Annotated in this window: 41 protein-coding genes and 1 tRNA gene (1 of these 42 running past the window's edge); 34 read left to right on the top strand and 8 right to left on the bottom strand. The window is 38.0% G+C overall.

The window, feature by feature from the left end; genetic code table 11:
- Positions 1-430, bottom strand: partial view of a class I SAM-dependent methyltransferase gene (locus LI241_RS07455; protein ID WP_008687056.1) — the 5' portion only. The gene continues 446 nt to the left of window position 1, outside the view; only the first 430 of its 876 coding nucleotides appear in the window; its start codon is at positions 428-430; the stop codon falls past the left edge of the window.
- Positions 431-718: 288 nt separating this feature from the next.
- Here LI241_RS07455 and LI241_RS07450 point away from each other — a divergent pair, with 288 nt between their 5' ends.
- The 3 genes from LI241_RS07450 to LI241_RS07440 all read left to right on the top strand — a co-directional run bounded on the left by LI241_RS07450 (position 719) and on the right by LI241_RS07440 (position 4,044).
- Positions 719-1,879 carry a DHHA1 domain-containing protein gene (locus tag LI241_RS07450; protein ID WP_227151308.1) on the top strand — a complete coding sequence of 387 codons (1,161 nt, stop codon included), beginning with the start codon at positions 719-721 and terminating at the stop codon, positions 1,877-1,879.
- 146 nt (positions 1,880-2,025) lie between these two features.
- On the top strand, positions 2,026-2,730 hold the full coding sequence (locus LI241_RS07445; protein ID WP_008687061.1) for a hypothetical protein: 705 nt from the start codon (positions 2,026-2,028) through the stop codon (positions 2,728-2,730).
- Between the two features lie 78 nt (positions 2,731-2,808).
- A complete protein-coding gene (locus LI241_RS07440; protein ID WP_008687064.1) occupies positions 2,809-4,044 on the top strand; it encodes a hypothetical protein in 1,236 nt (411 codons plus the stop codon).
- 112 nt (positions 4,045-4,156) lie between these two features.
- Here LI241_RS07440 and LI241_RS07435 read toward each other — a convergent pair whose 3' ends face one another.
- The gene (locus tag LI241_RS07435; RefSeq protein WP_008687066.1) at positions 4,157-5,758 is read right to left on the bottom strand and encodes an LCP family protein; all 1,602 of its coding nucleotides are present in this window, start codon (positions 5,756-5,758) and stop codon (positions 4,157-4,159) included.
- A 249-nt stretch (positions 5,759-6,007) separates the two neighbouring features.
- Here LI241_RS07435 and LI241_RS07430 point away from each other — a divergent pair, with 249 nt between their 5' ends.
- A complete protein-coding gene (locus tag LI241_RS07430) occupies positions 6,008-6,616 on the top strand; it encodes a CpXC domain-containing protein (RefSeq protein WP_227151309.1) in 609 nt (202 codons plus the stop codon).
- A gap of 669 nt (positions 6,617-7,285) precedes the next feature.
- Here LI241_RS07430 and LI241_RS07425 read toward each other — a convergent pair.
- Positions 7,286-7,361: transfer RNA gene (locus LI241_RS07425), tRNA-Ala, on the bottom strand.
- 255 nt (positions 7,362-7,616) lie between these two features.
- Here LI241_RS07425 and LI241_RS07420 point away from each other — a divergent pair.
- The 5 genes from LI241_RS07420 to LI241_RS07400 all read left to right on the top strand — a co-directional run bounded on the left by LI241_RS07420 (position 7,617) and on the right by LI241_RS07400 (position 13,688).
- Positions 7,617-8,267, top strand: coding sequence for an AzlC family ABC transporter permease (locus LI241_RS07420; protein WP_193363162.1), 651 nt, complete (start codon positions 7,617-7,619; stop codon positions 8,265-8,267).
- Complete coding sequence (locus LI241_RS07415; RefSeq protein ID WP_008687130.1) at positions 8,264-8,596, top strand: branched-chain amino acid transporter permease; 333 nt, start codon at positions 8,264-8,266, stop codon at positions 8,594-8,596. Before LI241_RS07420 ends, LI241_RS07415 begins: the two co-directional genes overlap by 4 nt.
- Positions 8,597-8,871: 275 nt before the next feature.
- A complete protein-coding gene (serC, locus tag LI241_RS07410; protein ID WP_227151310.1) occupies positions 8,872-9,957 on the top strand; it encodes a 3-phosphoserine/phosphohydroxythreonine transaminase in 1,086 nt (361 codons plus the stop codon).
- An 11-nt stretch (positions 9,958-9,968) separates the two neighbouring features.
- Positions 9,969-11,129 (top strand): 3-phosphoglycerate dehydrogenase family protein, encoded by a 1,161-nt coding sequence (locus tag LI241_RS07405; protein WP_008687134.1) that lies wholly within the window; start codon positions 9,969-9,971, stop codon positions 11,127-11,129.
- A 402-nt stretch (positions 11,130-11,531) separates the two neighbouring features.
- Positions 11,532-13,688, top strand: a complete 2,157-nt coding sequence (locus LI241_RS07400; protein WP_117548136.1) for a DNA topoisomerase — start codon at positions 11,532-11,534, stop codon at positions 13,686-13,688.
- 132 nt (positions 13,689-13,820) lie between these two features.
- Here the strand turns inward: LI241_RS07400 and LI241_RS07395 are convergent, their stop codons facing one another.
- Positions 13,821-13,982: a hypothetical protein gene (locus LI241_RS07395; protein WP_008687137.1), complete on the bottom strand. Its 162-nt coding sequence runs from the start codon at positions 13,980-13,982 to the stop codon at positions 13,821-13,823.
- A 107-nt stretch (positions 13,983-14,089) separates the two neighbouring features.
- Here LI241_RS07395 and LI241_RS07390 point away from each other — a divergent pair, with 107 nt between their 5' ends.
- From LI241_RS07390 to LI241_RS07325, 14 genes are all read left to right on the top strand, one after another.
- A complete protein-coding gene (locus LI241_RS07390) occupies positions 14,090-14,863 on the top strand; it encodes an HAD-IIB family hydrolase (protein WP_008687138.1) in 774 nt (257 codons plus the stop codon).
- Positions 14,864-15,083: 220 nt separating this feature from the next.
- Positions 15,084-16,556 (top strand): diadenylate cyclase CdaA, encoded by a 1,473-nt coding sequence (gene cdaA / locus LI241_RS07385; RefSeq protein WP_120136378.1) that lies wholly within the window; start codon positions 15,084-15,086, stop codon positions 16,554-16,556.
- A complete protein-coding gene (locus tag LI241_RS07380) occupies positions 16,556-17,926 on the top strand; it encodes a YbbR-like domain-containing protein (RefSeq protein ID WP_008687140.1) in 1,371 nt (456 codons plus the stop codon). The genes cdaA and LI241_RS07380 overlap by 1 nt, the downstream gene beginning before the upstream one ends.
- Before the next feature lie 17 nt (positions 17,927-17,943).
- Entirely contained in the window at positions 17,944-19,278 is a 1,335-nt protein-coding gene (gene glmM, locus LI241_RS07375; RefSeq protein ID WP_008687141.1) for a phosphoglucosamine mutase, read from the top strand.
- A 461-nt stretch (positions 19,279-19,739) separates the two neighbouring features.
- Positions 19,740-23,681: a SpaA isopeptide-forming pilin-related protein gene (locus tag LI241_RS07370; RefSeq protein WP_227151302.1), complete on the top strand. Its 3,942-nt coding sequence runs from the start codon at positions 19,740-19,742 to the stop codon at positions 23,679-23,681.
- Positions 23,682-23,734: 53 nt separating this feature from the next.
- The gene (locus tag LI241_RS07365; protein ID WP_117548142.1) at positions 23,735-25,300 is read left to right on the top strand and encodes a SpaH/EbpB family LPXTG-anchored major pilin; all 1,566 of its coding nucleotides are present in this window, start codon (positions 23,735-23,737) and stop codon (positions 25,298-25,300) included.
- A gap of 21 nt (positions 25,301-25,321) precedes the next feature.
- The gene (locus tag LI241_RS07360; RefSeq protein WP_117548144.1) at positions 25,322-26,158 is read left to right on the top strand and encodes a class C sortase; all 837 of its coding nucleotides are present in this window, start codon (positions 25,322-25,324) and stop codon (positions 26,156-26,158) included.
- Positions 26,139-27,023 (top strand): class C sortase, encoded by an 885-nt coding sequence (locus tag LI241_RS07355; protein ID WP_117548146.1) that lies wholly within the window; start codon positions 26,139-26,141, stop codon positions 27,021-27,023. The genes LI241_RS07360 and LI241_RS07355 overlap by 20 nt, the downstream gene beginning before the upstream one ends.
- The gene (locus tag LI241_RS07350; RefSeq protein ID WP_227151303.1) at positions 27,017-30,325 is read left to right on the top strand and encodes a thioester domain-containing protein; all 3,309 of its coding nucleotides are present in this window, start codon (positions 27,017-27,019) and stop codon (positions 30,323-30,325) included. Before LI241_RS07355 ends, LI241_RS07350 begins: the two co-directional genes overlap by 7 nt.
- A gap of 264 nt (positions 30,326-30,589) precedes the next feature.
- Positions 30,590-31,249, top strand: coding sequence for a response regulator transcription factor (locus tag LI241_RS07345; RefSeq protein ID WP_008687150.1), 660 nt, complete (start codon positions 30,590-30,592; stop codon positions 31,247-31,249).
- Positions 31,249-32,616: a HAMP domain-containing sensor histidine kinase gene (locus LI241_RS07340; protein ID WP_117548150.1), complete on the top strand. Its 1,368-nt coding sequence runs from the start codon at positions 31,249-31,251 to the stop codon at positions 32,614-32,616. The genes LI241_RS07345 and LI241_RS07340 overlap by 1 nt, the downstream gene beginning before the upstream one ends.
- 126 nt (positions 32,617-32,742) lie before the next feature.
- Positions 32,743-33,456: an alpha/beta fold hydrolase gene (locus LI241_RS07335; protein ID WP_117548151.1), complete on the top strand. Its 714-nt coding sequence runs from the start codon at positions 32,743-32,745 to the stop codon at positions 33,454-33,456.
- On the top strand, positions 33,453-35,024 hold the full coding sequence (locus LI241_RS07330) for a UDP-N-acetylmuramoyl-tripeptide--D-alanyl-D-alanine ligase (RefSeq protein WP_117548153.1): 1,572 nt from the start codon (positions 33,453-33,455) through the stop codon (positions 35,022-35,024). The genes LI241_RS07335 and LI241_RS07330 overlap by 4 nt, the downstream gene beginning before the upstream one ends.
- A 69-nt stretch (positions 35,025-35,093) precedes the next feature.
- On the top strand, positions 35,094-36,245 hold the full coding sequence (locus tag LI241_RS07325) for a D-alanine--D-alanine ligase family protein (RefSeq protein ID WP_227151304.1): 1,152 nt from the start codon (positions 35,094-35,096) through the stop codon (positions 36,243-36,245).
- A 36-nt stretch (positions 36,246-36,281) separates the two neighbouring features.
- Here the strand turns inward: LI241_RS07325 and LI241_RS07320 are convergent, their stop codons facing one another.
- Positions 36,282-37,130: an AraC family transcriptional regulator gene (locus LI241_RS07320; RefSeq protein WP_008979377.1), complete on the bottom strand. Its 849-nt coding sequence runs from the start codon at positions 37,128-37,130 to the stop codon at positions 36,282-36,284.
- Positions 37,131-37,368: 238 nt separating this feature from the next.
- Between LI241_RS07320 and gnpA (LI241_RS07315) the strand changes: the two genes are divergently transcribed.
- Positions 37,369-39,531: a 1,3-beta-galactosyl-N-acetylhexosamine phosphorylase gene (gene gnpA, locus LI241_RS07315; RefSeq protein WP_008979376.1), complete on the top strand. Its 2,163-nt coding sequence runs from the start codon at positions 37,369-37,371 to the stop codon at positions 39,529-39,531.
- A gap of 42 nt (positions 39,532-39,573) precedes the next feature.
- On the opposite strand, the gene LI241_RS07310 is transcribed toward gnpA (LI241_RS07315), so the two are convergent.
- Positions 39,574-41,025: an arylsulfatase gene (locus tag LI241_RS07310; RefSeq protein ID WP_117548157.1), complete on the bottom strand. Its 1,452-nt coding sequence runs from the start codon at positions 41,023-41,025 to the stop codon at positions 39,574-39,576.
- Positions 41,026-41,266: 241 nt separating this feature from the next.
- Here LI241_RS07310 and LI241_RS07305 point away from each other — a divergent pair, with 241 nt between their 5' ends.
- The 7 genes from LI241_RS07305 to LI241_RS07275 all read left to right on the top strand — a co-directional run bounded on the left by LI241_RS07305 (position 41,267) and on the right by LI241_RS07275 (position 49,125).
- Positions 41,267-42,358, top strand: a complete 1,092-nt coding sequence (locus LI241_RS07305; protein WP_117548159.1) for a radical SAM/SPASM domain-containing protein — start codon at positions 41,267-41,269, stop codon at positions 42,356-42,358.
- 141 nt (positions 42,359-42,499) lie between these two features.
- Entirely contained in the window at positions 42,500-43,834 is a 1,335-nt protein-coding gene (locus LI241_RS07300; RefSeq protein WP_008979373.1) for a carbohydrate ABC transporter substrate-binding protein, read from the top strand.
- A 73-nt stretch (positions 43,835-43,907) separates the two neighbouring features.
- Positions 43,908-44,789 carry a carbohydrate ABC transporter permease gene (locus LI241_RS07295; RefSeq protein ID WP_117548161.1) on the top strand — a complete coding sequence of 294 codons (882 nt, stop codon included), beginning with the start codon at positions 43,908-43,910 and terminating at the stop codon, positions 44,787-44,789.
- Positions 44,790-44,801: 12 nt separating this feature from the next.
- Positions 44,802-45,668 carry a carbohydrate ABC transporter permease gene (locus LI241_RS07290; protein ID WP_008687174.1) on the top strand — a complete coding sequence of 289 codons (867 nt, stop codon included), beginning with the start codon at positions 44,802-44,804 and terminating at the stop codon, positions 45,666-45,668.
- A 9-nt stretch (positions 45,669-45,677) separates the two neighbouring features.
- Entirely contained in the window at positions 45,678-47,858 is a 2,181-nt protein-coding gene (gene gnpA / locus LI241_RS07285) for a 1,3-beta-galactosyl-N-acetylhexosamine phosphorylase (RefSeq protein WP_008979371.1), read from the top strand.
- Complete coding sequence (locus tag LI241_RS07280) at positions 47,845-48,018, top strand: hypothetical protein (protein ID WP_008687178.1); 174 nt, start codon at positions 47,845-47,847, stop codon at positions 48,016-48,018. Before gnpA (LI241_RS07285) ends, LI241_RS07280 begins: the two co-directional genes overlap by 14 nt.
- 15 nt (positions 48,019-48,033) lie before the next feature.
- Positions 48,034-49,125: an ABC transporter ATP-binding protein gene (locus tag LI241_RS07275; RefSeq protein ID WP_008687180.1), complete on the top strand. Its 1,092-nt coding sequence runs from the start codon at positions 48,034-48,036 to the stop codon at positions 49,123-49,125.
- Between the two features lie 356 nt (positions 49,126-49,481).
- Here LI241_RS07275 and LI241_RS07270 read toward each other — a convergent pair whose 3' ends face one another.
- A complete protein-coding gene (locus LI241_RS07270) occupies positions 49,482-50,279 on the bottom strand; it encodes a MerR family transcriptional regulator (RefSeq protein ID WP_117548163.1) in 798 nt (265 codons plus the stop codon).
- 62 nt (positions 50,280-50,341) lie between these two features.
- On the opposite strand from LI241_RS07270, the gene LI241_RS07265 reads away from it, so the two are divergent.
- The gene (locus tag LI241_RS07265; RefSeq protein WP_117548165.1) at positions 50,342-51,658 is read left to right on the top strand and encodes an MATE family efflux transporter; all 1,317 of its coding nucleotides are present in this window, start codon (positions 50,342-50,344) and stop codon (positions 51,656-51,658) included.
- Between the two features lie 113 nt (positions 51,659-51,771).
- Here LI241_RS07265 and LI241_RS07260 read toward each other — a convergent pair whose 3' ends face one another.
- Entirely contained in the window at positions 51,772-52,254 is a 483-nt protein-coding gene (locus LI241_RS07260) for an HD domain-containing protein (protein ID WP_008687185.1), read from the bottom strand.
- A gap of 511 nt (positions 52,255-52,765) precedes the next feature.
- Here LI241_RS07260 and LI241_RS07255 point away from each other — a divergent pair.
- A complete protein-coding gene (locus LI241_RS07255) occupies positions 52,766-53,968 on the top strand; it encodes a BTAD domain-containing putative transcriptional regulator (protein ID WP_008687186.1) in 1,203 nt (400 codons plus the stop codon).
- Between the two features lie 498 nt (positions 53,969-54,466).
- Complete coding sequence (locus LI241_RS07250) at positions 54,467-57,595, top strand: InlB B-repeat-containing protein (protein ID WP_017144710.1); 3,129 nt, start codon at positions 54,467-54,469, stop codon at positions 57,593-57,595.
- The last annotated feature ends 76 nt before the right edge of the window (positions 57,596-57,671 follow it).

The raw sequence follows: 57,671 nt of genomic DNA, 5'->3' as shown, positions 1-57,671 counted from the left end.
GTACGACTTCACTTGCCCCGGCACTGGCGCATGCCATTGTGGCACCGCCGGTATAGGCAAATAGATTCAAGACACGGATATCTTGATCCGCATGACTGATCTTATCCATCATGAAATCCCAATTGGCTGCCTGTTCAGGAAACAATCCGGTATGCTTGAATCCGGTTGGTGAAACTTTAAAACGAAGATTTTTATATTCGATGGTCCAGCTGTCTTTAAACTTCTTTTTATATTCCCAACTGCCACCGCCGGATTTACTGCGATGATAGTGGGCATGAGGCTGTTTCCAAAGCGCATCTTCTTCAGCAATCGGCCAAATAACCTGAGGGTCAGGACGACGTAAGATAATATCTTTCCAACGTTCCAGTTTTTCGCCATTTCCTGTGTCCATGCACTCATAATCTTTCCAGTTTTCAGCAACCTGATTCATTCTACCACTCCTTGTGATTTGCCTATTCATTATATCACGATATGTTACAAACTCAAGATGATTAGGCGAATTTCAAAAGAAAACAAATGATTACGTTTGTTCATAAATCTTATACATGCAAGATTTAGGATTCATACAAAATTTTCAATATCATGAAAGCGATGTATCGTACAAGATATGGCATAGTCATAGAAACCCATGATTTCACATATTATAAAGAAAGGATAGCCGTGAAATAATGATGAATTTGTGATAAAATTAAAGATAATAAAAAAAGGAGGAACGCTTATGTATAATAAACTTTATGATAATTGCTTTAAAACCGAATTAAACACCAAGGTTCTTAAGGTTGAGAAAGAAAACGGGTTATACTGGCATGCCTGTAAAGATACGATTTTCTATGTAGAAAGTGGCGGTATGGCAAGTGATATTGGAATGATGGATAACCATATGGTACTTGGTCTTAAGAAAAAAGATGGCTATTTATGGCATTTGCTGGATGTGAAGTTAGAAGGTGCTGTTTTTATGAGCATCAATTTGCATGAACGTTTCCGTAAATGTCAAATACATACGGCACAGCATCTTATCAGTGCTGTATTGAGTAATGTTTATAAGGTACACACCCTTGCTCATCATGTCGGGGATGAAGAAAATGATGTGGAATTTGATTTTCCGGATTTCAATGAAAAAATGGCAATTGAATTGCAAGTGCTATGTAACGGACTTATTCGCGATGATCTGAATGTCAGTATTTTATATCCGACAAGAGCAGAAGCTTTGGCACATCTGCCACAAAAGGATGTCATGCGTGACGATTTGCGTATCGTTCGCATCGGAGCCCTAGATTATACGTTATGTGGTTGTATGCACGTCCCTTCTTTACGTTATTTACAATTGTTGTTTATTCGTGGTTTTGAGAAAACCAATAAGGGGTATAAAATCAAATATCTAGTCGGTGATCAGTTATTGGATTGTGTAGAACGCCGTTATAAGGTGTTGGATGAAGTCAGTCATTCATTAGCAATTTCGCATCTATATTTAGATACCGGTGTGGGACGTATCATTAATGAAACGCGGAAACTTCATAATGAAGTAAGTGATTGGAAACAAAAATACTATAAGATGCTGGCTAAGGAACTGGGGCAAAGAGAAGAACAGCTGATCATTGAACAGTTTGAGGATATTGATAATAAATCGTTAGTAAAAATGGCTTCCTTCTTATGTGATACATATCAGAAGGCGGTAATTCTGATTGGCAAGATGTATGATAATGCGCATATTGTCGTTGCTGCAAATCCAGGCAATGGTTTGGATGTGAAGGCAGTGTATGAGATGCTTGCGGATACGTATCATTTAAAGGGAAATGCTGGATCCAGCATTGCCCAAGGCGGCGGTTTATATAAGGAAGATATGCTTACAAGGATACAAGAACTGATCAAAAATGTTTAGATGAAAAAGGCGGCATGTGTTGAACAAGTGTAGCAATGCATGCTGTTTTTACGTAATTTGCTTAAGGATTTCTTAAAAATTACGGAGGCAGATGTACTTTCATTTATCATCTGTGGTATACTTAACTATAGTTGTGGAGGTAAAGTATGAAACCTTTAATGAAAAAATTGGTTTTGACGATGGCTGCAGTATCCCTACTAATTCTTGGCGGATGCAGTTCCAATGATCAAAAGAATGATAAAAAAGGCAGTGATAGTGAGACAAAAAAGGAAGAAGTTAAACTTATTAAAAATGATCGATATGTTGAACCGTTAAACCCAAGCGAACAACAAATCAAAGCATTTAATTCCTTAAGTGCAGCTGTTGAGAAAAATCCAGATCATGCGATCAGTGAAGAAGAGGCCAAACAGGTTGCCGTGAATTTTGTTTATGATTTCTTCACTTTAGCAAATAAAAAGTCACGCAGTGACATTGGTGGTCTGCAATATCTGCCAAGTGACAGTATTCGTGAATACATAGAGTTTGCCGAGGCATATTATTATGGCAACTATCCTACCATCGTAAATGAATATGGAAAGGATGCGCTTCCGCAAGTAAGTGCGGTGAAGGTGGAAAGCAGCGAAGAAGCACAGTTTGTATATAATGACACAACTTGTGATGGTTTCACTTTTAAGGTAAGTGTCAGTTATGCAAAGACGGATTTAAAAGAAAGTGCTTTAAAGAAAGAAATGCGTATCAAGGTTATGAAGATCATGGATTATGATTTCAATCGTTCTTACGATTACACCAAACGAAATCTGGTTTTTGAGGGCGAAATGAAGTCGGTTTATCGAGTATTAGCAGTAGAATAGGGAGCTGAGTAATCAGTTCCTTTTTCAACCAATCATAAAAGGAAGAGGTATGTACACAATGTCATGAAAGGAGTCATTATGTCAATTGAAATTGTCTTAGAAGGTAAATTAGAAAAAGAAACACAACGTGAGCAATTTAGTGCGTTTTTAAAAAAACAATGTGAGGAAAAGAAATTAAAGTTTGAAGATTTTGATACTTTTGTGAATATTGAAGTCTGTCCACAGGGCTATATTGAATGCAGTTATGAAGGCTGTTTTATCACTCTGACGGCGCAGACAAATGTCGCCGGTCCCGGATTTCATGCTTTCGCATGCCGTTTTTTTGATGATGTAATAGCGGAAAGTGAATGGCCTTTTGAAGTGAGTGATCCCACCAAGTATTATGAACAACGCAATTTTGAAACACTGAAATATAACTATTTTTATCGCTGGCTGCAGGATATCGCAACGTATGTAGAGGAGCATGTTGCAGAATATAAAAATCTGTGCATTTGTTGGCGCAGTGATGATTATCAGCCAATGAGTAAAGCCGATAGGGTCGTTACACCTATGGGATACCTTTCTGTACATGCGTTTAAAACATTGGAAATTGAAGAACTGGCACAGCGATTCTTTGTATGGAACAATTTAGCGCGCGATGCCCAGTACTATAAAAATTGTGCAATTGCTTTATTATGGAAAGATTGTTATTATGAATACAGTGGAATGAATGAGACTACAGATAAGATTGCGCATACGATCATTGATTACTTAGAAGCTGCATATGAGGCAGATGATACGATTGGCCTTCCTTTAGATATATATGAACTATTGTGTGATTGTCTGATGCGCGAAAAGTTGATTCATCATGGTGTAGATGAGCCGATTGCGAATATCGGATATCGCCGCCATCTGGTATGGTATCCTTTTGGGAATTGGAACATACCAGTGGATGGATGCAGTGAAAATAGTTTTGATAACAGTACACAAACATTGCATTTCATGGCTCCGTATAAAACCAGTGATGAACCTTGGCGATGGCTAATCAAAGCAAATGTTTATCAATTTGAAAAGAATGTTGAGGATTATTTGGAAATGCTGAGCAATCCACAAAATGCATTAGAAAGTTTTGTGATTGAGGATGGAGATGTCAAAGGAAAGGGTATCATTGAACAGTTAGAAGAATATCTTCATATTGTTGCACAGTTTAATTGTGGCAAGGATACCTTGATCATGGAATATATCTTAAATGATGAAAAAGATATTGCGATGATGAAGGATTGGTTGCATAAGATTACCCATCGTACTTATAATGATGAAACTTTGAAAAATTGATACAGAATAATGTTTATGCAAGCAGAGATTTCTCTGCTTTTCTTTTTGGTATAGCTTGTTCTACGCTTATGTATAAAAAAAGAATGACGTGTGTCATTCTTGCATACAAACATTAATGTGGATCGTCTGCCATGCTATCCCAAACAATGTTAGGATCATCGTTAACAGCTGGTGTATCTTTATAAAGGTTTGTTAGATCAAAGTGATACTCCTTCATTTCCAATTGTTTGCTGGCGCCATCATAAGCATTCAGTAAGGCATGAACCTCATTTTTGTTAAACAGGTATACATCCTTTTTACCTTCACTTTCCGCGATACTTGCGACATAGCGTGTATCATAAACACCGTTATCACTGGAAATAGAAGAGATGGTCCAAGGTTTCATATTTTCTAATTCGCTGGAAACAAACTTAGTAATCTGATTTGCTGGCATGTCTGTAATCACGTAATTAGGCGCAATTTCCAGTAATTCATTTACATAAGTAATAGCACTAGGGGAAACAAGTTTATTGATAATAGCCTTAATGATCCGTTGTTGAGCACGTTCACGTCCTGGATTATCATAACCTAAGGTTTTACGATGGCGAGAATATGCCAAGGCTTGTTTTCCATTTAAATGTTGTTCGCCTTTTTTCAAGCAGATGAGATCATCTTTTTTGAAACTGCGGTTCTCATCTTGTTCACAGAAATCAATCTCAACATCAACATCAATACCATCTATGGTATCAACAATTTGAATCAATGAATTGAAGCTGACACGGGCATAATAATCAATAGGAATACCAAAGAACTGCTGTAAGGTTTCTACGCTGATATCGATTCCATACATTCCCGTATGGGTGAATTTGTCATTGACATTGTTGGTCGCTGTATTTGGAATAAAGCCATCTCTTGGAAGGGACACCATATCAATATGATTTGCTCGCGGATTGACGATTAAAATCAGATTGGTATCGGTACGTGTCTGCTGATCCGGAGAGCCTACATTATCCAAACCACTCAGATAAACGGTAAAGGTTTCTTTTGTAATATCCTTATGTTTCGTTTGATTGTCTGTTAATTCGCGTTCATAGGTTTCAATGATCTTTGTTTCTTCCGAGAATTTATCAATATTGGCCGCTGACATGTTGTAGAAAGTTTCACTCATGGCAATAGCAGCTACAGCATTATTTTCTAAATCTGTTATTAAAGCCGTATAATCCATTTCTTCTCTTTCTTGAAAGGAAATTTCTTTTTGCAACAATGTTTTCATATAAGTTGCATTATCCTCATCACTGCCATTTTGGAATCCGATCGTCTGATCTTTTAAATCGTCTAAGTCTTGGATATCAGCGTCTTTTTTCACAACGACGAACATTTTAGATTTTTTGGTTGTTGAGCCATCTTCATTCACAGTCGTTTTACTGATCTTATTAATGGTCGTTCGCGACTTATCCAGAAAATAACCGCATGTCCCAATACATACCGTTAAGACGATCAATACAAAACGTTTCATGACCAATCCCCATGTAGGAAGTTTCTTAAAGTTCAAAAGAAGAAGGATGAGGAAACTACATCCGACAACAACGGCAAAGATTGTTATCCATTTCATTGGTATCAGACCAAACGTATAAGCGATGTAAAAGCTGATGACACTGACAATCAGCATGATTGCCAGTAAAACGATGTCAATAATCAGACTACGTTTACGGGTATTTTTTTCTTTCTTTTCCATATTGCTTTACCTCATATAGTAATTTTACTTTATTCATTTGTAACAACCATTATTATAATATAGAAAAAGGACGGATTGAAAGCCTTTTTTATGAAGTTTTGTTAATATTCATCAAATTCTTACAAAAGTTGATGAAGAAAAGGAATGGATAGGTACGATTTTACTAAGGTGTTGGTATCTATAAGGTAGAGACAGGTAGTACGTGACTTTTTGGCGTAAGCGTGTATAATGTACATAGTTGGTGATTTAATGAAATCGATCTTAGTAGAAATAACATGTCCGACTTGTCTTTGGCATACGCACAAGTCTAGTGATACCGTAGTAATTCCGGAATTTGAACCAGATTTAAAGCAACAATTGGAACAGGAAGAATTCTATGCGTTTACCTGTCCAAGATGTGGAACACGCATATCTTTTTTTCATACTTGTATATATCCGGATAAACAACATCATTTTGTCTTATTGATGAAATCAGAAAAAGAAAAGAAAGCGGCGGATCATCACCTGTATGCAGATATGTCCGCCACGAAACGTTATATATCCGATGCTCGTGACATTGCAGAAAAGATTCATATATTGGAAGAAGGTTTCGATGATCGAGTCATCGAGATTCTGAAATTAAAAGTTTATATCTATCTGAAGAAACAACAGCGTTATCCTAATACACTTCGTTATAAAGATAGGGATAAACAAAGTGAAACGATTTGGTTTTCTTATACAGAAAATGATCAAGAAGATGTATTAGCCCTAACATGGGAATCCTATCTGCAAGTTAAGCAACGCATGCCAGAAGAAGATACCAAAAAATTTCATGAAATCAATCAGCGATGGGCGTTACAACACATTAAAAATTTATGAAAAAATTATTTATTGCTGGTGTTTGTGGATTATGCTTAATGGCTACTTGTGTATTTGCAGACACGAAACCATCAGCTGCTATTTCACATTCAAGAATCCATATAAAAGTATAACTTCTTTTCTTAAAAAAGAAGTTTTCTTTATGTATGGTATCAGATGCTGAAGTTCTTTTAAACGCAATAAAACATATATCCGTATTTGACGGTTTTTGCCATATTTTGTATTTAATTAACTTTTTTTGAAATAAATGGCAACTTTTACCAAAAATATTGTTTTACATAAAGATTTAGGATAAAATAAAAGTGCAAGAACGGGGTGAGTTCTTGCAATGGGGGATCCGGGGGAAGCCCAATGGGTGGAAAAGGATCATGTTCAGACGTTGAAGTATTGCACTCCCATGCAGTATTTGAATGTGCGTCGCCGATATCTCAGACGTATTCTGGACATTTCAGCCTTTGTTCTCTAAATTCTTGCACGCACAGGATAAAGGCGTTCCTAAATGTAACCTGTCCCCAGGTTACTTTTTTTATATATTGAGGCAGCAATGCCTTTTTTTTATTATGATTACGTATAAGCAATTGTGGTTTTAACAATAAGGTGTTTGCCAATCTCAGTAATCGTTTTTTACCAAAAAAAAGATCCCGATATTTCGGAATCTACTATGTTTATTGGTGGAGCTTATCGGGATCGAACCGATGACCCCCTGCGTGCAAGGCAGGTGCTCTCCCAGCTGAGCTAAAACCCCATTTCTTGAGTGCTTACATAATATATCATGCAGGGGGTCATCTTGTCAATAATAAAGAATGAAAAAATTGACAATAAACGACTTTAACGAAAAAGTATAATTTAACTATGCGATCATTTCTTATTCAATAAAGAAAAGCTATTGTCTATGGTATAGTTGTAATATTTCAATAAATCCATTACAATAAGAAACTAAATAGGGGTGATAGTATTGAAAGAAATTGTGAAAGAAGCTATAAAATTAAGCTTTCCGGTTATGATTGGGTATGTCTTTTTAGGTATGGCATTTGGCATCTTATGTGAACAACAAGGATATTCTGCGCTGTGGGCCTTTTTCATGAGTTTTTTTGTTTATGCAGGCAGTATGCAGTTCGTTATGTTAACTTTTTTTCATTCTGGTTTTCATTTGCTAGAGGCGGCAATAGTTACACTTACAGTAAATGCCAGACAATTGTTTTATGGATTATCTTTTTTAGATGTGTTTAGCAGAATGGGAAAAAAGAAGTGGTATATGATATTCTCTTTAACAGATGAAACCTATTCTTTATTATGTGCCATTCCTGATCAAAAAGCGGAACATGGGAAGAAGTTGATGTTTTTCATTTCTCTCTTTGATCAATGCTACTGGGTCATAGGATCAGTGATTGGTGCCGTTTTAGGAAGTCTGTTAAATTTTGATACAACCGGAATTGACTTTGCTATGACAGCTTTATTTACTGTCATCTTTGTAGAACAATGGCTGCATACTGTCAATCATCTGCCTGCTTATATTGCGGCTTTCGCCATTCTTATAAGTATTGTTGTCTTTGGCTTTGATAACTTTTTATTACCGGCATTATTGCTTCTGGTTATCTTCTTGCTGATCTTTGAGAAAAATGTTGAACGAAGAAAGGAAGAACGATCATGATAACGACACAGGCATCGTTGAGCATTATTTTAGTTGTAGCTTTTTGTACTTTCCTAACCAGAGCGATACCATTTCTCATCTTTAAAAACCCGGATAAACTTCCTAAAAGAATCCTATATCTTGGCAAAGTATTACCGATGGCAATCATGCTTTGTCTTATCATATATTGTGTCCGCCATACAGCCTTTATGTCATATCCCTATGGAATTCCAGAGTTTCTGGGAATTGGATGTGTTGTCTTATTGCATATATGGAAACGTAATAATATGATCAGTATCATTGGCGGCACGTTTGTTTATATGATGCTGATTCAAGTTGTTTTTGCCTAAACATATGTTTATGATGAAGGCAGCAAAGAGGAGCTTATGCCATCTGCATAGAGTAAAAAGTCATTATCTTTTAGACGTTAATGTAAAAGCGTTTTAGGATAGTGCTTTTTTTTATTGTGTCTTTGATACAAGGACAAGCATCGCCGGATTGTTTATGTTAAGAAAACTATTTCAGAAAATTTATAAGCTTTTTACATTATCACTTTCATTTCATTTCATATGTGCTATAATTATCATCACATACATAAAGTAAAAAGAAAGGAAGGTGCCGAATTATGGCCGAAAAAAGAATTTACAACTTCTCAGCTGGACCATCCATGCTGCCACTGGAGGTATTGAAAAAAGCACAATCGCAGATGCTGAATTATGAGGGCAGTGGAATGTCGGTCATGGAGATGAGTCATCGTTCCAAGGCATATGATGCCATTATTAAAAAGACAGAGGAAAGACTTAGAACCATTCTGGCAATTCCTAATAACTATAAAGTATTATTTCTGCAGGGAGGGGCAACTTCACAGTTTTCAATGGTGCCTTTAAATCTGCTGCAAAAAGGGAAAGCAGATTACATCGTCACCGGATATTTTGCCAATAAAGCATATGCCGAAGCGAAGAAATATGGGGATATTGCTTTGGCAGGAACAAGTAAGGATAAAGATTTTACGTATATTCCAAAACAGCAGGAGCTGGCATTAAACAAGGATGCGGATTATGTTTATTTGTGCGCCAATAACACGATCTATGGTACAGAGTGGAAATATGTACCGGATACAAAGGGAGTGCCTATCGTTGCGGATATGTCCAGCAATATCTTATCAAAACCGATTCGGGTAGAGAATTATGGCATCATCTTTGCCGGAGCACAGAAAAACATGGGCTGCGCCGGTTTGACTGTTGCCATTGTACGTGAGGATCTGATTGGCCATGCGAAGGAATTTACACCTGTTATGATGGATTATGCACCACTTGCCGAAAAAGATTCTATGTACAACACACCACCAACGTATGCCATCTATATTTTAGGCTTAGTATTGGAATGGATCGAAGAGATGGGTGGCTTAGCTGTCATGGCAAAGCGTAATGAAGAAAAAGCGAAGCTGTTATATACGTATTTAGATACAAGCGATTTCTATCAGACACAGGTAAATCCAAGTGATCGTTCTTTGATGAATGTGACTTTCCGTTCTCCGAATGCAGAATTGGATGCACTGTTTGCGAAGGAAAGTGCGGCAGCCGGTATGAGCAACCTGAAAGGCCATCGTGCAGTAGGTGGTATGCGGGCATCCATTTATAATGCCATGCCTATGGAAGGTGTAGAAACACTGATTGCCTTCATGAAGAAATTTGAAGAAGAAAATAAGTGAGGGAAAACCATATGAAAGTAAAATTATTTAATAAGATAGCAGAAGCAGGAATTCAACAGTTTGATGAAACCAAATATAGCTTTAGCGAAGACTTTGATGACTATGATGCCATCATGGTGCGTAGCGCGAAGCTGCATGATGTAGCATTTCCAGCTTCTTTGAAATGTATTGCGAGAGCCGGTGCCGGCGTCAATAATATTCCATTGGATAAGTGCAGTGAGCAAGGTATTGTTGTCTTCAATACACCGGGAGCAAATGCCAATGCGGTTAAAGAATTGGTGATTGCGGCGCTGATCTTAAGTGGCCGTAAAATTGCTCAAGGTGTGAACTGGGTGAAATCACTGGAAGGTGAAGATATTTCCAAGGCGGTTGAAAAAGGTAAGAGCCAATTTGTCGGTCCGGAGATTGCCGGAAAAAAGTTGGGCGTCATTGGTTTAGGTGCCATCGGTGTACAAGTGGCAAATGCAGCGGCGGCCATGGATATGGAAGTGTATGGGTATGACCCTTATATTTCCGTACAGGCGGCATGGACCTTAAAGTCCCGCATTCATCATGCAAAGGATCTAAAAACGATCTTTGAGGAATGTGATTATATCACCGTGCATGTACCCTACATGGAAGCTACGAAAAACATTGTCAGTGCGGAAGGCATTGCCATGATGAAGGATGGCGTACGTGTCTTAAACTTCGCTCGTGGTGGTCTTGTTGATGATGAAGCAATGGTAAAAGCCTTACAGGCAGGTAAGATTGGCAGCTATGTTACCGATTTTCCTACCAATGCGCTGATGCAGTTTGATAATGTTATCGGAGTTCCTCACTTAGGTGCTTCAACACCGGAAAGTGAAGAAAATTGTGCGGTGATGGCAGCTAAGGAGATCATGGATTATCTGGAAAATGGCAATATTACGCACTCTGTGAATTTACCGGATATGCAAATCACACAGGAAACCAAGTATCGTATCTGTATCATTAATAAAAATATTCCGGATATGATCAGCAGCGTATCCACAGCGCTAGGTAATCATGGTATCAATATTGAAAACATGGCTAGTAAAGGTAAGAAAGATTATGCGTATACCATTTTAGAAACCAATGATGAAGTAAGTGAAGAATTGGTGCAGCGCTTACAGGAACGTGAAGGTATTGTCATGGCACGTTTGATTGTAAAATAAAGAAGGATAAAGAAAGTAACATGTGATATGATCACTTCTTTCGTAGACAACGTAAATAAATAAAAAAACGTTGTTTACAAAAGGAGTGATCTTTTTGTATAGGAATCTCCTTATAAAAAAATGTATCTGGAATTCTGGATACCATATTCAAGGTTATTGTATGTGAATAAAGGTACATACGATAGGATCATCAAAAATGTGAAAAAGAATATAGGGCTAGTCAGTCTTTTGAACACTTTGCCATAGCGAGCAATACCATGATCATGAGCAATTTGGTTACTAAGATTTTCTTCATGCTTTTGCCGAAATATGCTATAATTGGCAGTACCTGCTTGCTAGATGAGGTAAGATATTATCCAAAACCATGCAAGCATATGAGTGTAAAAGAGAGGATGAGGCTGTGTGCATTCCTTGATCATTGCAGAGAAGCCGGAATTAGGAAGAGCAATCGCTAAGGCCATTGATGGACCAAGTAAAGAAGTGCGAGGAGTCATCGTCAAAAAGAATGTGACGATTACTTGGGCATATGGTCATTTATTGCGTCTTTGTGAACCAGATGAGTATGATGCAAAATATAAAAAATGGCGTAAAGAAGATCTGCCGATTTGTTTTGAAAACTGGAAGCTGGTTCCTGATGGCAATAAGAAAGAGCGCGTCATGCAGATCATGGCATTGATAGAGCAATGTGATCAAATCATTCATGCAGGTGACCCGGATGATGAAGGACAATTTCTAATCGATGAAATTTTACAATATGCGCAAAATACGAAGCCTGTTAAGCGGGTATATATCAATGATAATACTCCGGCGAATATAAAAAAAGCCTTCCATGAGCTTATTGATAATGATGAAAAGCTCATAGCTATAGGGCGTAGTGCCTATGCCAGAGCAGTGGCGGATTATGTGGTGGGTATTAATTATTCGCGTTTATATTCCTTAGCATTAAGACGCAGTGGGATGAGTGTGGGACGTGTGCAAAGTCCTACCCTTGGATTGATTGTGACAAGGGATGAGCAAATTGATAACCATGTAAAACAAAAGTATTATGAGTGGCATGTCGATGGTGCACTATTACATGAAGATGTTCTTATTCCTTTTGTTTTTAAACCGAAATCTGATTTGTTGGATGATGGAAAACATATCTTGCATAAAGAGATATTAGAAGAAATTGCACAACAGGTTCATCAACAGGATGTACAAAAAGTAAAAGTTGAGGAAAAAGAAATGGAAGTGCATCCGCCATTACCTTTTAATCTAGCCAAATTGCAAGCACATATGAATACCAAATATGGTTTTACATTGGCAAAGACAGATCAGATTACACAAACGCTGCGAGATAAATATCAGGCAATCACGTATAACCGCAGTGATTCGCAGTATTTAAAGGAAGAACATTTTACAGAGGCTGATAAAGTATTGCCACATGTTATGGCAAAATTGCAGGAAAGCTATCCGGTAGATTATCAAATTCATTCTGAATGCTTTAATGATAAATATGTTACGGCACATCATGCTATCATTCCTACCATGAGTGATTTTCCTATCCAAGCACTATTGCCTGATGAACGGAAAGTGTATGAAGAAATATGCCGTTATTACATCATGCAATTTTTACCACCAATTAAAAAACGACAAGTGATTGCCAGTATCAAAAGCGAACAAGGGGAATTAAGAGCAGTCAGTACCTTTATCTTAGATGAAGGCTATAAACAGTTCTTTCAGCCGGAAAAAGAAGATGATGGCGATCATGAAGAAACAGACAGTGGCAAGTTTACTTTACCAAAAGGGAATTATGAGGCAGTCTTACAAGAGGATGTCTTTGTGGAAAAAGAAACAAATCCACCAAAACGTTATACTCAAGCAACGTTGATCAAAGACATGACAAGCATCGCAAAGTATGTGAAGGATAAAGAAATTAAGGATATTCTAAAGAAAAAGGATAAAGGGAAAAAAGGCGAAAACGGTTCAATCGGTACGAGTGCTACGCGTTCACAAATTGTGGAAACCTTGTTGAAACGAGGATATGTCGTCATGAAGGGAAAACAAATCTTATCCACACAGCTAGGAAAGGATTTTTATCACCTATTGCCTAACGAAATTAAAACCGCTGATTTAACTGCCAAATGGTGGGTCATTCAAGAAGATATCAAGGAAGGGAAAGCGGATGTGAAAACGCTGGTAGACAGTGTGCTGGAAGCTTTTATCCCCCATCTAAAAGAGGATCTTTCTCATGTAAAGGTGGAGAGTGTGCCTATCGATGACAAACGTGAAGCCGTTGGCATTTGTCCAGTATGCGGAAATAAAATCGTGGAAAATACGAAAGGCTTTGGCTGTGTCAATTATCGCAATGGCTGTAAATTCGCACTTTGGAAAGAGGATCGATTCTTACAGGGGATTGGAAAAACCATGAACAAGGCGATGGCAGAAAAGTTATTAAAAGATAAGTATTGTCTGGTAAAGGTGATGCAAGAAGGAACAGAAAGTATCAAAATCTTGCAACTAGGTATTCGCAATGGCAGAGCTGTATATCGTCTGTTGGATTATCAAAAAACTCAATAGGTAAGAAAAACCAAAAGGGACTTTCAGAAAAACGAGATCATACGGTTTAAACATAAAAAAATCCTTCCATATATCCGATAGGATGGGAAGGATTTTTCTTATGCACATACGTGCGAACAGTCAGTTAGAATACTACTGCTCTTCGTAGTAGCATCCTTCTTCCTGAGAAGGAGGAAAACGTCTGTCCTTTTCAACGTCGATATCACGGTACATTTCGTTGCCATTTGCATCATAGCAAGCATATTTACCAGTTTTTTCGCAGTTCATTCCAGGACGGTATTTCTTTCGTGCCATTTCTAACACCTCCTGCTTGTAGTATGGGATGTTCCTAAAAAGTTATACGAAAACATTGTTTTTTTCGTAAAACTTGATACAATAAAACTGCAAGATGGAGGATGATTATGAAGATACTCGCTAGTGATTATGATGGAACATTGCGTACAGAAGAGCTGGTCGCAGAAAAGGATATTGAGGCAATTGCACGTTTTCGCAAGGCCGGTAATCTGTTTGGTATCGTTACCGGACGCAGCATGGAGTCTTTACAAAAGGAGATCGAGCGTAATGGATTTACGTATGATTTTATCATAACCAACAATGGCGGTGTCATATATGATGGGGATGGTAATTTGTTGGAATGTATGTTTATGGAATATAATCATGCATTGGACATCATCAGTTATATTAAGACTTTAGATTGTGTCTCTTATGTTATTAATGATGGATATCATCGATATAAATTCAGTGTAGATAAAAATCAGATTGATCATAAATATGGAAATATGCCGGATGCTTCTGATGCGGAAGAAACTATTTTAGACCGTGGTAAGATTGCGCAGCTGGTCGTATCTTTGAACGATACGATTCTGGCAGAGGAAATCGCGCATTACATTAATGCGAATTTTAAAGGCTATGCGACAGCTTTTATTAATGTGAATTGTGTAGACATTGTTCCTCATGGGGTATCCAAAGCTGAGGGGTTGTATTATATCGAAGATCATTTCGGGTTAGATCATGATGCTATATATGCAATCGGAGACTCCTTTAACGATTTGCCGATGCTGGAAGAATTTCATGGCAGTACATTGTCACATGCCCGCAGTGTAATCAAAGAACAAATTGGTGTCGTGTATGATAGTGTTGCGGATTGTATTAATGAAATAATGAAAGAGATGTAGTTTGATAGGATCCCTCTAAAGTAGACAACGGAAATAAATAAACGTTGTTTATGAAAGGTGGGATCTTTTTTTATTTCAGGAAAGGAGCAGGGTTTGCTTCTGGTAAAATCTGTTTATAAAACGAAAAAAGATAGAAGTGTGGGGCAAAATCTTGACGCTTTTTGTATGGGAGTGTTTGATTCTATGCTATAATAATACATACGAGAGGAGTGTTTTTCTCATGAGCTATTTCACACTGAATAATCTATGGGTATTGATCAGACAATTGGCTGATATTGCCTGCGTCTGGGCATTGGTATACTATTGTTTGAAAATCGTTAAGAATAATTCTAGAACCATTCAGATCTTTAAAGGTATTCTATTGGTTATCATTGTTAAGGCCATTGCCACTTATCTGGAATTAAATACGATAGCTGCTATGACAACATCCATCATGAATTGGGGAGTGCCTGCAATTATCATCATCTTCCAACCGGAGATTCGTAGTATTCTGGAGAAAATTGGTAAGACCAGCGTCTTTTCACGTATCTCCACGTTGACAGTGAATGAACGTGAAAATTTAGTGGATGAGCTAGTTAAAGCATGTGCGGAGATGTCTAAGACCAAGACCGGCGCTTTAATTTCGATAGAACAAGGACATTCGTTAAGTGATTTCATTAAAACCGGAACACCGATGAATTCCGTCGTGTCCAGTGAGTTATTATGCTCCATCTTTCAATATGGCACGCCGCTGCATGATGGTGCCGTCATTATCCAAGGGGTAAAGATTGCCTGCGCTGCTGCCTATTTCCCACCGACTTCCAGAGAACTGCCTACCAGTTATGGAGCACGTCATCGCGCTGCTGTTGGTATTAGTGAAATTACCGATTCCATCACGATCATCGTCAGTGAAGAGACCGGGAATATTTCGATTGCCCAAGAAGGAAAACTTACGGTGTATTCGGAAGCAAGTTTGCGGGAATTCTTGATGAATATCTTAGGCACACAAAGCAATGTGAAGGAAAAAGAAGAAAGCAGTGTGAAAAAGAAAGAAAGCAAACCGGACAACAAGCTGCCTGCCGGTAAGAAACAAGGGGTTTTTGCACATTATTTCAAAGGAAAGAATCGACGGGCAAAAAACAATGTTGAAACAGCTAATAAATATACGAAGAAAAAGAAGGATAAACAAGCACCGGTCCATGAACAGGATGTGGTGATCGTAGAAAACAGTAAGGAAAAGATTGAAATAGAAGATCTTGCTGTAAAACAGGATGCACCATTAGATCAACTATTTGAAACAATTGTTGATACGGATACCGTGACGGATAAAAAAGACATGGAAGAGGAAACCAAAGAGGTTATTGATAAGACATCTATGATGGAAGAGACTTTGATGGAACCGGTAAAGAAAAAGCGTAAACGTCGTACCAAGGCGCAAATAGAAGCGGATAAAGCAAAAGAAAATCGTAAGAAAGAGGAAAGTCAAGATAATAAGAAGCAGAAGAAAGAAACAAAGAAAAAGAAAGAAGATTTGAAGCTGTCACATGATGATACAGAAAACCATAGTAAAGTAAATCCATTAAGTAGTATGGGTATGGCCGATGATCTTTTTAATGATGTCATTGAACCTGAGGCAATCGTATTGCATTATGAAAAAGCAGATGAAGAAGATGATTCCTCCTTACAGAATGATGATGAAAGGAGTGATTCTTAATGGCAAAGAAGAAAAAAAGAACACAGCTAAGCTCAGAAGGAAAGACAGAGTTAGCCAAGGCGATTGCTGAAAAGTCCCAAACTTTTGCGAAAACATATGCCAATGTGGAAATTCGTTTAAGCCGTGTCTTTCGCTGGATTAGCGGTTGGGTAGATAAATTATTATTTAATCAGAAGCATGGCAAGATTGTTGCTTTAATGGTTGCTGTTTTGTTTTATTTCGGGATGAGTTCTGATAATAGTGGATTGTTTGAAAATATGAAGAGTGCGGAAACCTTAGGAGAGTATAAGGTAAGTGCGGTCGTATCCAATCAAGCTTATGAAGTCACTGGTTTGGATGAGATGGTAAAGGTGCGTATCATTGGGGATATCAGTGATATCAAAAGTGTGAAACAACAGAAAAATTTCCGTGTCGTTGCGAATTTGACGGATCTTACGGAAGGAACACATGAAGTAAAATATACGACAGAGGGTGCACCAAGTCGTGTTGAAGTAGTATTGGAACCGAGCAATGGCATCGTGACCATCAAGAAAAAATCAATTCGCAGTTTTACGTTAGGATATGATTTTGTGAATCGTTCGAATATGGACAGTATCTACGATTTAGGCGAACCAGAATTAGAGCAGGGCGAAGTTCATGTTCGGGCATCTGCGGAAACTTTAGATTCGATTGCTTATGTCAAAGCTTTGATTGATGTTAAGAAAAATTACACAAGTGATTTTACGACCGAAGCGACGATAGCTGCATATGATGATAAAGGAAATAAGATGGATGTAGATATTATTCCGGATAAGATGAATGCGCATGTCAAAGTCAGCAAGCCCAATAAGCGCGTAAGCTTAAGCATTGTGCCAAATGGTGTAATACCGGCAAATAAAGCGATTGAATCGTATAAATTAAATCATGATAAGGTTACAGTATACGCAAAACAAAGTGTATTGGATCAGATTGAAGTATTACCGATCACGATACCGGCATCTACACTGACCAGCAATCGTGACTTCCCGATGCCGATCGTTCCTCCTAATGGAGTGACAAAAATCAGTGAAAGCGTTGTAAATATATCTGTGAAATTGGCAGATAAAAAAGAACGTGTCATGAATAAAGTACCAATCAAAATCGAAAATGGCATGGATGGTTTTACCTTTGCGTTGGCAAATGGTACACAGCAAAATGCAAGTGTGACTATTTCCGGGGCAAAAAAGGTCATTGATAAAGTTAAGATCGAGGATCTGCATGTTTATGTAGATGTCAGTAAGATTGATAAGGCAGGTACGTATGAGCAACCACTTATTGTAGAAGGCAAAAACAAACTGGCGACGTATGCAGTGAAAAATGCGACAGTAACAATTGCGGTGAAAGAAAAGTAAAAGGAAGGAATGACATTATGGGAAAATATTTTGGAACCGATGGTGCACGTGGACGCGCCAATGATACACTCACTTTGGATATGGCAGTGCGCATCGGACAGTATCTGGGATGGTATTATGGAAAAAAGCGCCATGCAAAAATCTTGATTGGGAAAGATACACGCCTTAGCAGTGATATGTTTGAAATGGGATTAGCAGCTGGTGCAACTTCCACAGGAGCAAACGTATATCTATTAGGGGTATGTCCTACCCCTTCCGTTTCGTATTTGGTACAAAAGGAGCATTTTGATTGTGGTATCATGGTCAGTGCTTCCCATAACCCTTATCATGATAATGGGATCAAGCTCTTTAACCACGAAGGGTGCAAAATGAATCCAGAAATCGAAGTAGAAGTCGAACGTTATATCGATGGTGAAATCATGATTGACTTGGCGCATGAAGATAAAATAGGAAAAGTTTTGGAATGGGATGAAGGATTAGAATTATATGAATCTCATTTAAAAGATATCGTACCTTTAGATTTGAACGGCATGCGCATTGCCTTGGATCTGGCAAATGGTTCAGCAACTAGCTGTGCAGCAGAAACATTAACCGCATTAGGCGCTACGGTAGAGGTTATTCATTCAGCTCCTAATGGTGTGAATATCAATACCAAATGTGGTTCTACACATCCGGAAGAATTACAGCAGATGATGAAGGATGGCGATTACCATGTGGGATTTGCCTTTGATGGAGATGCCGATCGTTTGATTGCGGTAAATGAGGATGGCGAACTTATCAACGGTGATTATACGATGTATATCTGTGGCTGTTATATGCATGAAAAAGGGCAGTTACATGAGGATGTCGTAGTTACTACGGTTATGAGCAATCTTGGTTTATATCATGCGTTTGATAAAAAGGGCATTCGTTATGAACAAACGGCAGTCGGTGATAAATATGTGTTTGAATGCATGCGGGAACATGACTATTCAATCGGTGGTGAACAAAGTGGACATATCATTTTCTATGAACATGAAAACACCGGAGATGGTTTGTTTACCGCATTAAAGCTGCTGGAAGTAATGAAGGCAACAGGAAAGTCATTAAAACAGCTGAGCGAAGGGTTGTTTATATATCCGCAATTATTGATTAATACGGTGGTAAAGAATAAACAGGCTGCTTTAGAAGATAAAGAATTGCAGGCACAAGTAGATGCTGTTGCCCAGGAATTAGGCGATAATGGCAGAATTTTGGTAAGACCAAGTGGAACAGAGCCATTGATTCGTGTTATGGTAGAAGCTGAAACAGATGAACTTTGTGCATCTTATGTAAATCGTGTGATTGATTTTATCAAAGAAAAACAATTATAAGAATACTTCGGGGTGTTAAAAAAAGCACCCTTTTTATATTTGTAATGTGTTTGTGATAGTATGTTTGAAATTCATTTATTGTAAGCTTGATTAGCATCTAGCAAAGCAAGATTTGTCCATGATAACAATTTTATGCGATTACCAAAATTTTCCAATTTAGATTGACGAATGCCCAAAAATACGTTATAAATAAAAAGAAGAAAGATTATATTTCTGGAAATTAAAAGTAACTTCATTCGTACAAAAAGGTATACGATTTTGTATGTTCAAAAAACTATAGAATAACAAGTTATTTCGTATGAAAATACAGAAAAAAACAAAAAAAAACACCAAAATACGCAATCTTGGTGTATATTTATAAAAGCATACGATATCGTATACGATTTTGTATATATTCTTTAATGTAATGGCACAAAAAGGTTTACTTCATCGTTTGTAAAACGTGAGAAAGGAGACGCTTTATGAGTAAGAATATTAAAAAATTGCTATTAGGTTTTTGTTCTTTTCTATTATTAGCAGATGTCTGTGCGATGACTCATTTTACAAAAGTTGATGTACTTTATGCCAGTGAGACAGAAGATGTTAACACCACGACCTCTATGATCTATCAATGGAGTTGGCCAAAGGATGTAAATATCGTTAAAACGGAAAAGCAAGATTGGGAATTGCCTGTGTCAGGGGCAAGTCAAAAGAATCCGATATCACACCGTCAGTTACTGACGTTGCTGCCTTCTGAAATTCTTGTACATGAGAATGGTGGACAAAAACCACTTAAAATAGCATGGGATGTAACCGAGATACCAGAACCTATCTGGACAGGAAACTATGTTATTTCAGCGACGATTGTTGATCCAACGTATCATTTATCAGAAGAAGCCGCAGAATTGTCCTGTACTGTTTGTTTTCAAGAAACCGACATCGCGTTGCAATCGCTGGCAGATCATACGATTAAGGGAATTAGCCCATCAAGTACAAAAATTGATCTGTTTGATTATTGGATAACGAATGAAAATGATCCCGATAATATATTTAAAGAGGAATATCGTTTATATGGCATCAATGGCTTTAAAGGTGTAGATGTTGGTGTTCGTCATGGATTGCTATTTGGAATCGGCTCGAATTATGGTTGGGCAAATACAACGGATAGTTCCTCTACCCCGAAACAAGGAATTGTTGAAAATGTCTTATATAAAAATGGGAATACCAATAAGGATGGATACCCTAGATTAAAAAGTTCTAGCTTAAGTGGTGACAAGGATAGCACAAATAGTAATATTTTTGTACAAGACTTTGATATACTTGATTATTTATTTGACCCTGCCAATCTAAATAATAATATTTTTACAGGTGGAAAAAAATCATATGAAAATGTGAAAGGATTATTGCAAATCGATAAAGATGGTTATTATTCATACAATAGTGATGAAAACTTTGCCGAGCTTAATAAACAACAAAAAACCTTTACGTTATATGATACGCCAGCTATGAAAGAGAATAAAGGCTTATCAGGTGGGCAATTTTTTCCACTCAATAGTGCATCGGATATGTTTCAAGAAACGAATGGGAAACTATCTTCAAAAATCTTATCTGAAGTAGATGCAAAACTAAATCATTATTTTGGGCTTACCATGACGACATCCTTTGTGCAACAAAAAGGAGGTACAAACAGAGGGAAACCTGTGACATATAGCTTTATGGGAGATGATGATGTATGGGTGTTTATCGATGGTGTACTTGTTGGGGATGTTGGTGGCTGTCATGCGGCAACGAATTTAGATATTAATTTCCAAACAGGTGAGGTTAGAGTCTATGGAAATATAGGTACCAATTTTGATAAAAGAACAACAATCAAAGCAGCTTTTGAAGCAGCAGGAAAAGCAACCACTACCGGCTTTAGTGGCAATACATTTGCGGATGATACCATACATACTTTGAAATTTTTCTACTTAGAAAGAGGACATGCACAAGCAAATTTACGTTTACGATATAATTTAATACCTAAAACAGAAACTTCTCTTATAAAAACGGACGAAAATGGCAAAGCGTTAGAAAATGCTACTTTCTCCTTGTATCAAGCAGATGCTTCCTATCAGACATTAAATGAAGTCAGCAAAATTATTACAGATAAAAATGGATATGCGGCATTTATGGATGATGAAGGCAATCCAATCACATTAGAAAGCTTAAAAAACATTAGCAATTACTTTGTCTTAAAAGAGTCAGGAACGCCGCAAGGATATCGCCAAACGAAGGATATACAATTGCAATTCGTAAAAGCCGGCAGTAACTATGCATTAAAGGTGAACAATCAATGGAATAGTGGTGCATTTGCAAGAACAAACATAGCTCCTACTTTTAATTTGAAGACGATAAAGAAGATAGATGGCAGTTCCTTGAATTATGATAGTACGTATATAACATTATCTTCCGGTATCATATTTGCTGTCGTTATGAAAAACGATAATGGTGTGTGGAAACCGGTGTATGGAAACGATGCGGATGGATGGAAAGTAGCAAAAGATGGTAGTTTTACTTCCTTAAAAACAGCTATCCGTAAAAATCCTAATGTGCTAGTTGAAAAAGGAATGACAGGGGAAAATAGAAAAAATATTCCGCTGCCGGGAAATATCAATGCGTATGATTTTGCCGGTGGTTCCGATTTTAAAATTGCATATTATTATAGTATGGAAAGTAGTGTTGATGAAATAAATTATACATATGAAATAGATGAATTAGATGTGGCGACCGGTTATTCTTATACATATGGAGCTACACTCCAGATTACTGATGTTGCGGATACCCTACTTGTTCAAAAACTTGATGCTGCTCAAGAGCCATTGACGGGAGCAGAATTTGCGATGTATGAAGAAAGTGGTCTAAACGTTAAGGAAGATGGAACCTATACGATCAATAGTGGAGCGAAAGTTTTGCAAACAGTCACCACGAAAAATCTTACAGAAGCATTGGATGGTGTGACATTACGCGGAGGTGCGAAGTTTGCCGTTTCTGCGGGAACATATTATATCATCGAAACCAAAGCACCGGCTGGCTATGTGAAAAATGATCTCGCCGTGAAGGTGGTTGTCGATACGAATGGAGTATCGGTAAATGCGAATAGAGAAAACGATGGGATCTATGTGAAAAAAGGCATCGATTCTTTGTATAGCAGCATGCTGCAATATGCCGATGCAGATGGTATCGATGCTACTTTGCATGGTCTAAAGATGCAATTAGAAACAACCGATAATTTAGATGGCACATGGAACAAACAACCCGATAGTACGCATTTGCAATATACAGCAACTGGTTATGATAGCATCACAGGAAAAGCGTATCTAGGAACAGATGTGGGATGGAGCCGTTTAAATCTGCAGCAATGTTTGGAACATGACAGCGCCTCGGTAAATGCAAACAAACAAAAATTAAATAGCACAAATGTTGCAGGTTCATTTAAAGATCAGACAATTGTGCAGGTTACCAATCAGAAAGTATCTTCACTTGAAATTAAAAAACAAGTGGATGGCGAAGCGACGTCAAGTGCCTTTACATTTAAGATCAAACTCACAGAGCCTAAAGCACAAAGCTATACAGCTGAAATTTATAATGCTTCTGGAAATCTAATTCAGACAATGACAATCGACAAAGAAGCAACTTTCTCTTTAAAGGATAAAGAAACATTGCGAATACCTACTATGAACTATCAGACAAGCTATGAGATTGCCGAAATCAATATTCCTGCTTCTTATGACGTATCAGTGCAAGTAAATCAAGGCGAAGTTAAAAAACAGACGTCAATCAACGGAACGATTGCGTATGGAGAAAATTTAGTTGTTTTTACAAATACGGTTCATAGTAAAGCAGACTTTCGGTTTATAAAAACGACAAATAAGCAAGTGCCATTAGCAGGAGCAGGTTTTGTACTTTATGAATTGAATTGCACAGAGGATACACATGATCATGCGAATGAAAAGATATCGGTTGATCAATATGGACAGCTAAAAGATACTACCGAAAAATGCTGGAAGAAGTTTGCCGATACGAATTCGGTTGCCGCAACGGGAGAAGTGCTATTTCATGACTTAAACACGCAATTGGAATATCGTTTGATAGAGTATAAAGCTCCTAGCGGCTATTTACAACCGGATGGGCAATGGAAATTATCCTATGATACACAAACAAAGAAATTTATCGTGAACGGAATTGTTGGTTCAGTGACAGGTACTCCTGCCTTTGAAAAAATAAATATGTCTTCAGCAGACTATCGTTTGCCGAATTATCAGCCTAATGATTTGCCTTCCACAGGGCATGGCGGAAATACAATCGCTTATGTAATAGGAGGTATTCTTCTAATGCTTGGAGGTTTTGGGATGTACCGTTATCGAACCAGAAGGGAGGGAGGCTAAAAACAAATTTATGTTTTAGATCATACAAATTATTCAGAAAGGAAAGGTAAGGAATGATGAAAACGAAATTTACAAAAATGATGGCAATATTTGTTATGTTACTCATGATTGTGCCAATTGGCTACGGTAATGTAAAAGCTGCTATTACGCCATCTTCAACAGCTATGATTACTGTTTCAGGTATAAAAGGTGATACGAATGTTGAATTATATAAGGTTATCGGTGTGGATGTAGATAGTACAACCAATACACCAAAGAATCCTATGTATTTATGGCATCCGGATGTTATGGAATGGGTAAAAGCATATGATAATGCCCATGGTACAAATTACATAGCGAAAACTGGTGATATCCATAATGCTGTAACGGATGAATTTAACGGTTCTATGGATACTGCAAAACAGGATGAATTCTGGCAGACCATGGCAAAAGATATTAGAAATGGTACTTTAGATTTAGGGGTAACCGCATCGCAAAAATCAGATGGTAGTGTAGCATTTCCGAATTCTAACATGGGGGGATATCTTGTGTTAGCTACACCAGAGCCATCCGCACCGGGAAAATATTCTTCTCGTATTTATAAGCCAACTACAGCGATTTTAACCCCAACGTTTGACAATGGAGTTTGGAATCTGAAAAACACTACCGTATCTTTAAAGTCTTCAGATGGTACGATTGATAAAACAATTGATGATGAGACAGTTGAAGTGGGGCAGAAGCTTACGTATACGATCAGTGCCACGATCCCTGCTTATACACCAGATGTTGAAAACAGATATGTCAATGTTGGCGATAAATTTCCAGAAGGTTTGACATATAACAAGGATGTAAAAGTATATGCAGATGAAGCTTGCACAACGCAGCTTACAACAGGGTTTACAAAATATGAAACGCCAACTGCAGATGCAACTTTCTCAGTACGTTTTGAGGATGCTTTCGTAGCTGCCCATGGTGGAGAAATGGTATATTTGAGATATACGGGAACAGTGAATAAGAATGTTGAATATGCCTTGATTAATAATGCCTTTGTGAATGGTCCTTTCAATTATGGAGGCAGTACTCAGGTCGTAGCACGCTCTTATGGATTTATCTTACATAAGGTCGGAGAAAATAATGCGAATCTGCAAGGTGCAGAATTTGAAGTAAAGAAAAAGAATGGAAGCGAGGCATTATCCTTTATCAAAATGGCAGATGGTGAATACCGTTTAGCAGAAGCTTCTGAAACAGGAAAAACAACAGTATTAACAACTGGGGCTTCCGGTACGCTGCAGGTGGAAGGAATCGCAACAGGTGAATTTATCTTAAAAGAAACAAAGGCACCAAATGGCGGCTATGTGCTTCCTAATGGTGAAATCACGCTTACGTTGATTGACAGTGAACCAAACGGTATGTTGGATGCTGGCTCTGGTGTTACTAAGACCGGTTCTATCCAATTAGGTGAAGAAGTGAAAATCAATGATATTATTTTAGAATTTACGGTCATAAATGGAAAAGGCTTTGATTTGCCAGTGACAGGTGGTATGGGCACCATGTTGTTTACCATCTTAGGATTGGGATTAATGATTGGGGCTGCTACGCTTGTGATCACGATGCGAAAAAAAGAAAGTAACCTTCATTAAGCTTTTTAAGGTTTTATCTGAATGAAGAGAAAAAGATGGAACCGTGTTTATTTCCTGGCACCTGTGATATTGTTTATTACAGGTGCTGCCATTTTTCTATATCCCGCTATTAGCAATTACATCGCAGAAAAAAAGCAATGGAATGTTATACAGACCTATGATGCGAAAATGAATACTGCAAGTAAAGAGGAAATAGAAAAAGAATGGGAAAAAGCTAAGATATATAATGAGAATTTAATAGGACAACCTGTACATGATCCCTTTGTTTTAGGGAGCGGTTTTGTCTTACCGAACAATTATGAAGATGTTTTGCGGCTTAGCGAAGATGGTGTCATGTGTTATCTTCGTATACCAAAATTGAATGTTCATATGCCGATTTATCATGGAACGGCAGAAAAGGTATTGCGTAAGGGAGGCGGCCATCTGGAAATGACATCTCTTCCGATTGGAGGAAAAGGGAACCATGCGATGATATGCGCTCATCGAGGCTTACCTAGTGCCGAATTATTCTCACGCTTGGATGAATTGAAAAAACATGATCTGTTTTATATCCATGTACTGGATCAGGTGCATGCATATGAAGTTGATGATATTCAAATAATCAAACCTGAGGATATGAAGTACATTCATTTTGAGAGTAAAAAAGATCTGATCACATTAATGACTTGTACGCCCTATGGCGTAAATACACATCGCTTATTGGTAAGGGGAAGGCGTATTGCGTATAAAAATGAGCAAGAAAAGGAAATTAGGATAGAAAATAATTGGAAATTGGAATATGTGATTGTATTTGTCGGTGGTATTGCTTTCTTCGCATTAAAAAAAGGATATCGGGCATATGAAAAAAAGAAACATTAACTATTTAACAGCTTTTTTAGCCATCTTGCTATGTATCGGCGGCTTTGCTTTGTTGTTATATCCTGATATGAAACATCTATCTTTTCGCATGGAAACTAGACAATGTCTGGATAGCTTTGAAGCGAATAAAAAGCTTATTACGAAAAATATGTATTTGAAAGTAGAACGTTATAATAAGCAAATTTATGAAGAAAAACAGATTGGACTGAAGGATGCTTGGAGTTATGAGGAAAACATCTTTTCGAAAGAGATGGCAAGCCTTCCTATGAATGTATTTGGCTATCTTGAAATACCACGCATGAAGATTAAGCTGCCTTTGTACATCGGTGCCAGCAAAGAGCATCTCGCCAAAGGCGCTGCAATCCTGTCGCAAACGAGTATGCCGATAGGTGGCGAAAATACAAATAGCGTTATTGCTGCACATCGGGGTGGATATGCTGGAGCATCTATGTTTCGCGATATAGAAAAATTAAAGATCAATGATGATATTCATATCACCAATCCTTGGCGTACATTAACGTATACGGTAAGGAAAATTGTTGTCATCTTTCCCAAAGATATTGATGCGGTAAAGATTGTAGATTCTAGCGATATGGTGACGCTTATCACCTGTCATCCTTATCCGAACAATACCCAGCGTTATGTCGTGTACTGTGAAAGAAAAGGGGAGCATAAAGGAACTATTAAACAACGTAGTGAGGTATATGAAACAAGTCAAGAATGGATTCAAAAAGAACAGATTTTTCATACGATGAGTATGCTAGGTGGTTTTGTAATCTTCTTATTGTTATGTGCTAAACGAAAAGGATGTATTTCAATAAAAAAGCATAGAACGAAGGAGAGTAGAGGAGGTAAGAGATGGTAAGAAAATGGAAACGAATACTTTTTGCTATGTTATTGCTTTTTTTTTTTTCTACTATGGATCATATCGCTTTTGCGAAAAGTGAGGAACCAACCACTAAGAACATGGCAACAGATGGACAGAAACATGCGATAGTAAAGCAAAAGGATGGAGAAGATGATACAGATAAAAACGTGGCTGTTGCTGAACCACGAGGTGTTTCCTCCTTTGTACGTATTCGAGAGATTTATTATCCTTCCTGGTTAGGCAATTGGAGTACGGTCATGGGAACCATTGACGGGAAACTTGCATATTGTCTGGAGGCAAGTAAAAATACACCTCCTAATGGTAATTATGAGACGACGGTAGTGAATAATGATAATCTCTTAAAAGTTTTATATTATGCCTATGGGGGTGCGGGACAATCTGTATTCCTTACGGAAACGGAAGATATTGCTTATCTTTACACCCATATTTTGGCATCCTATGCTTATAGTGGTGATTTGTATGGGGGACATGGATTTGATTGGTGGGATCAGCATGGTATTGGATTAAGAGGCGTATATAATCTAATTACTAGCTATCCATCACCAAATATCTTGCAGTTTAATACGGATACCTTGCAAGCTACCTATGATCCAAACAGCAAAATACAACGAACCAATACGATTACGCTGCAAGCGGTAAGCAAAGTTGCTGTATATATTCCATTAGAAGATGGGGTAACACTTCATAACACAACAACAGGGCAAACACAGACGGGTGGAACCGGAACGGTATATGGTGGACAGAGTTTTTATTTAGAGACTAAGCGCATAGATTTAGAAAATAAACAGTATAAAAATTTGAAGGGCGAAAATTTATACCGATATGCACCACTTGCTTTTTCGCCTGGTGGAAATAATCAGACCGAAGGAACGATTACGGTTACGGATTCTGTATCGCTAAATCTAAATGTAAATTGGATAAAGCCTTATGAAACATGGGATTTAAAAAAGATTGATGATACAGGGAAACCAATAGCAAATGCGACCTATTCATTGTATGTCGCAGATAGTTCCTATGCGATTCAGCAGGATACACCTGTATTTATAGGCATCACCGATACAAAAGGTAACATTAGCGTAGATCCTAACGTGAATACCGATCTAACCTTAGCCGCTTTACGTGCCAAAAGTAAGTATTATGTATTAAAAGAAGAACAGGCTCCTGCTGGTTATCAAAAAGCAGCGGATGTACATCTAGCACTTATCGGTGATACAGATCATCCATATTTTATTGTGAAGAACCAATGGGAAAGTGGTGCTATCACACAAGTGAAACAAAAGATCCGTTTTAACAAGAACAGCGAAATTGATAATAACAAGGCGCAATACCCGAATGTGGCTGCTTTTATTGAAGATACGGATACAGGAAGGTTGCTCTATCAAACAACATCAAAAACATGGAAAAGTACCAGTACACAGGGCGAAGATAAGTACGCAGAGGCATATCAGGCTAATCCAATAGTATTATCCTTAGGTGCAGATAATACGTATGAGGCAATCATGGATTTGCCATATAATTACACCAGCACGAATATGGTATGGGAAGTCATGCCAACACCACCACCTCTTCCACGATATGATACTTACATACGACTTTGTGATCATGCGGGCAATTGTTTGAATGGCTTTTCCAAATTGCCAGATGAGGTACACTATTCCTCTACTATTGTCTTAACAAACAAAAGAAACCAATTCAGTGTTGAAAAAGTTAATGTGGATGGCAAAGCATTAGCCGATGCTCAATTCACGCTTTATGACCAAGACAATATTAAGAATGAAAATGGTACGATCACAATTGTTAAGGATATCCCTTATGAGCAGCAAACAACAGATGCGAAGGGACAGGCCTGCTTTGGAGCGCAAAATCAGCCTTTGTTAAGTGGAAGAACATATTATTTGAAGGAGACGAAAGCTCCGCTAGGCTATGATTTGAATGAAGAAATCGTTGAAATCAAGGTAACGGATCAAGGCGTGTTTGCGAATGCAAAAAAACAAGATGATGGAATTCTTGTGAAAAAGCATATAAAAAATGTCATCGCAAGCTTTCTACCTTATGCGCAAGCAGATGATATCGATACGACACTTCAAGATATGAAAATGCAATTATCAACCGCAGATACATTTACGGGTACGTATATAAAACAACCGCAAATCACGAATTTGAAATATCACGCTAACAATACTGATGGGATTTATGATGTAGAGAGTGGTCCATCCTTTTTACAAACGGATAGCGGTTGGGGAAAACTACAGGTAGAACAACGTTATAGCGGCACAGATACTATGTACAAATTTAACTTGAATGGTAAAAATGTAGCAGGTCTTTTTATGGAACAAACCGTTATACAAGTAATGGATCAAAAAGCGACATCTTTAGAAATTGAAAAACAGGTAATCGGTGATAATCAAAATGAAACGTTTAAGTTTACAGTCATGTTCCAAGATGCCGTTTCAAAGAAATATAGCGCTACAATATATAATGCCGATGGTTCTAAGCAAAAAGAAATTACCACTTCTTATGGTATTTTAAATGCCGAATTAAAGCATAAAGAAAAGCTGGTCTTTCCTTCGATTGATGTTAATGAGAAATATTTTATTCAGGAAACACTGGATTCAGAACAAAGTAATAACTATAACGTATCCATAAAGGTGAATGATGAAACGATATATTATGATAATAAAATCAATGGTGTAATTGAAAAGGGCGAAAATCATGTGGTATTTATGAATACGATAAAGAAGACAGCTGATTTTACCTTTACCAAAACGACAATGAATGATGTCCCCTTAGCAAATGCAAGTTTTGGCATTTATGAATTGAACTGTACAAGCACTTCTCATGATCATACAAATGAGCAATTAAAGGTCGATAACAATGGTAATTTGATTTCCTCATCTGCTTGCTGGAAGGCTAAGAAACGTGTGATTTCAGCAGGCGATGGAAATGTGACATTTTCGGAACTCTCCATAGATAAAGAATATCGGTTGATGGAATACAAAGCACCGAGTGGATACTTATTGCCGGAAGGATCGTGGAAGTTATGCTATGATGCACAAGAAAAAGAATTTAAAGTAACGGGAATCGTGGGGAATGTCACGGGTACTCCAGCCTTTAAGAAAGAATCTTCCACAGCATCTTATCATTTGCCCAATTATCAACAGCAGACCATACCAGATACCGGATTTACAGGAACAAACCATTATCTTCTTTGGGGCGGTATGTTGATGCTACTAGGATTTGGGTGGAGACAATGGCAAAGGGAAAGAAAGCATCTGTAAGTATAGAAAAAAAAACACATCATTTATATCTGGTGAATGAAAGGGGCATTCACCTTGGGGTGATGTGGTATTTTGAAGTTTTCGGTAAATAGGGAAAATAGGATAAAAAAAACGAGTTTTTTTATGTTTTATGCTTTTGGCTATTTGATTTATAGGAAAAACCATAAAAACTGATGTTATTTTATGTGAAACTTAAGGGACATTTCAAAATCCCTTTTTTTTTCACATAATTTGGTCTAAAATAAAGGAAAGAGGTGAAGTCTTATGAAAAAAGTAATTTGTGTGGTCGAAGATGAAAAAGCAATCAACGACCTAGTGAATCAATATTTAAAAAAAGAAGGCTATGAGGTTCGTTCCTATTATACGTATGAAGAGGCCAGTGCCCATGTCGGTGACGATGATGTACACTTATGGATCTTGGATATCATGCTGGATGATAAGAGCGGGTTTGACTTAATTGAAGAAATCCGTTTACAGGGAAAAGATATCCCAGTTATTTTTATGTCAGCACGTGATAAAGAATTTGACCGTATCATTGGATTGGAAAAAGGAAGTGATGATTATATCACAAAACCTTTTTCACCAAAGGAATTGGTTTTACGTGTGAACAATGTGATGAAGCGCGTCTATCGTAATGATAATAACCGCATCATGGTAGATGGGTATGAACTTGATGAAGAACAACGCAAGGTTTTTGACGGTGGAAAAGAAATTGATTTAACCACTAAGGAATTTGATTTGTTGATGATGTTTATTAAAAATAAAGGTATGGCATTTAACCGTGAAGCCATCTTAACGAATGTATGGGAAGAAAACTATTATGGAAGTGATCGTGTCGTTGATGATACGCTGCGTCGCTTGCGTAAGAAACTGCCGAATCTGAACATTCATACGATTTATGGCTATGGTTATCGTTTAGGCTAATGAAACGCTTTAATGAATTCATTAAACAGCTGTCTTTAACACAACAGCTGTTTGCGCTGATTTTCTTTTTCGTTACTTTTTTTGCGGTCTTCTTCTTTGTATATGTCAATGGCAGTGTTAATAACGCAATTAAAGAACAGATATTTAAATCGCTAGATGATACACAAAGTACTTTGATCAGTGCAAATGCAACGCTGGATGCGTACAGCAATGCCAGTAATATTGAAAATTATCCGGTCATGATCAAAAATGGTGATACCCCTATCTTAATTGCCCCGGCAGAAAAAAATATTGATACAAACAGTCGGGAATGGGAACAGATTCGCAATGATTTGCTTAAGGTCATGCGAGGAAATTTGGAAAAATATCATGGAATCTTTAAGAATGCCAGCAATGATCTGGATTCTTATTACAGTGTTTTGCGCATCACAGATAAACAGTATTTGATTTCTAAAACCTATAGCGATAATATGGATAAGCTGGAAAATGTTTTAGTAAACAGTGTTGTCTATATCACGGTAATCGTCGTTGGTTTCTTCTTTATCGTATTAATGATGTGGGTCATTACGCTCATTCATCCATTGAATCAGATACGTAATTATATTGAACGTGTGAAACTGGGAAAAGATGCCGAGCTGCATGTAAATCGCAAGGATGAAATCGGGGAATTGGCGGATGCTCTGGTCAGCATGCGAGATGAGTTATTGCGTCAGGAAAAGACGAAAGAAGAAATGATTCACAATATATCACATGACTTAAAGACACCGATTGCGACGATTAAATCTTATGGAGAAAGTATCAAGGATGGTATTTATCCATACGATACCTTGGAGAAAAGTGTTGATGTTATCATTGAAAATGCGGATCGTTTAGAGGCAAAAGTACATTCCTTGTTGTTCATGAATCGTGTTGAATATCTGATTTCACAGGATTGTGAAGGTATTTCCAGCAATATGCAGGAAATCGTGGAAACAGTTGTGCAAAATACCAAATTCATAAAGCCGGAAATCACCATTCAGACAGATTTAGAAGAAGTGTGGTTTGATGGATTGGCCGAACCTTGGCGCGTTGCCGTGGAAAACATTTTAGAAAATGCATTGCGTTATGCGAAAACGACCATCGATATTCACTTGAGTGAAGAAGAAGGTTTGACGATTGCCAATGATGGTCCATGTATGGATGAAGATCGTATCAAAGTACTCTTTAAACCATATGAAAAAGGACAAGGCGGTAAGTTTGGCTTAGGATTAAGTATCGTATCCAAAGTTGTTAACGCGAATCATTATGAGGTATGTGGAGAAAATACAGCCGATGGTGTTATTTTCCGTATTAATAAACCCAAAACAGAAACTAAAAAAGGACGATAATTATTTGTTTGTGTGAAAATAAACTCTGTGAGCACGATATGTTCATAGAGTTTTTTTCGTATGGATAAGAAAATATTGTCTAAACATGTTCCTTTTTTCATATACTGAAACGAATGGAGGATGTGTATGTGTAGGATTCATAATTGTAAGTTAAATGTCACCGTAAAAGGAGAAGGGCAGGGCATTCTCCTCTTACATGGATGGGGCCAAAATGCCTATATGATGAAATTTCTCCAAGATCATTTATGTGAGCACTATAAAGTTGTCAATTTAGACTTACCGGGGTTTGGTGAAAGTGAAGAACCCGATCATGCTTGGGGCCTCAAGGAATATGCGAGTGCCATGCATGAGCTATGTGATTACTATGAAATAAATCAACCGATCATTATTGCCCATTCCTTTGGCGCCCGCATTGCATTTCATTATGCATTGCAATATCCGCTTCTGGCAATGATCTTAACCGGAGCTGCCGGCATACGTAAAAAACATGGGATTTCTTATTATATCCGTGTGTATAGTTATAAGTTCATGAAAAAATGGCATCGTCAGATACAAATGGGCAGTGTTGATTATCAACAGGCTAGTGATATCATGCGCAGTGTGCTGGTAAAAAGTGTGAATGATGATATTACACCGGAATTAGCGAAGATAAAAGTTGAAACGCTTTTAGTATGGGGGGAACAAGATGAACAAACGCCTTTATGGATGGGAAAAATGATGGAAACATTGATGCCGCATGCGACCCTTGTGACATTAGCCAAAGATGATCACTTTGCATACTTTCATCAAAGTCTTCGCTTTAAGGCTATTGTGGATGCTTTTCTGGAGGGCATCTCATGAAAACCTTCATGCTATGTAGTTATCTGTTTTTTGTGCTTGTGCCCTTGAAAAAAAGTCTGCATATGTTCCAGCAAAATCGCTATCGTAATGATCGCTATCTGCCATGGCTGAAACAACAGTTATATGTGCTGCGCAAACATTTGGTGAAGACAGTATTGTTGCTTTTTTTGATATATGGTTTATTTTTTGTTTCAAATGATCAATTTCCCCAGCTGTTATTAAGCATGTTGCTATTGATATATGGTTACTTGATGTGGCGCAAAGAAGAACAAAGTGAATATCGCAAGCCGTTGGTATTTACGCCAAGAGCAAAACGGTTATATGGGATGCAACTTTTCCTGATGTTTGTGATTTTATGGGTATTGCAACAGTATGGCAATATCTTTTGGCAGATTTTCTTTACGCCATACCTTTACTTTTTGCCATGGGTGCTTCTTCTTGTATCGGCATGTATCATGTTACCTGTCGAGCGCTTTATCCAACAGTCTTATATGCAGAAAGCAGCGAAAAAACTGCGGGATCATGAAAATCTTTGTATCATAGGTATTACAGGAAGTTATGGGAAAACAAGTGTGAAAAATGTATTGTACCAGCTGATGAAAGAAGATTGGTATGCCTTGGCGACTCCACAGTCCTATAATAATCGCATGGGAATTACAAAGACCATCTTGGAATATCTACAGCCACTGCATGAGCTGTTTCTATGCGAAATGGGAGCCGATCATGTTCATGAGATTGAAGAGCTGATGAAGTTTGTCAGACCCCAATATGGTATTGTAATAGCCGTTGGCCAACAGCATTTGGCCACGTTTCATAGTATGGAAAACATTTTGCATGAAAAAATGCAGATGATTGAGCAATTAGGCAGACAGGGAATAGGATTTTTAAATGCGGATAATGAATGGATACGTTCTTATCCATTACGTGTTCATTGCCGTGTCATCTGGTTTGGTAAGGATATGTTAGCAGATTATCGGTATGGAAATGTTTCTTATGATGAAGAAGGCAGCCGTTTTACCATTACGCATAAGGCCATTGCTCATGTTTTTCATACCCGTTTGTTAGGGGAACATAATCTGATGAATATCACTTGTGGGGTTGCGGTTGCACATCAATTGGGAATGTCCTGGGATGCTTTGGGTAAGCAATGTGAACAGTTGCCTTATGTAACCCATCGTTTAGAAAAGAAACAGATGGCGGATTATACACTGCTTGATGATGCATATAATGCCAATCCCAAGGGGGCTCGTTATGCGTTGGATGTGTTAAGAGAAATGCCCCAACAGCGTATCATCATTACCCCCGGTCTGATTGACTTGGGATATGCACAGGATAAAGAAAATGAACTGCTGGGAGCTTATATGGCTGCATGTGTAGATGATGTTATATTGGTAGGTCCAACACAGACCGAAAAAATAAAAAAAGGCTTAATCGCTAAGAAGTTTCCGATAGAAAGATTGCATGTCGTAACGAATATTCAAGAAGCCTTTGCCTGTTTACAACAGATTAAAGAAAAGGACGCCTATGTTTTATTAGAAAATGATTTGCCGGACGCTTTTAACCACTAAGCGGATTGCGTAACGCCTATCCTGCTATTGCATAGACTGAAATATGCGAATAGGAAAGGGATGGATGTTATGAAATTAAGTGTTGCCATAGCTTTTGGCGGTGTTTCCGTTGAGCATGAGATCAGTATCCTTTCAGCAATGCAGGCAATTGCGGCTTTTCCAGATGCTTATGAAATCGTACCTTTATATATTGCCAAGGATGGAAGAATGTATAGTGATGCCTCATTTCAAAAAACGGAGGTATTTCAAGATTTAACAAAGGTTACGCAGGAAAATTATGAAGTTCAGCTTGTACGTGAACATCAACGGGTGTTGATGCAATGGAAAAAACATCACTTTTGGAAAACATCTCGCGTAATTGACTTTGTACTGCCGATTTTACATGGGACAAACGGAGAGGATGGAAGCTTTCAAGGCTTTTTAAAGACCTTGCATGTACCGTTTGCGCAGTGTGGTGTATTATCCGGTGCTTTAGGACAAGATAAAGTGGCTATGAAAATGATCCTGCAAGATCAAGGGTTACCTTTAGTACCATGGTTTTATTGGTGGAAACAAGAGCCGTTAGCGGAAGCATTCTTTGCGAAAGCACAGCGTCTTGGCTATCCGATGATCATAAAACCAAGCAATCTTGGCAGTAGTATTGGGATTGCGGTAGTACAAAATGCGCAGGAATTAAAGAAAGCGATGGAAGAGGGATTTCAATATGATGATAAGATCGTCATTGAAAAGGTGATCACCCCATTAAGAGAAATAAACGCATCTGTGTTAGGGGATATGGAAGATGCCAAATGCAGTGTCCTAGAAGAAGTTGTAAAACAGGATACGATTTTATCCTTTCAGGACAAATATGAAGGACATGCGAAAAGTAAAGGAATGGCTGGTACCAATCGACGCGTACCGGCTTCCTTAGAAAAAGAAGAAGCGCAAGAAATCACGTCCTATGCATTGGCAAGCTTTCAAGCGCTGCAGGCGGAAGGGGTTGTCCGTATTGACTTTTTGATGAATGCGGATACGAAAGATATTTATGTCAATGAGATTAATTCTATTCCGGGTTCTTTAGCGTATTATTTATGGGAAGCCAGTGGTCTGACTTTTACAAAACTGTTAGAGGAACTGATCCAGTTAGGTATGAAACGTTGGCGTAGAGAAGAAAAGCGCATTGTGAGCTTTGATACAAATGTATTACAATTGCAGGCAAAAGGGGGCAGTAAACAATTGTAAAAAAAAACAGATGGTGTTTTACCATCTGTACATAGGTTAGTGAACGGTTTTTCGATATTCATTCGGCGTCATGCCGGTTTCTTTCTTAAATACTTGTGAGAAATAGGATTGGGAAGAAAACCCGCTTGATTCGGAAATTTGGGAAATGGAATAATTGGTTGTCGATAAAAGCTCTTTCGCCTCTTTGATTCGCAATTGTATCAAATAGTTGATGGGAGAGATTCCTTTGTATTGTTTAAAAGCATGTACGAGATAAAACTTGTTCATAAAGGCTTTTTCACTTAGTAATTCGAGGGATATTTCTTCACGGAAATGATTGTTGATGTATTGTTCCACAAAGCGGCATTCTTTGGCCACTTTTTTTGCAGGCGCAATCAACAAATTCGCTTTCGTACGACGAACCATATTAATAATCAGCACTTCTAATAAGTTTTGACAGACAACTTCAAAGTTGTTGTCTTTTTCTTCCATCTCTTGTAATAAGGTCTTTAAATAAAACAGGATTTCATGCTTAAATTCATAATAGTTATGTACACTATAATCTTTTTCTTCTTCCTCTTCATCTTCTTGTTCAGAAAAGCTGGTGAACTGCAATCCTTCAATTCCCAATACGATGTATTCTAATGGGGAATCACCACGACTCATCTCAGTATGTACGACGTTTGGGTTGACAATGATCATGTCATCTTCACGTACATCGAACACATTATCATTGACAAGAAAGCTTCCTTTGCCGCGGATTACATAAAATAGTTCGGTGCAATGATGCGCATGTGGCGTACTATGCCAGTCCCCTTCATAGCGTGATGTAGAAATATACAAAAGACGATAAGACATTTTATCTAAACGAGGCACATCTTCCATCTGATAACGCTGAATACTCATGATCTGTCCTCCCTTTTTTACCATTATATAGAAAAAATTCATAGTTGACAAGATATTGTTAAAAAAACAAACTTGCCAATATATCTAAAAAAATCAAAATGAAGAGGAAAAAGCTCCGATAAATCGATTCTTTTTTTAGAAATCTTGTTACAAAAATGGGGAAAATGAAGGTTTAGGTCATTTGACAAGACTATAGGGAATACATACAATGTTGTCAGATAACACAAGGAGGACGTTTATGAAAACGAACAAAGGCCGTGTAACCGTGCCGACCGATGTAGATGTAATTGAAGACACCCTGCGCATCATTGATTTATGGGGCGCAGACGCCATTCGCGATTGCGATGGTACCAACATGCCAAAGGAATTGAGTGACTTGGATGTGAAACAATATGCGACTTATTATACGACCCGCAAAGATAATGCATGGGCCACAGCACATCCGGAAGAAATCCAGCAGATGTATCTGATGAGTGATTTCATGACAGCATCCACTTCAACTCTACGCATTCCATTAATGAAACATTATTACGAAAAACAATTAAAAGTTAATACGATTGATGACATCAGTCGCTGGTGGGAAGTAATTGATCGTACAAGTGGTGACATCATTCCTTATGGACAATGGCTGTATGAGGAAGAATGTGGTGAGGTCGTCATTCAAGAGGCAATTCCTTTTCATGCTTATACCGTAAGCTTTCTGGCTTTTGTGATATGGGATCCAGTACATATGTATAATGCGATAACCAATGATTGGAAAGATGAGGAGCATCAGATGACCTATGATGTTCGTCAGCCGAAAACGCAAGCGTATGTCTTAGCAAAATTACGTTCATGGTGTAAGGAACATCCGGAAGTCGATGTGATTCGTTATACAACGTTTTTCCATCAGTTTACCCTGATGTTTAATGAAGAAGCAAAAGAGAAATTTGTGGATTGGTTTGGTTATAGTGCCAGTGTATCCCCATATATTCTGGAGCAATTTGAAAAGGAAGTCGGATACAAATTCCGTCCGGAATACATCATTTCGCAAGGCTACCATAATTCAACCTTCTGCGTACCTACGAAAGAATATAAAGACTTTATGAACTTCCAGATGCGTGAGGTTGCCAAACTGGTAAAACAATTTGTCGATATTACGCATGAAGAAGGAAAAGAGGCCATGATGTTTTTGGGCGATCATTGGATTGGTACAGAACCATTTGGACCATATTTCAAGGACTTAGGAATTGATGCTGTTGTTGGTTCTGTTGGCAATGGTACGACCTTACGTTTGATTTCGGATATTCCTGGTGTGAAGTATACCGAAGGAAGATTCTTACCATATTTCTTCCCGGATGTCTTCTGTGAAGGCGGCGATCCTATTCAGGAAGCTAAGGTCAATTGGGTAACCGCAAGACGTGCTATTTTACGTTCTCCATTGGATCGTATTGGTTATGGCGGTTATTTGAAACTGGCTTTGCAGTTCCCTGATTTTGTGGAGTATATCACACATGTTTGTGATGAATTCCGTGAGTTATATGATCATGTACATGGGGCAAAACCTTATTGTATGCCATTTAAAGTGACGATATTAAATGCATGGGGAAAGGTGCGCAGTTGGGGTACCCATATGGTGGCGCATGCATTGTGGTATAAAGAGATTTATTCTTATTCCGGTGTATTAGAGGCTTTAAGCGGTATGCCATTTGATGTTTCATTCATCAGCTTTGATGATATTCTAGAGGATCCGCATGTTTTAGATGATGCCGGTGTTATTATCAATGCCGGAGACGCTTATACTGCCTATAGTGGTGGCGAGTATTGGGCTGACCCACGGATCATCGAAGCAATTCGTCGCTTTGTATACAACGGTGGCGGCTTTATCGGTGTTGGAGAGCCAACCGCTTATCAGCGCAATGGTCATTTCTTCCAACTCTATGATGTCTTAGGGGTCGATAAAGAATTAGGATTCTCTTTGTCTACGGATAAATACAACTGGGAAGAGAAAGAGCATTTCTTAACGGAGAACTTTGCTGAGACGATCGATTTTGGTGAAGAAGTAAAAAATATATATGCATTAAATGGAACCACGGTTTTAAAAGATGACCGTCATAATATCATGTTTGCGGCCAATACGTATGGAAAGGGACGCAGTGTTTATTTGCGCGGATTGCCATTCAGCTTTGAAAATGCTCGATTGTTATATCGCTGTTTATTTTATGCGGCTGGCAAAGAGGATGAAATCAAGACGTGGTACAGTGAAAATCCTAATGTGGAGGTCAATGTATATCCAAATACCCAAAGCTATTGTGTCGTGAATAACACATATGAAGAACAGACGACTACGGTATATACAGATAGGGAAAGTTATGCTCTTACCCTAGCGGCCACGGAAATTCGTTGGTTTTCGATAAAATGATGATAAAAAAGAGGGAGTGAAGACAAGTCACTCCCTCTTTTTTTAATACTTTTGTTGTAAGATGGTTTTGGCACATTTACCGGAAAATAGACGAGAACCATCGCTATATCCTTCTTCTCGATCTTTTAATTCAGCGATTAAATATTTACGCAGTTGCTCAATGCGTTGCTGGTATTGTACATCATGAAGAGCATCGTGTGTTTCATTTGGGTCATTGGCGAGATGGAAATATTGTTCCCTGCCAGTTTCACTATACCAGATATATTTGTCTGTTGGCGTTACGATATAGTGGTTACTGAATCCCGAATGAAAACTGTGTTCGCCATGCAGATAAGAGCGTTCGATTTCTGTATCATGCAAAATCGTATCATACAAGGAAAGACCATCCACCGTTTCAGGAATCGGCAAGTCACACAAAGCTAACAGAGTCGGCATGATGTCGCGTAATTCACAGATACCCTGTATGCGTTTAGGAAGAAGATCCGCAATGTTTTTACCGATATGCATAAGGAAGGGAATATGGGTACTGCCTTCATAAGGGAAAACCTTACGCCATAGGCTATGATCAAACAGCATTTCACCATGATCACTGACAAAGAGGATGATGGTATCCTCATACATTCCTTCTTCACGAAGGGCACTGAGAATACGTCCAATCTGATGATCTACATGCGTGATGGAAGCATAATATCCAGCCATAGCATCATGACGCATAGCTGCATCATTACAACCATAGATGGAATCACTTGTAAAGCCATATTGCTTTGTCATCGCTTCATTATCCCAATCGCCTTTTGCAGGTTCGCGCAGTTGCTTATCCTTATACATCGCATAGTAAGCAGGTGGAGGATCTAATGGCTGATGCGGACGAACAAAACTACTCATGAGAAAAAACGGCTTACTGCGATCTCTTGTCTTTAAAAAACGAATACTGTTATCAGCACACCAATTGGTAGGATGCAATCGTTCTTCATAGATCCATGGATGAGTGACCCAGGAATTACACTCAGCACCGCTGGCATTGACATCCGCATGGCGATCTAAACTGTTTTGTAAGTCAAACAGATAATCATCACAGACCTCTTGATGCATCCAATGTGGTATATCATTGCCTCGATAACATCCCAAATACCCATCATGCAGCTTCAATCCTTGAAAGCCACATAATAACCGCGGCGGATGAACATGCATTTTGCCGATACATTGCGTTTGGTAGCCGGCATTGCTAAACTCTTCTGCCAAATAATGCTCATATTCCCAAGGGATATTATCCTCATAGCCGACACGGCGGTGTGCTCTTTGACTTCGTCCTGTTAACAAAGCAGCGCGAGCGGGAATACAGCTAGGGCAAGCAGAATAGGCCTGTTCAAATAAGACACCATCATTTGCTAAAGAATCTAAATAAGGTGTTTTTACATCCGGATGATGTGCAATGGATAGGCAGTCGCCGCGGAACTGATCACACATCAATAAGAGGACATTTGCTTTTTTCATAGAAAACTCCTTTACTTTTTATATGGAGATACGCTACGCTATAAACAGTTACTTTGCTTTGCGTAAGCTTACAACATCTTCATTATAAGAAAAAACAGACGGTTTGTAAAATGATGCCGAAAAAGATGTCAAGATACTCATAAAAAAGACCATCTTATATAATAAATATATTTCATTCTACCAAATGATGTAATAAAATAATACGCATGAAAAAGAAAAGATCAGGGAAGGAAGGTTCTATATGAAACAGCTTAGTGTATTAATCAAACCGGCAGGTGCGGCCTGCAATATGGCTTGTGGATACTGTTTTTACCACGATGTCGCAAATCATCGCAAGGATTTTGCAGGTGTTATGACATATGAGGTGATGGAACTGGTCATTGCACGCGCTTTTGCATGTGTAGATGATGAGGGAAGTATTCATTTTGCGTTTCAAGGTGGAGAACCTACCTTAGCTGGATTGCCTTTTTTTATCTCTTTTATCAAACGGGTGAAAGAAAAACAACATAAACAGCAAATACGTTACAGCCTGCAGACAAATGGCTTGTTGCTGGATGAAGCCTGGGCTCTTTTCTTAAAACAGCATGATGTTTTAACAGGAATATCACTTGATGGCTATGAATCATTGCATGAACATATGCGAAAAGATGCGCAAGGGGAAAAGACGTATTGGCGTGTACTGCGTGCGTATGAATTATTACAAAGGCATGGTGTGAAAGTGAATATCTTAAGTGTGGTGCATGAGGAAAGTGTGGCACATGTTAAGGCCCTGTATCATTTTTTTATCCAGCATAAGATGGAATATGTGCAATTGATTCCCTGTTTACCGGATTTGACAAAGAAACATCGTTATTTATCGGCACAGGGATTTGCTCGTTTTTACATCGAGATGTTTCACTTATGGCATCAAGGCATTTCAAAGGGGCATCCCTTACATATCGGCTTATTTGATGATCTGTATCTCATGTGCATGGATTCTTTACCCTTAACTTGTGGGCGGCTGGGACGCTGTGCATTTCAGTATGTCATAGAAGCAGATGGTACCATCTATCCATGTGATTTTTATGCATTGCCACAATTTGCCTGCGGAACGCTTGCTACTCACTCCCTGACGTCAGCAAGACAATGTGAGAGGGCAGAGCAATTCTTAAAACAAGAACTTCCTAAACAATGTCAAACGTGCTCCTATCTTAATTTTTGTCGTGGAGGATGCAAGCGCAAACGCGATATTTATTTAGAGGAAACGATTGGATATTGTGGGTATCGAGAATTTTTAGTACATGTATTACCAATTGTCTTAGCTGATATTTCATATGAAATAGAATGTAAGTGAATGAAAGGGAAGAAATATTGTTTCTATTATCAAAAAAGCAATAAATATAAAAAACAGAACAATATAGGGATTGTATAAAACGCTTTCATTATGTAATATTTAGGTATGGAAAACAAATCCAAATGAAGGAGGAACAGTTTTATGAAGAAAATGGTAGCATTAGCTTGTGCCGGCCTGATGGTTGCAAGCGTTGTTACAGGATGCGGCAGCAAGAAAGATGACGCTGACAAATCCGGCGGAGAAAAAAGAGTTCTGAAATTTGACTCATTCTCTGGTGGTAACGGAGAGGAAGTATGGAAGGATCTGGAAGCAGCATTTGAAAAGAAATACCCAGAAGTAGACGTTCAGATGCGCTTTGAAAAAGACTTACCAGCAGTTTTGAATAAAGAAAACGCTACAGGTACTTACTCTGATTTGGTTTACTACAACGTAGGACAGAAATCAGGATTCACAGAAAGCCAGCTGAACAGCGGCGAAGTTATGGATATCTCTGATGTATTCGCAAACGCAAAAGATGTTGATCAAGCATTTGCTGATAGTTCCGTATCTAAATATTTAGGTGATGGAAAGAACTATTTAGCACCAATCATGTATACTCCAGGTGCATTCTTCTACAATGCTGAATTGATCGGTGAAGGTAAGAAATATGCATTACCATCTACTTGGGATGAAATGTTTGCTTTAGGTGATCAGCTGAAGAAAGAAAATGGACCAGCATTGTTCACATATCCAGTAAAAGGTTACTTCGATAACACATTGATCGGTATGTACAAACAATTAGGTATCCTAGATAAAGCATTATCTTATGATGATTCTACTTGGACTTCAAAAGAAGGTACAAAGATTCTTGAAACAGTTGGTAAATTAGTTGCTAAAGAAAACGGTTATCTGTTTAAAGATACGGTAGCAAACGCTAACGCAAAAGATGGCTTTACAAACAACCAGCAGGCTGTTATTGATGGTAAAGCATTGTTCATGCCTAATGGTTATTGGGTAAAGAATGAAATGAGCAAAACAACTCCAGAAAAAGGATTCAAATGGGGCGTTATGGCTCTGCCAGCATTCGAAAAAGATGGTAAACGTGCAATTGCATCCTTTACAGAACAGGCTTGGATTCCTAAGCAGGCTAAAAATTCAGCTGATGCTAAGAAATTCTTGGAATTCATCTACTCTGAAGAAGGCGCTGAAATTATGTTGAAACATGATATCGTTGCTCCTGTTAAGGGTATCACTGACAAGATTGACAAGAACTCTGACTTAGGTAAAGCATTCGCTACTTATAGTGAAAAGAACGTGGAAACTATCGTTGGTGCATCTTATGCAGCATACGACAAAAAAGCACTTCCTAAACTGGACTTCAACGCATCTTTATATGGACCAATTGATGACATCGCAACTGGCAAGAAAGATGTAGCCACTTGGAAATCTGAACTGATTAAACTGTGGAAAGAACTGAAAGCTAACCCAGTTAAATAAGTAAAAAAGTTGGTAATAATTAAGCGATGAGCCATCCAGTTCATCGCTTTTTAAAAAGATTGGAGGTTTCTATATGAACAAAAAGAAGGCCCAGCGTACATTTATCTTCGGATGTCTGGCGCCCGCAGTAATATTGGCTATCCTCTTTATTGCTGTACCAACGATTACCGTCTTTAAAGAATCCTTCTTTGATAAGACAGATTTGATTCATGACGGTGCATTTGTCGCTTTAGACAACTTTAAAGTATTATTCTCCGATGAACGTTTTATTGAATCTATGCAGAATATTATTTTAACCATTACGCTTGTAACACTTGTTACTTTAGTACTGGCTGTCTTATTCGCAACCCTGCTGACAAGAGAAGAATTCAGAGGAAAGAACTTCTTCCGTGTCATCTTCTATATTCCTAATATTTTAAGTATCGTTGTTATTGCCGGTATCTTCGCGGCTATTTATCAGCCATCCAATGGTATCTTGAATTCCTTCTTGGAAATGATTGGTTTGAGTGGCTTGACAAGAGCTTGGATGGGGGATCCGGATATTGTAAATTACTCTATTATCGTAGCATTGATCTGGCAGGCAATTGGTTACTATATGGTTATGTACATGGCGAGCATGTCATCCATTCCGGAAAACCTGTATGAAGCAGCTTCTTTGGAAGGTGCCGGTAAGATCAAACAGTTCTTTATGATTACCTTACCGCTTATCTGGAATAATATACGAACAACACTTACGTTCTTCGTTATTTCTACGATCAACTTAAGTTTCATGTTTGTCCAGATTAATACGGAAGGTTCCCTAGGCACAGAAGTACCATTGAACTATATGTATAATAAAGCATTTGCCGGCAACTACAGCTATGGGATGGCTGCTGGTGTATGTATCTTCCTGTTCTCATTTGCCTTATCGGGCATTTTGAACAATATTACAAAACGTGACGTATTAGAGTTCTAGGAGGTAAACAAAATGAAAGAAAAAAAGAAATTTTCGCTATATAAAGTGTTTGTTTACGTCGCTCTAATCGCGTTAGCAATCACTATTATCGTACCAATCGTGTGGGTCTTCATGGCCAGTGTAAAGAGTCAGTCTGATTTAGTTCAGCGCAGTCCTTGGAGCTTACCTACACAGGTACTATGGTCAAACTTTGCGACTGCATTTCAAAAAGCGCGCATGGGTGACTACCTGGTGAATTCCGTCATTGTAACGGCGATGAGTATATTCTTCTTATTGATCGTTGCACTGCCTGCATCTTATGTATTGGCACGGTTCCGTTTCAAAGGAAAGAAATTCTTTAATGCATTATTTATGGCAGGACTTTTCATTAATACGAACTATATTGTATTGCCGATTTATGTTATGCTGTTCCATTGGGAAATTGCATTACAGGTACAGGATGTGTTCTTAAACAATAAAATCATGCTGTCACTGATATATGCGGCAACGTCGCTGCCATTTACGATCTATTTGCTCAGCGGCTACTTCCAAACTTTGCCGAAAGCTTATGAAGAGGCGGCTTTGATTGATGGCTGTGGATACTTTAAGACAATGACTAAGATCATGATACCGATGGCCAGACCTAGTATCATTACGGTTATCTTATTCCAATTCTTAGCATTCTGGAATGAATATATCATGGCCTTTACATTAATGGAAAAAGACAACTCAACTTTGGGTGTCGGTTTGAAATTCTTGATGGCAGATCAGCGAGCGGCTGCAGACTTTGGTGTTATGTATGCCGGCTTGGTAATCGTCATGGTTCCGACACTGATTCTGTACATCTTAGTACAGAAGAAACTGACCGAGGGCATGAGCCTTGGCGGTTTGAAAGATTAGGAGACGATTATGGGAAAAACGACTGGAAGAGTGACATTACCTGGAGAATCTAATTTCCTTGAAGAAAGTAAAGACCTGCTGAAACGCTGGGGTGCCGATGCCATTCGTGACAGTGACGGCACTAAGCTGGATGAAGGAATCAAATCGTTAGATGCCAAAATTTATACGACTTATTTTGTTGCCAGAGGTCATAATGAATTTGCTCAGCAGCATATGGAGGAATGTCAGCAGATTTATCTGATGAGTCCTTATACACTAGCCGATAAAGAAGAAATTACGATTGCCTTTGCGGCTGAATATTTTGATCAGCAGGTAACACCGGATTATGACCATGATCCAAAGGAATGGTGGGAAGTTATTGATCGTACAACACAAGAAGTTGTTGATGTGAAGGATTGGGATATAAATACAAAAGACCATACGCTCACGATACATCATGCTAAGAAGTTCCATGAATATACCGTTTCTTTTCTGGCTTATATCTTATGGGATCCAACACAGATGTACAATCACATCACCAATGACTGGGGTGATAAACCTCATGAAATTCCCTTTGATGTACGAAAACCTTTCTCTCGCGCATATGTCGTACAATATTTAAAAGACTGGTTGGCTGATGAAGAGAATAAACGCTGTGATGTCGTACGATTTACAACGTTCTTCTATCACTTTACGTTAATCTTCAATAAGCTGGCAAAAGAAAAATTTGTGGATTGGTGTGGATATGGCGCTAGTGTTTCTACTGAGGCAATTTTAGCCTTCGAGAAAGCCTATGGCTATCGCTTACGTCCGGAAGTATTTGTAGATAATGGATACTACAACTCAACCTTCTGTGTACCAACCAAAGAATATTTGGAATACATTGATTTCCAACAGCGCTTTGTTGCGGAAACAGCAAAAGAATTGGTACAGCTGGTTCATGATGCTGGCAAAGAAGCTATGATGTTTTTGGGAGATAACTGGATTGGTACGGAGCCTTATGGCAAATACTTTCCGGAAATCGGCTTAGATGCTGTTGTCGGAAGTGTTGGCGGAGGTGCTACCTTGCGCTTGATTTCCGATATTCCCGGTGTGAAATACCACGAAGGAAGATTCCTTCCATATTTCTTCCCGGATACCTTCTATGAAGGAAATGATCCGACAATTGAGGCAATTGATAACTGGTTAAGTGCACGTCGTGCGATTATGCGTAAACCAATTGATCGTATCGGCTATGGCGGATATCCTAGCTTAGCTTACAAATTTCCAAAGTTTGTAGACTATATTGAAAAAGTTTGTGATGAATTCCGTGAAATCTATGATCGTGTACATGGTCAAACACCATATTGCGGATTAAAGGTAGCAATCTTAAACAGCTGGGGTGCTTTACGCAGCTGGCATGCATATATGGTTGCCCATGGTTTGTATTGCAAACAAATTTACTCATACAATGGTATGCTGGAATCGCTTAGTGGTGCCAGCGTAGATGTTGTCTTCCTCAGCTTCGATGAGGTGTTGGAACATGGAATCCCAGAAGATATTGATGTTATCATCAATGCAGGGGATGCCCACACCGCATTCTCCGGTGGAGATGTTTGGAAGAATGAAAAATTAATCTCCATGATGCGTGAATGGATCTATAATGGCGGTGGATTTGTCGGTATTGGTGAACCAGCAGCAGTTGAAAACGGCGGAAGATTCTTCCAGCTGGCGGATGCTTTAGGTGTCGATAAAGAATTAGGTTTCACACTACACACGGATAAATATTTCCACACCCCATTAGCAAGTCACTTCATTACGGAAGATGTAGTGGAAGAATTGGACTTTGGTGAAGGTATGAGAAACATTTATGCGCTGAATGAAGATACCGAGATTATTTCCTACAGCAACGGCGAAGTACACTTAGGTGCACATACTTATGGAAAAGGAAGAGGCGTTTATATTGCCGGTCTTCCATACAGCACGCAGAATACACGCGTACTGCTGCGTTCTCTCTATTATGCGGCACATAAAGAAGAAGAATTTAAAAAATGGTATGCGGATAACCTCTATTGTGAAGTTCATGCATATCCGGATAACAACATGTATGCAATTCTAAATAATACCAATCAAGAACAAAAAACAAATGTGTATGATGGAGAAGGCAATCATGTCGCAGTAACACTCGCCCCTGGTGAAATAAGATGGATGGTGATAAATGATGGAAAATAATGCAGTGAAAAATATAATCATGGCAATCTTGTTCTTCGTGTTTCTTGGACTGATCATTGTCGGACAGAAAACCGTCAGTGTGGCAAATCTAGGCATGGAATTCATCGGCCTTGCGGGATTGCTCGTTCTGCTGTATTTATACAACAGAAAATACAAATAACAGGAGGTAATAAGAATGGCTGAATTATCATTAAGACATATTGATAAGATATATGACAATAATGTCCAGGCAGTATTTGACTTCAACCTGGAGATTAAAGACAAAGAGTTTATCGTCTTTGTAGGACCATCCGGCTGCGGTAAATCAACAACATTGCGTATGATTGCCGGGTTGGAAGACATCAGTGCCGGAGAATTTTACATTGATGGCAAATTGATGAATGACGTGGAACCAAAGGATAGAGATATCGCGATGGTTTTCCAGTCTTATGCATTGTATCCACACATGAGTGTTTACGATAATATGGCATTTGGCTTAAAGCTGAAAAAAGTGCCAAAAGAAGAAATCGACAAACGTGTGCATGAGGCTGCACGTGTTCTGGAAATCGAAGAATATTTGGATCGTAAGCCCAAAGCTTTATCAGGCGGACAGCGTCAGCGTGTTGCTTTAGGACGTGCGATTGTACGTAATGCGAAAGTATTCTTGATGGATGAGCCACTGTCAAACCTGGATGCAAAGCTGCGTGTACAGATGCGTAGTGAAATTATCAAATTGCATGAGCGTATCAATGCGACAACGATTTATGTAACTCATGATCAGACCGAAGCTATGACGATGGCTGACCGTATTGTTGTTATGAAGAAAGGGTATATTCAACAAATCGGAAGTCCTAAGGAAATCTATAATAATCCTGCCAATATGTTCGTTGCCGGATTCCTGGGAGCACCTGCCACAAACTTCTTAACCGGAATTTGCAAAGGACACAGCTTTATCTGTAATGATCATGAAATCAAACTGCCGGAAATGTTCCATGAAGCATTGAAGCCATATGATGGCAAAGAAATTGTGATGGGTATTCGTCCAGAAGATTTGCATGGTGAAGGTATCGTTGCCGATACGTATCCAACGGCACATTTCCAATTTGATGTAGATGTCAGCGAATTGCTGGGTCATGAATTCATCCTGCATGGCAAATGGGGCAAACAACGTTTAGAAGCAAAGGTTGCGGCACGTATGGAAGCCCGTGCACATGAAACGATTGAACTTGCTATGGATTTAAGTAAGGTACATTTCTTCGATCAAGAAACAGAATTAACGATTGTATAATAAGAATTCCCCCATCTTTCCATAAGGAAAGGTGTTGCTGAAGAGGCAGATATGGATAAATAGCATGTCCCCTCCTCTAATATATAGCCTCTTCAGCTATAGGAAGAGTCGATCTGACATCAGGAAGGAATTGCAGATTGACAAAAAATCCCGTGATAAGCGGGATTTTTTATGTGAAATGTTTCTATAATATCTTATAAGCGTGATGTTACCAATTCAATAGCTAGGAATAAAAGGACCAGATAAGATCAATGGATATGTAAGTAATTGTAGAAGCGTTAAAAATTTGAAAACACAACCGTTTTAAGCAAGCTTTTTTAAATATTCTACGTCATCAGAAAGTGAGATACTACTGTTTATTTCGTTTGGCATACTTGTAATTGCAGTTGGGTGATATATTCTTCTTTTTGGCGTGTCTCATGCACATCAATGACAAAAAACTCCATGGCTTCCGATACGATCGTATAGTGATGCTGTTGACAATATTCGATCATTATTTTCAAATGTTGATAATCAGGATCACGCGGTCCTTGGTAATAAAGATTGAGATAAAGACCCTCAGGCAATGTGAATTCATAATCTGTTAAAGTGTCTTCCATGATAAAAACAGAGGAAGGATGAATATGGTTCTTATCTTCAATGTTCAAAAAGCAGCCAGTGTGAAAATTGCCGATTGTATAAATATTGTCTTCATATTCTTTGCTGAGCTTAATCAATTGATATTCAATATCATCGTGAATATCATCAGTGGCTAAGGAAACACATTTACGTTGGTTAAGATGCAAAAGCTCCATCTTATCAAAGACAACTTTGGTACTTTTTAATAAAGAAGCTTTACGACGCTGTAAATCCTTTTTCAGTTTTTTCAGCTCTTGAATACGTTGATCGACAATACGTTCTTCCTCTTCCATAAAGGCAAGGCTATTTTCAATTGTACGGTTTTCTAAATAGGCGGCAATATGCTTCATGGAGAATCCTAAATTACGTAAATCGCGGATCATGTTCAAACGATAAATGTCACTTGTCGTATATTGCCGATAGCGATTCTTGTCACGCATGGGATGAAGAATACCGATTTCTTCATAATAACGTAAGGAATCTACGCCAATATTGTATAATTTAGAAATTTCATTAATTTTATAGTAGTTTTTCATGTACACCTCTTGACTCTGGTATTATACCAAGGTTTATAATGCTCATGCAAGTGAGGTGTTTTATGAATCATAAAAAACAGTTTTTAAAATTTGTCGTGCCATCCATAGTATCAATGCTGGTATTTAATTTATATACGATGATCGATGGTATTTATGTTGCACGTTTTGTTGGTGAAAAAGCCTTATCGGCAGTCAATATCGCTATGCCCTATATAAATTTTATATTTGCTTTTTCCATTTTATTTTCCGTTGGGACATCGACGGTCGTGGCTATTTTTCGAGGAGAAAATAAGCTGGTACAAGCGAATCAGACATTTACGCGAAATACACTGTTTTTAAGCGTCTGCGGTATCGTTATTACGTTGGTTGCACAATATTTCTTAAATGATTTAGCACGCTTTTTAGGTGCTAGTGAAGCTACGATGCCCTATGTGCTGGATTATTTGGGAACAATCGCATGGTTCAGCTTTTTTTTCATCGTATCGTATTCTTTAGAAGTATTAGTAAAAACAGATGGATTTCCTCGTTTAGCTACCGCAGCCGTAAGTGTTGGGGCAGTCACAAACATTGTGATGGACTTTGTCTTAGTCGTTGTATTTCCTATGGGAATCAAAGGGGCAGCTTTAGCTACCGGATTATCACAGGTGTTAACTTTTACCGTATTCTTTCTTCATTTTTTGATGAAAAGGGGAAATATTCATTGGTGTCGTACAACTTTAGATATGTCGGTGTATAAGCGCATTCTGCCTATCGGTATAGCTGACTTTATCACGGAAATGTCGGCAGGCGTCATCGTCTTTCTTTTTAACCATGCTATTTTAAAATATATAGGGGATGATGGAATTGTCACCTATACGGTGATTACGTATATATACAATCTGGTGATGATGACCTTTACAGGAATATCACAAGGAACACAACCTTTAGTCAGCTTTTATCATGGAAAAAAGGAGCCCGCGACCTGTACATTATTTTTACGCTATGCCCGTATATCAACATTTACAATATCAATTGTTGCCCTTGGTTTCTGCCTGTTGGCAGCACCGCTTATAGTTTCCATATTTATTGATACAAATATACAGCCCTTATTTCATGATAGTGTAAAAGCCTTTCGCATGTTTTCCCTATGTTATTTGGTTATTGGCTATAACATTATATATAGTGGTTATTTTGCAGCTTTGGAAAAAAACCGATATTCTTTTACAATCTCTATATTACGAGGATTTGTATTCATAGCTTTTTCTATCTGGGTGCTGGGATGGCTGTTTCAAGGAGATGGCATATGGCTTGCGACCTTGTTATGTGAATGTATGACCTTATTATGCAGTACTTGGTTTATGCATACGGAATATAAAAAGAGAAAGCAAGCATCTTCATAATGCTTAGGATTGTTTGATATGTATTATAAAAGCCTGTTTTCATGATCAACTCTTATATATACAGCATGTGGACATGTCTGGGTAATATTTGAGAAATCATGTAGGAAACAGGCTTATTTTTGATTCTGTATTTTTTCTAGTGCTTCTAACAAATAGAAGAGACGATAATTATCTTTTTCCGATAGCTTAATATTTACGTTATATAAGTAATGTTGTAAGACATCGGCATCTTTTAAGATTTCCGATATCGTACCATCATGACGACTCATTTTATCAGAATGAACAGCGATGACATTACGAATGATCTGAACTTCTTCTTCAGTGAAGGCCTTCGTTTCGTTTAATAGCTTTTCCGCGTATTCACTACTGCGTTTGGCGTGAACAGCATGAGGACAATTTTCCGTATATAAAGCAATATCATGTAGCATAGCCGCTATGCAGGCAAGCTCTACATCAGCTTTCCGAATGGTTGCCAAAAGCGCTGCGGCTTGTGCAACACCATACGTATGAATATAAGCGAATTTACGTGTTTCTTCTTTTTGTAATTTGTTGATTTCTTGATCAACTTTTTCGCGTATTAATTCCAGGCGGTCCATATCATCACCTCTTTTTATTATTCTAGCATGTATACAGTGCTTTGTATAGGCTTTCAGAGTGTTTTGGTCATAAGTATCTTTGTTCGACAAAGTTTTTTAACGTGTTCATAAAAACTAACCATAATTACTATTTACGCAATAAAATTACCGAACAAGAAGAATATATTATATGTGGTTATTGTCCTAAAAATGCATAAAAATGGCAGATTATTTACTTTTTTATCTTGCATAATCGCTTATTTGACTTGCATGTAATAGAATGCTAAAATAGTAACGAAGGATGGGATTATTTCGCGTGTTTGTGTAATCCTTCCATACACAAAACTGCAATCAAAAATAGGATGTAAATGCAGCTATCTTCATCGTTATCTTAAAAACAGTATAACGAATTTCTTCTGTAAGGATGGGAGCCTTATGGAAGGTGGAACAACATTATGTACATTATTTCTAGCGGATAGATAGTAGGGCATTTCAAAACTTATAGAAAATAAGTGAAAGGACGTGTGGCGAAATGGCAAAGGAAATTTTTGACGTTACACTTTTTAATGAATTCACGATTACATGTGGCAAAGAAAAAGCGATTATCACCGAATATCTTGGAAAACAGCTGGTAAATCTTTTTCAGGTATTTCTTTATTACCGTGAACAACCGGTGCACAAAGATACGCTTATCGAAATTTTATGGCCGGAAAGCGATAATCCGATAAGCGCGTTAAAGTTTACGATTCATCGTTTTCGAAAGGATGTACAAAAAATACCTTTTTTTGAAGGTAAGGAATTGATCTTGACCGTTAAACAGGGTTATCAGTTAAATCCTGATTTTGAATGGCATATTGATTCGGAAGAATTTGGTAATCTTTGGGAAGAAATCAAATTTGAGGAGAATCTCAGTGCAAAAACGATGAAGATAGCGTATCGCATGGTAGACCTATATAAGGGGAAATTTTATATATCAAATTCACAGCTTATGTGGACACAACAAGTATGTGAATTCTATCGGCATGCGTATGTGAAATGCGTGATAAAGATATGTAAGAAACTGTTGGAAGAGCAAAAATATGAGGAAATGATGACTTTAAATTATCAGGCAATCTTATTAGAACCGTTTTATGAAGGTCTGCACTATTATTATATGAAAGGTTTACTTGAAACGAGTGATTATCACAAAGCATTGCGATATTATGATGATTTAAATGAATCTTTTGTAAAAGAGCTTGGAACAGGTTTATCGATGCGATTTAAAGAATTATATGATGCCATCATGAGTGATCATGAAAACATTGAACGTGTAAAAATTGATAGTTTATTGAAACAACTATCAAGACGAACCGAGGAAGAAGGCGGATTCTACTGTACCTTTGAAATGTTTAAGTACATGTACGAGTTGGTCATGAAAAGCGCTATGCGAGATAATAAGCGTTTATATCTGATATCTTTTGAAATCAGTCATGAAGATGATAAAGAAGAAGAAGTATTTAAAGTAGTGAACAAGGTGAAACATCTGATTGCGTTATCCTTACGTAAGAATGATTTGTTTGCGAAAATCAATGAAGGACAATTTATTGTCTTAGTAGATTGTCAGACGGTAGAAAATGCTTATCTGATTATTCAGCGTATCAGTCATCGCTTTTATAAAAAATTCCGTAATAAGAAATTACGTCTGAATTATTATGTCACGGAAGCAAAATTACTTGATCCAGAGGAAGCAGAATAAAAAAAAGAGTGCACAAAAAGGGCAGAAGCGATTCTGTTCTTTTTTAGGGCAATTAATTATTAGATAGTCAAATTTTTTAGAGGTTTTCACCAGAAATTTAGGGAGAAAGAAAAAAACAAACGAATCTTTAAGCCCTCTAAAGTTTGATCCCCTAAACGAACCCTTAATTCAGATCGCTAAAGATTTTGGATATTCTTTTTATTATCTGAGGGGAAATATCGTTTTTATCGTTATCTAGTGTACCAAGGATGTAGTTTCTTATGCACTGATATGTATCGTTGTGAAAAGTAATAAAAACATGCTGAAAAAAGGGGTTAAAAAGAATCACTTCAAATGTTACCTAAGCCCAAACACGTCTTTTTTTCAAAAGAAAACAGTAGCTGATTTAAAATAAAACCATTTTATAACTAGTCTGCTCATATAATGAAAAAGTAAAGTCAGTGGTGGCTTTATTTTTATGTTAGGGAGTATAAATGAAAGAGAAAGGAGATGGAGAAGATGAGAAGAAAATGCGCTAAAATATTTGTGATATTTGCCTTGTTGTTACAGCTGGTACCGAGTAATTTTATGACAATCACGGCAAAAACGACAAAGACAACGACGGGCAACGTTGTGGAAGTAACAATGGAAAATGATTCTGTTCAAGTGATTACCAAAGAACAGTTGCGTCAAATGGCAAACAAGCAACCTTCTTTGACTGTTAAGGTTCTGTTAGCTGATGAAATTCTTGATGATATCAATATGATCTTAACGGATGGTAATGATCCTGGTGATACCCAAATTTCACTGGTAAATGGTTATCGTGTTATTAACATGATGCTTGATCAAAAGCCGTTTATTTCTGGAAGTAAGATATCCTTAAAAGCGAATGATGGCAGTAATTTGCATAAAGTGCTTACGATAGAAGTCGCAAAAGATCAAAAACAAGCGTCATTAACAAAAGGAACACAGCCGTATGAAGAAACGATGCATAAGGTAGTTTACATTGTGAATCAAGAAGAAACAATAGAGTATGTGAAGCATGGTGAAATGCCCAAACATGCACCAATCGTTAATGGTGGATTTTGGACGAAAGATGGCCCTGGTGGAAATGCAATCGTCCCCAATCAGACACCAATTTATGAGGATACAAAATTCGTTTTTCATAAAGGGAATAAAGAGGAACTTATCACCATTACCTTTGATCCTGCCAATGGAACAATCGATGGCAGTTCCGATAAATATGAACAGCAAATATATAAAAACAATTCTTTAATTGACAATCAAATTCCTACCCCTATCCCAAATGATTCGCGACAAGTATTTATGGGATGGTCACTGCAGGAAGATGAATCAAATACACAGGATAAAGATAAGCTATATACAAATGAAGATATAGCGAAGCTTATCTTTTCGGCGAATGCCACCTTTGTAGCAATATATCAGAATACTGAAAAAGAAGGTTGGCATTTTATATTTGCGCAAGAATCTTCTAATGTCGAGGTGTTTTATAGCGAGGATGGAAAAACCATTCAGCAGATGCAGAAAGGCCGCTCACATGAAGTGATTGATGAAAATGGTTATGTGGAATTTTTCGTAAAAGTGCCAACAGGCTATTCGGCAGGCACACAGTTTTTGCATCATAATGCATCAACTATGGAAGGATTGGATGCTACTACAGGAGAAGCAATTTATCGTGGAGGAATCTATACGCCAATCCATTCTTTTAAGAACACGCAAGCAAGAGAATTGGCGATTGAGAAAGGATGTACTACGGCTTTTTTCTATAGCCAGTCCACACCGAATCTGAAATATAGAGAATTTAAGATTGCTGCTAAAATCGTAAATATTCAAGTTAAATATGACTTAAATGGTGGAACATCGGTTACCCCGATTACTGATCAAAACGTTTATCATCATCCAGATACAAATGTAAAAGAAAATATAATCAAAGTGAGTGAACAAACACCAACTCGTCCAGGGTATGTTTTCAAAGGATGGAAATTACAGGATGAGGATAAGATTTACCATGCGCATGATGAAATTCAAGTAAAAGATGTTTGGAAGTATGAAAATGATTATGACATCACTTATACCTTTACCGCTTTATGGGAACCTTTGCATGCATATAAGGTGCATTATGATTTACAAGGCGGTCTTTATGAAAATAATGCATCGATTGCTGATGAAATAGTGCAATTTGATGACATTGTGAATATTGGGTATCGGCCAATGCGCAAGGGTTATACGTTTGATGGTTGGTATTACAAGGACACCAAAGTCGCTTCAAAAACAGCATATCAAACACTCGTCCAAAACGATGAAGAAGTAAAGGAAATCACGTTAGTTGCCAAATGGATCAAGGATGATACGCAATGGGTACGTATCACGTTTCAAGAAGGGGAACATGGAAAACTAATGAATAATCCCTTTACTGAAAATTTACTACCTAATGAGAATGGTTCTTTCTATATGGAAGTATTAAAAGGAACAAATTGGACTGATCATAACTATCAAATGCCGCTAATTATCGCGGATCATGGTTATGATGTTGCAGACCCTGCATGGAAATCAAACGATGAAAAATATACATTTGAAGAATATGTACAGGGAAAGGTAGCTTTTTATCAAGATGTTACGTTTATTGCACAATATAAAGAATTAGCATATGTAACGATACAATATAGTATCACAGATAAAGATGGTAAGCCGATTGTTGATGAAGAGGGAAATGTACTCAGCGTAGGAAAATTATCATTGGAAACAGAACAGGTGAATCCGGTGATTGGTCAACCAGCAGGTTCAAAAGTGGTATATGATAATGCGAATGATGATTATGTATTTGCTTATTGGCTGACACCAAATCAGCAGAAAGTATATGATTTTGAGATTATGCCAACACAGAAGGATCATGTGTGGGTAAGTGAAACTTATAAAGCTGTTTTCTTACCAGATGAAAATCATAATGGAAAACCTGATGAGAATGAAGTTTTATCCATGTATTATGATGCAAACGGTGGCAGTGGAAGTGTCATCGATGAAATGATGTATCATGTAAAAGATCAAGTACTAATAAAGGACAATGACTTCACATATCCAAAGGAAAATGTTATCTTCATCGGCTGGAGCAAACAGCCATTTACAGTGATTTTGGCAGATGGCAAGGCACCTCAAGAGATGTTACAGCCAAAGGATAGCTTCGCCATCATGGAGACAACGACGCTATATGCCGTATGGGCTATGGATGAAAATGGTAACCATATTCCAGATTATCAAGAATCTTTGTCGATGAATTATGATGCAAACGGTGGCAGTGGAAGTGTCATCGATGAAATGACGTATCATGTAAAAGATCAAGTACTAGTAAAGGATAATGCCTTCACATATCCAAAGGAAAATGTTATCTTCATCGGTTGGAGCAAACAGCCATTTACAGTGATTTTGGCAGATGGCAAGGTACCTCAAGAGATGTTACAGCCAAAGGATAGCTTCACCATTATGGAAACAACGACGCTGTATGCCGTATGGGCTATGGATGAAAATGGTAACCATATTCCGGATTATCAAGAATCTTTATCGATGAATTATGATGCAAACGGTGGCGTTGGAAGTGTCATCGATGAAATGACGTATCGTGTAAAAGATTAAGTACTAGTAAAGGATAATGTTTTCACTCATCCAAAGGAAAATGTTATCTTCATCGGTTGGAGCAAACAGCCACTAA

It is taken from the genome of Longicatena sp. 210702-DFI.1.196 (assembly GCF_020563125.1).
In the GTDB taxonomy this organism is placed as follows: Bacteria; Bacillota_I; Bacilli_A; order Erysipelotrichales; family Erysipelotrichaceae; genus Longicatena; species Longicatena caecimuris.
This window is presented reverse-complemented; position numbering and strand designations above follow the sequence as displayed.

Excerpts from the sequence above, each read along its gene's own strand:
- LI241_RS07430 (WP_227151309.1), top strand. The coding sequence starts at position 6,008 with ATGAAATCGATCTTAGTAGAAATAACATGTCCGACTTGTCTTTGGCAT.
- LI241_RS07435 (WP_008687066.1), bottom strand. The coding sequence starts at position 5,758 with ATGGAAAAGAAAGAAAAAAATACCCGTAAACGTAGTCTGATTATTGAC.
- LI241_RS07290 (WP_008687174.1), top strand. The coding sequence starts at position 44,802 with ATGAAAGAAAAAAAGAAATTTTCGCTATATAAAGTGTTTGTTTACGTC.
- LI241_RS07255 (WP_008687186.1), top strand. The coding sequence starts at position 52,766 with ATGGCAAAGGAAATTTTTGACGTTACACTTTTTAATGAATTCACGATT.
- LI241_RS07275 (WP_008687180.1), top strand. The coding sequence starts at position 48,034 with ATGGCTGAATTATCATTAAGACATATTGATAAGATATATGACAATAAT.
- LI241_RS07370 (WP_227151302.1), top strand. The coding sequence starts at position 19,740 with ATGAGTAAGAATATTAAAAAATTGCTATTAGGTTTTTGTTCTTTTCTA.
- LI241_RS07390 (WP_008687138.1), top strand. The coding sequence starts at position 14,090 with ATGAAGATACTCGCTAGTGATTATGATGGAACATTGCGTACAGAAGAG.
- LI241_RS07310 (WP_117548157.1), bottom strand. The coding sequence starts at position 41,025 with ATGAAAAAAGCAAATGTCCTCTTATTGATGTGTGATCAGTTCCGCGGC.
- LI241_RS07420 (WP_193363162.1), top strand. The coding sequence starts at position 7,617 with ATGATTGGGTATGTCTTTTTAGGTATGGCATTTGGCATCTTATGTGAA.
- gnpA (WP_008979371.1), top strand. The coding sequence starts at position 45,678 with ATGGGAAAAACGACTGGAAGAGTGACATTACCTGGAGAATCTAATTTC.
- LI241_RS07305 (WP_117548159.1), top strand. The coding sequence starts at position 41,267 with ATGAAACAGCTTAGTGTATTAATCAAACCGGCAGGTGCGGCCTGCAAT.
- LI241_RS07355 (WP_117548146.1), top strand. The coding sequence starts at position 26,139 with ATGAAAAAAAGAAACATTAACTATTTAACAGCTTTTTTAGCCATCTTG.
- LI241_RS07365 (WP_117548142.1), top strand. The coding sequence starts at position 23,735 with ATGATGAAAACGAAATTTACAAAAATGATGGCAATATTTGTTATGTTA.
- serC (WP_227151310.1), top strand. The coding sequence starts at position 8,872 with ATGGCCGAAAAAAGAATTTACAACTTCTCAGCTGGACCATCCATGCTG.
- LI241_RS07395 (WP_008687137.1), bottom strand. The coding sequence starts at position 13,982 with ATGGCACGAAAGAAATACCGTCCTGGAATGAACTGCGAAAAAACTGGT.
- cdaA (WP_120136378.1), top strand. The coding sequence starts at position 15,084 with ATGAGCTATTTCACACTGAATAATCTATGGGTATTGATCAGACAATTG.
- glmM (WP_008687141.1), top strand. The coding sequence starts at position 17,944 with ATGGGAAAATATTTTGGAACCGATGGTGCACGTGGACGCGCCAATGAT.
- LI241_RS07445 (WP_008687061.1), top strand. The coding sequence starts at position 2,026 with ATGAAACCTTTAATGAAAAAATTGGTTTTGACGATGGCTGCAGTATCC.
- LI241_RS07360 (WP_117548144.1), top strand. The coding sequence starts at position 25,322 with ATGAAGAGAAAAAGATGGAACCGTGTTTATTTCCTGGCACCTGTGATA.
- LI241_RS07260 (WP_008687185.1), bottom strand. The coding sequence starts at position 52,254 with ATGGACCGCCTGGAATTAATACGCGAAAAAGTTGATCAAGAAATCAAC.
- LI241_RS07265 (WP_117548165.1), top strand. The coding sequence starts at position 50,342 with ATGAATCATAAAAAACAGTTTTTAAAATTTGTCGTGCCATCCATAGTA.
- LI241_RS07350 (WP_227151303.1), top strand. The coding sequence starts at position 27,017 with ATGGTAAGAAAATGGAAACGAATACTTTTTGCTATGTTATTGCTTTTT.
- LI241_RS07270 (WP_117548163.1), bottom strand. The coding sequence starts at position 50,279 with ATGAAAAACTACTATAAAATTAATGAAATTTCTAAATTATACAATATT.
- LI241_RS07345 (WP_008687150.1), top strand. The coding sequence starts at position 30,590 with ATGAAAAAAGTAATTTGTGTGGTCGAAGATGAAAAAGCAATCAACGAC.
- LI241_RS07340 (WP_117548150.1), top strand. The coding sequence starts at position 31,249 with ATGAAACGCTTTAATGAATTCATTAAACAGCTGTCTTTAACACAACAG.
- LI241_RS07450 (WP_227151308.1), top strand. The coding sequence starts at position 719 with ATGTATAATAAACTTTATGATAATTGCTTTAAAACCGAATTAAACACC.
- LI241_RS07405 (WP_008687134.1), top strand. The coding sequence starts at position 9,969 with ATGAAAGTAAAATTATTTAATAAGATAGCAGAAGCAGGAATTCAACAG.
- LI241_RS07295 (WP_117548161.1), top strand. The coding sequence starts at position 43,908 with ATGAACAAAAAGAAGGCCCAGCGTACATTTATCTTCGGATGTCTGGCG.
- LI241_RS07280 (WP_008687178.1), top strand. The coding sequence starts at position 47,845 with ATGATGGAAAATAATGCAGTGAAAAATATAATCATGGCAATCTTGTTC.
- LI241_RS07380 (WP_008687140.1), top strand. The coding sequence starts at position 16,556 with ATGGCAAAGAAGAAAAAAAGAACACAGCTAAGCTCAGAAGGAAAGACA.
- LI241_RS07325 (WP_227151304.1), top strand. The coding sequence starts at position 35,094 with ATGAAATTAAGTGTTGCCATAGCTTTTGGCGGTGTTTCCGTTGAGCAT.
- gnpA (WP_008979376.1), top strand. The coding sequence starts at position 37,369 with ATGAAAACGAACAAAGGCCGTGTAACCGTGCCGACCGATGTAGATGTA.
- LI241_RS07320 (WP_008979377.1), bottom strand. The coding sequence starts at position 37,130 with ATGAGTATTCAGCGTTATCAGATGGAAGATGTGCCTCGTTTAGATAAA.
- LI241_RS07300 (WP_008979373.1), top strand. The coding sequence starts at position 42,500 with ATGAAGAAAATGGTAGCATTAGCTTGTGCCGGCCTGATGGTTGCAAGC.
- LI241_RS07440 (WP_008687064.1), top strand. The coding sequence starts at position 2,809 with ATGTCAATTGAAATTGTCTTAGAAGGTAAATTAGAAAAAGAAACACAA.
- LI241_RS07250 (WP_017144710.1), top strand. The coding sequence starts at position 54,467 with ATGAGAAGAAAATGCGCTAAAATATTTGTGATATTTGCCTTGTTGTTA.
- LI241_RS07330 (WP_117548153.1), top strand. The coding sequence starts at position 33,453 with ATGAAAACCTTCATGCTATGTAGTTATCTGTTTTTTGTGCTTGTGCCC.
- LI241_RS07335 (WP_117548151.1), top strand. The coding sequence starts at position 32,743 with ATGTGTAGGATTCATAATTGTAAGTTAAATGTCACCGTAAAAGGAGAA.
- LI241_RS07415 (WP_008687130.1), top strand. The coding sequence starts at position 8,264 with ATGATAACGACACAGGCATCGTTGAGCATTATTTTAGTTGTAGCTTTT.